Annotated in this window: 54 protein-coding genes and 2 tRNA genes (2 of these 56 only partly in view); 33 read left to right on the forward strand and 23 right to left on the reverse strand. The window is 63.0% G+C overall.

The annotated features are described in order from the left end of the window. Positions 1–629: the 3' portion of an HTH-type transcriptional regulator CysB gene (cysB, locus tag ABE456_RS04935; protein ID WP_010953293.1), read on the forward strand. Its footprint begins 346 nt before the window's first position; only the last 629 of its 975 coding nucleotides appear in the window; its start codon lies off the left edge, out of view; it ends in the stop codon at positions 627–629. Between the two features lie 38 nt (positions 630–667). Here cysB and ABE456_RS04940 read toward each other — a convergent pair whose 3' ends face one another. The 5 genes from ABE456_RS04940 to ABE456_RS04960 form a co-directional block, all read right to left on the reverse strand. Beyond that, complete coding sequence (locus tag ABE456_RS04940; protein ID WP_003250299.1) at positions 668–1,402, reverse strand: phosphoadenylyl-sulfate reductase; 735 nt, start codon at positions 1,400–1,402, stop codon at positions 668–670. Between the two features lie 79 nt (positions 1,403–1,481). Then, the gene (gene pabB / locus ABE456_RS04945; RefSeq protein WP_346642959.1) at positions 1,482–2,825 is read right to left on the reverse strand and encodes an aminodeoxychorismate synthase component I; all 1,344 of its coding nucleotides are present in this window, start codon (positions 2,823–2,825) and stop codon (positions 1,482–1,484) included. Positions 2,826–2,952: 127 nt separating this feature from the next. After that, on the reverse strand, positions 2,953–3,933 hold the full coding sequence (locus tag ABE456_RS04950) for an alpha-L-glutamate ligase-like protein (protein WP_346642960.1): 981 nt from the start codon (positions 3,931–3,933) through the stop codon (positions 2,953–2,955). Next, positions 3,933–5,468, reverse strand: a complete 1,536-nt coding sequence (locus tag ABE456_RS04955; RefSeq protein ID WP_346642961.1) for an inactive transglutaminase family protein — start codon at positions 5,466–5,468, stop codon at positions 3,933–3,935. The genes ABE456_RS04950 and ABE456_RS04955 overlap by 1 nt, the downstream gene beginning before the upstream one ends. A 5-nt stretch (positions 5,469–5,473) precedes the next feature. After that, on the reverse strand, positions 5,474–6,010 hold the full coding sequence (locus tag ABE456_RS04960; RefSeq protein WP_016485910.1) for an ATP-dependent zinc protease: 537 nt from the start codon (positions 6,008–6,010) through the stop codon (positions 5,474–5,476). A gap of 306 nt (positions 6,011–6,316) precedes the next feature. Between ABE456_RS04960 and ABE456_RS04965 the strand changes: the two genes are divergently transcribed. From ABE456_RS04965 to prpD, 6 genes are all read left to right on the forward strand, one after another. Beyond that, a complete protein-coding gene (locus tag ABE456_RS04965) occupies positions 6,317–7,033 on the forward strand; it encodes a GntR family transcriptional regulator (RefSeq protein ID WP_346642962.1) in 717 nt (238 codons plus the stop codon). Then, positions 7,030–7,920 carry a methylisocitrate lyase gene (gene prpB, locus ABE456_RS04970; RefSeq protein WP_346642963.1) on the forward strand — a complete coding sequence of 297 codons (891 nt, stop codon included), beginning with the start codon at positions 7,030–7,032 and terminating at the stop codon, positions 7,918–7,920. Before ABE456_RS04965 ends, prpB begins: the two co-directional genes overlap by 4 nt. 116 nt (positions 7,921–8,036) lie before the next feature. Continuing rightward, positions 8,037–9,164 (forward strand): 2-methylcitrate synthase, encoded by a 1,128-nt coding sequence (prpC, locus tag ABE456_RS04975; RefSeq protein WP_346642964.1) that lies wholly within the window; start codon positions 8,037–8,039, stop codon positions 9,162–9,164. A gap of 165 nt (positions 9,165–9,329) precedes the next feature. Further along, a complete protein-coding gene (gene acnD / locus ABE456_RS04980; protein WP_346642965.1) occupies positions 9,330–11,918 on the forward strand; it encodes a Fe/S-dependent 2-methylisocitrate dehydratase AcnD in 2,589 nt (862 codons plus the stop codon). A gap of 150 nt (positions 11,919–12,068) precedes the next feature. Further along, positions 12,069–13,259 (forward strand): 2-methylaconitate cis-trans isomerase PrpF, encoded by a 1,191-nt coding sequence (prpF, locus tag ABE456_RS04985; protein WP_346642966.1) that lies wholly within the window; start codon positions 12,069–12,071, stop codon positions 13,257–13,259. 72 nt (positions 13,260–13,331) lie between these two features. Further along, positions 13,332–14,816 carry a 2-methylcitrate dehydratase gene (prpD, locus tag ABE456_RS04990; RefSeq protein ID WP_346642967.1) on the forward strand — a complete coding sequence of 495 codons (1,485 nt, stop codon included), beginning with the start codon at positions 13,332–13,334 and terminating at the stop codon, positions 14,814–14,816. Between the two features lie 89 nt (positions 14,817–14,905). Here the strand turns inward: prpD and acnB are convergent, their stop codons facing one another. Then, positions 14,906–17,515 (reverse strand): bifunctional aconitate hydratase 2/2-methylisocitrate dehydratase, encoded by a 2,610-nt coding sequence (gene acnB, locus ABE456_RS04995; protein ID WP_346643025.1) that lies wholly within the window; start codon positions 17,513–17,515, stop codon positions 14,906–14,908. Positions 17,516–17,921: 406 nt separating this feature from the next. Here acnB and ABE456_RS05000 point away from each other — a divergent pair, with 406 nt between their 5' ends. Continuing rightward, a complete protein-coding gene (locus ABE456_RS05000) occupies positions 17,922–18,389 on the forward strand; it encodes a DUF1289 domain-containing protein (RefSeq protein WP_346642968.1) in 468 nt (155 codons plus the stop codon). Between the two features lie 73 nt (positions 18,390–18,462). Continuing rightward, the gene (locus tag ABE456_RS05005; protein ID WP_346642969.1) at positions 18,463–19,725 is read left to right on the forward strand and encodes a hypothetical protein; all 1,263 of its coding nucleotides are present in this window, start codon (positions 18,463–18,465) and stop codon (positions 19,723–19,725) included. A 40-nt stretch (positions 19,726–19,765) separates the two neighbouring features. Here ABE456_RS05005 and queD read toward each other — a convergent pair whose 3' ends face one another. Both queD and ABE456_RS05015 read right to left on the reverse strand, forming a co-directional pair. Continuing rightward, on the reverse strand, positions 19,766–20,122 hold the full coding sequence (gene queD, locus ABE456_RS05010; RefSeq protein WP_012271598.1) for a 6-carboxytetrahydropterin synthase QueD: 357 nt from the start codon (positions 20,120–20,122) through the stop codon (positions 19,766–19,768). A gap of 53 nt (positions 20,123–20,175) precedes the next feature. Continuing rightward, positions 20,176–21,255, reverse strand: a complete 1,080-nt coding sequence (locus ABE456_RS05015; RefSeq protein WP_346642970.1) for a patatin-like phospholipase family protein — start codon at positions 21,253–21,255, stop codon at positions 20,176–20,178. Positions 21,256–21,506: 251 nt separating this feature from the next. Here ABE456_RS05015 and ABE456_RS05020 point away from each other — a divergent pair, with 251 nt between their 5' ends. From ABE456_RS05020 to ABE456_RS05040, 5 genes are all read left to right on the forward strand, one after another. Beyond that, complete coding sequence (locus tag ABE456_RS05020; RefSeq protein WP_346642971.1) at positions 21,507–21,815, forward strand: PepSY domain-containing protein; 309 nt, start codon at positions 21,507–21,509, stop codon at positions 21,813–21,815. Further along, positions 21,815–22,129, forward strand: coding sequence for a PepSY domain-containing protein (locus tag ABE456_RS05025; RefSeq protein WP_346642972.1), 315 nt, complete (start codon positions 21,815–21,817; stop codon positions 22,127–22,129). The genes ABE456_RS05020 and ABE456_RS05025 overlap by 1 nt, the downstream gene beginning before the upstream one ends. Further along, positions 22,130–22,798 carry a response regulator transcription factor gene (locus ABE456_RS05030; RefSeq protein WP_346642973.1) on the forward strand — a complete coding sequence of 223 codons (669 nt, stop codon included), beginning with the start codon at positions 22,130–22,132 and terminating at the stop codon, positions 22,796–22,798. Further along, on the forward strand, positions 22,795–24,129 hold the full coding sequence (locus ABE456_RS05035) for a sensor histidine kinase (RefSeq protein ID WP_346642974.1): 1,335 nt from the start codon (positions 22,795–22,797) through the stop codon (positions 24,127–24,129). Before ABE456_RS05030 ends, ABE456_RS05035 begins: the two co-directional genes overlap by 4 nt. 261 nt (positions 24,130–24,390) lie before the next feature. Further along, positions 24,391–25,545 carry an HPP family protein gene (locus ABE456_RS05040; protein ID WP_346642975.1) on the forward strand — a complete coding sequence of 385 codons (1,155 nt, stop codon included), beginning with the start codon at positions 24,391–24,393 and terminating at the stop codon, positions 25,543–25,545. On the opposite strand, the gene ABE456_RS05045 is transcribed toward ABE456_RS05040, so the two are convergent. Further along, positions 25,519–26,385 carry a LysR family transcriptional regulator gene (locus ABE456_RS05045; protein WP_346642976.1) on the reverse strand — a complete coding sequence of 289 codons (867 nt, stop codon included), beginning with the start codon at positions 26,383–26,385 and terminating at the stop codon, positions 25,519–25,521. The two genes, ABE456_RS05040 and ABE456_RS05045, sit on opposite strands and share 27 nt — an antisense overlap. Before the next feature lie 180 nt (positions 26,386–26,565). Here ABE456_RS05045 and ABE456_RS05050 point away from each other — a divergent pair, with 180 nt between their 5' ends. Continuing rightward, positions 26,566–28,455 (forward strand): propionyl-CoA synthetase, encoded by a 1,890-nt coding sequence (locus ABE456_RS05050; RefSeq protein ID WP_346642977.1) that lies wholly within the window; start codon positions 26,566–26,568, stop codon positions 28,453–28,455. A 121-nt stretch (positions 28,456–28,576) separates the two neighbouring features. On the opposite strand, the gene zapE is transcribed toward ABE456_RS05050, so the two are convergent. Then, complete coding sequence (zapE, locus tag ABE456_RS05055; protein ID WP_346642978.1) at positions 28,577–29,650, reverse strand: cell division protein ZapE; 1,074 nt, start codon at positions 29,648–29,650, stop codon at positions 28,577–28,579. A gap of 158 nt (positions 29,651–29,808) precedes the next feature. On the opposite strand from zapE, the gene ABE456_RS05060 reads away from it, so the two are divergent. The 9 genes from ABE456_RS05060 to ABE456_RS05100 all read left to right on the forward strand — a co-directional run bounded on the left by ABE456_RS05060 (position 29,809) and on the right by ABE456_RS05100 (position 37,171). Continuing rightward, a complete protein-coding gene (locus ABE456_RS05060) occupies positions 29,809–30,234 on the forward strand; it encodes a DUF1810 domain-containing protein (RefSeq protein ID WP_346642979.1) in 426 nt (141 codons plus the stop codon). A 195-nt stretch (positions 30,235–30,429) separates the two neighbouring features. Then, positions 30,430–30,504: transfer RNA gene (locus ABE456_RS05065), tRNA-Gln, on the forward strand. Positions 30,505–30,825: 321 nt separating this feature from the next. Beyond that, entirely contained in the window at positions 30,826–31,353 is a 528-nt protein-coding gene (locus ABE456_RS05070) for a spore coat U domain-containing protein (protein ID WP_346642980.1), read from the forward strand. A 34-nt stretch (positions 31,354–31,387) separates the two neighbouring features. Continuing rightward, positions 31,388–31,924, forward strand: a complete 537-nt coding sequence (locus tag ABE456_RS05075; RefSeq protein ID WP_346642981.1) for a spore coat U domain-containing protein — start codon at positions 31,388–31,390, stop codon at positions 31,922–31,924. A gap of 18 nt (positions 31,925–31,942) precedes the next feature. Beyond that, the gene (locus tag ABE456_RS05080) at positions 31,943–32,476 is read left to right on the forward strand and encodes a spore coat U domain-containing protein (RefSeq protein WP_346642982.1); all 534 of its coding nucleotides are present in this window, start codon (positions 31,943–31,945) and stop codon (positions 32,474–32,476) included. A gap of 3 nt (positions 32,477–32,479) precedes the next feature. After that, entirely contained in the window at positions 32,480–32,983 is a 504-nt protein-coding gene (locus tag ABE456_RS05085) for a spore coat U domain-containing protein (RefSeq protein ID WP_346642983.1), read from the forward strand. A gap of 40 nt (positions 32,984–33,023) precedes the next feature. After that, positions 33,024–33,800: a molecular chaperone gene (locus ABE456_RS05090; protein ID WP_346642984.1), complete on the forward strand. Its 777-nt coding sequence runs from the start codon at positions 33,024–33,026 to the stop codon at positions 33,798–33,800. 108 nt (positions 33,801–33,908) lie between these two features. Further along, positions 33,909–36,206: a fimbria/pilus outer membrane usher protein gene (locus tag ABE456_RS05095; protein WP_346643026.1), complete on the forward strand. Its 2,298-nt coding sequence runs from the start codon at positions 33,909–33,911 to the stop codon at positions 36,204–36,206. Further along, entirely contained in the window at positions 36,203–37,171 is a 969-nt protein-coding gene (locus tag ABE456_RS05100) for a spore coat U domain-containing protein (RefSeq protein ID WP_346642985.1), read from the forward strand. The genes ABE456_RS05095 and ABE456_RS05100 overlap by 4 nt, the downstream gene beginning before the upstream one ends. A 138-nt stretch (positions 37,172–37,309) precedes the next feature. Here ABE456_RS05100 and ABE456_RS05105 read toward each other — a convergent pair whose 3' ends face one another. The 3 genes from ABE456_RS05105 to ABE456_RS05115 all read right to left on the reverse strand — a co-directional run bounded on the left by ABE456_RS05105 (position 37,310) and on the right by ABE456_RS05115 (position 40,286). After that, positions 37,310–38,458 (reverse strand): M14-type cytosolic carboxypeptidase, encoded by a 1,149-nt coding sequence (locus ABE456_RS05105; RefSeq protein ID WP_346642986.1) that lies wholly within the window; start codon positions 38,456–38,458, stop codon positions 37,310–37,312. A 304-nt stretch (positions 38,459–38,762) separates the two neighbouring features. Beyond that, positions 38,763–38,948: a hypothetical protein gene (locus tag ABE456_RS05110; protein ID WP_346642987.1), complete on the reverse strand. Its 186-nt coding sequence runs from the start codon at positions 38,946–38,948 to the stop codon at positions 38,763–38,765. A 294-nt stretch (positions 38,949–39,242) separates the two neighbouring features. Further along, a complete protein-coding gene (locus tag ABE456_RS05115) occupies positions 39,243–40,286 on the reverse strand; it encodes an alpha/beta hydrolase (RefSeq protein WP_346642988.1) in 1,044 nt (347 codons plus the stop codon). 227 nt (positions 40,287–40,513) lie between these two features. On the opposite strand from ABE456_RS05115, the gene ABE456_RS05120 reads away from it, so the two are divergent. Both ABE456_RS05120 and ABE456_RS05125 read left to right on the forward strand, forming a co-directional pair. After that, positions 40,514–40,711, forward strand: a complete 198-nt coding sequence (locus ABE456_RS05120) for a hypothetical protein (protein WP_346642989.1) — start codon at positions 40,514–40,516, stop codon at positions 40,709–40,711. A gap of 194 nt (positions 40,712–40,905) precedes the next feature. Beyond that, positions 40,906–41,100 carry a hypothetical protein gene (locus ABE456_RS05125; protein ID WP_346642990.1) on the forward strand — a complete coding sequence of 65 codons (195 nt, stop codon included), beginning with the start codon at positions 40,906–40,908 and terminating at the stop codon, positions 41,098–41,100. A 131-nt stretch (positions 41,101–41,231) separates the two neighbouring features. Here the strand turns inward: ABE456_RS05125 and ABE456_RS05130 are convergent, their stop codons facing one another. Next, positions 41,232–42,137, reverse strand: a complete 906-nt coding sequence (locus ABE456_RS05130) for a LysR substrate-binding domain-containing protein (protein ID WP_346642991.1) — start codon at positions 42,135–42,137, stop codon at positions 41,232–41,234. A gap of 97 nt (positions 42,138–42,234) precedes the next feature. On the opposite strand from ABE456_RS05130, the gene ABE456_RS05135 reads away from it, so the two are divergent. Next, positions 42,235–42,996, forward strand: coding sequence for a TSUP family transporter (locus ABE456_RS05135; RefSeq protein ID WP_346642992.1), 762 nt, complete (start codon positions 42,235–42,237; stop codon positions 42,994–42,996). Between the two features lies 1 nt (position 42,997). Here the strand turns inward: ABE456_RS05135 and ABE456_RS05140 are convergent, their stop codons facing one another. The 4 genes from ABE456_RS05140 to ABE456_RS05155 all read right to left on the reverse strand — a co-directional run bounded on the left by ABE456_RS05140 (position 42,998) and on the right by ABE456_RS05155 (position 47,176). Continuing rightward, positions 42,998–44,422 (reverse strand): diguanylate cyclase, encoded by a 1,425-nt coding sequence (locus tag ABE456_RS05140; RefSeq protein WP_346642993.1) that lies wholly within the window; start codon positions 44,420–44,422, stop codon positions 42,998–43,000. Positions 44,423–44,561: 139 nt separating this feature from the next. Continuing rightward, positions 44,562–46,391 (reverse strand): SLC13 family permease, encoded by a 1,830-nt coding sequence (locus tag ABE456_RS05145; RefSeq protein ID WP_346642994.1) that lies wholly within the window; start codon positions 46,389–46,391, stop codon positions 44,562–44,564. Between the two features lie 126 nt (positions 46,392–46,517). After that, a complete protein-coding gene (locus tag ABE456_RS05150) occupies positions 46,518–46,910 on the reverse strand; it encodes a glycine zipper domain-containing protein (RefSeq protein ID WP_346642995.1) in 393 nt (130 codons plus the stop codon). A gap of 74 nt (positions 46,911–46,984) precedes the next feature. Beyond that, positions 46,985–47,176: a hypothetical protein gene (locus ABE456_RS05155; protein WP_346642996.1), complete on the reverse strand. Its 192-nt coding sequence runs from the start codon at positions 47,174–47,176 to the stop codon at positions 46,985–46,987. A 224-nt stretch (positions 47,177–47,400) separates the two neighbouring features. Here ABE456_RS05155 and ABE456_RS05160 point away from each other — a divergent pair, with 224 nt between their 5' ends. The 3 genes from ABE456_RS05160 to ABE456_RS05170 all read left to right on the forward strand — a co-directional run bounded on the left by ABE456_RS05160 (position 47,401) and on the right by ABE456_RS05170 (position 50,017). After that, positions 47,401–48,561, forward strand: a complete 1,161-nt coding sequence (locus ABE456_RS05160) for a GGDEF domain-containing protein (protein WP_346643027.1) — start codon at positions 47,401–47,403, stop codon at positions 48,559–48,561. 72 nt (positions 48,562–48,633) lie between these two features. Next, a complete protein-coding gene (locus ABE456_RS05165) occupies positions 48,634–48,984 on the forward strand; it encodes a hypothetical protein (protein ID WP_346642997.1) in 351 nt (116 codons plus the stop codon). Between the two features lie 211 nt (positions 48,985–49,195). Beyond that, the gene (locus ABE456_RS05170; RefSeq protein ID WP_346642998.1) at positions 49,196–50,017 is read left to right on the forward strand and encodes a class I SAM-dependent methyltransferase; all 822 of its coding nucleotides are present in this window, start codon (positions 49,196–49,198) and stop codon (positions 50,015–50,017) included. Here ABE456_RS05170 and ABE456_RS05175 read toward each other — a convergent pair whose 3' ends face one another. The 4 genes from ABE456_RS05175 to ABE456_RS05190 form a co-directional block, all read right to left on the reverse strand. Beyond that, the gene (locus tag ABE456_RS05175; RefSeq protein WP_346642999.1) at positions 50,018–50,785 is read right to left on the reverse strand and encodes an SDR family oxidoreductase; all 768 of its coding nucleotides are present in this window, start codon (positions 50,783–50,785) and stop codon (positions 50,018–50,020) included. Positions 50,786–50,821: 36 nt separating this feature from the next. Then, positions 50,822–51,889 (reverse strand): phosphotransferase family protein, encoded by a 1,068-nt coding sequence (locus ABE456_RS05180; RefSeq protein ID WP_346643000.1) that lies wholly within the window; start codon positions 51,887–51,889, stop codon positions 50,822–50,824. Positions 51,890–52,238: 349 nt separating this feature from the next. Then, a complete protein-coding gene (locus ABE456_RS05185) occupies positions 52,239–52,556 on the reverse strand; it encodes an SCP2 sterol-binding domain-containing protein (RefSeq protein ID WP_207878297.1) in 318 nt (105 codons plus the stop codon). A 56-nt stretch (positions 52,557–52,612) separates the two neighbouring features. Further along, entirely contained in the window at positions 52,613–53,323 is a 711-nt protein-coding gene (locus tag ABE456_RS05190; protein ID WP_346643001.1) for a histidine phosphatase family protein, read from the reverse strand. Between the two features lie 197 nt (positions 53,324–53,520). Between ABE456_RS05190 and sohB the strand changes: the two genes are divergently transcribed. Both sohB and ABE456_RS05200 read left to right on the forward strand, forming a co-directional pair. Continuing rightward, the gene (gene sohB / locus ABE456_RS05195; protein WP_346643002.1) at positions 53,521–54,546 is read left to right on the forward strand and encodes a protease SohB; all 1,026 of its coding nucleotides are present in this window, start codon (positions 53,521–53,523) and stop codon (positions 54,544–54,546) included. A 154-nt stretch (positions 54,547–54,700) separates the two neighbouring features. Beyond that, positions 54,701–54,774 (forward strand) — tRNA-Cys (locus ABE456_RS05200). A 760-nt stretch (positions 54,775–55,534) separates the two neighbouring features. Here the strand turns inward: ABE456_RS05200 and ABE456_RS05205 are convergent. Next, on the reverse strand, positions 55,535–55,960 hold the full coding sequence (locus ABE456_RS05205; protein ID WP_346643003.1) for an anti-virulence regulator CigR family protein: 426 nt from the start codon (positions 55,958–55,960) through the stop codon (positions 55,535–55,537). A gap of 165 nt (positions 55,961–56,125) precedes the next feature. Here ABE456_RS05205 and ABE456_RS05210 point away from each other — a divergent pair, with 165 nt between their 5' ends. Then, positions 56,126–56,219, forward strand: the start of a protein-coding gene (locus tag ABE456_RS05210) for a hypothetical protein (protein WP_346643004.1). It continues 362 nt past the right edge of the window; the window shows 94 of its 456 coding nt (coding positions 1–94); it begins with the start codon at positions 56,126–56,128; the stop codon falls past the right edge of the window.

The following is a 56,219-nucleotide window of genomic DNA, read 5'->3' on the forward strand; positions in this document are numbered from 1 at the left end:
TCAAGCAGTACCCGGAAGTGTCACTGCACATGCACCAGGGCTCGCCCATGCAGATTGCCGAAATGGCTGCGGACGGTACCGTTGATTTCGCCATCGCCACCGAGGCGCTGGAGCTGTTCGGCGACCTGATCATGATGCCGTGCTACAAGTGGAACCGCTGTGTGGTGGTGCCGCAAGGTCACCCGCTGGCCAAGCTGCCGAAGCTGACCCTGGAAGCGGTCGCCGAATACCCGATCGTCACCTACGTGTTCGGTTTCACCGGGCGCTCGAAACTGGACGAGGCTTTCAACCACCGTGGCCTTACGCCGAAAGTGGTGTTCACTGCAGCTGACGCCGACGTGATCAAGACCTATGTGCGCCTGGGGCTGGGCGTGGGCATCGTCGCCGGCATGGCTGTGGACGCCAAGCTCGACAGTGACCTGGTGGCCCTGGATGCCAGCGAGCTGTTCGAAGCCAGCATCACCAAGATCGGCTTCCGCCGTGGCACCTTCCTGCGTGGCTTCATGTGCGACTTCATCGAGAAGTTCGCCCCGCACCTGACCCGTGAAGTGATGGCCAAGGCTATTCAGTGCCATAACAAGCAGGAGCTCGAAGAGCTGTTCGAAGGTGTCGAACTGCCGGTGCACTGATTCAAGATTGTTGGGGCCGCTTTGCGGCCCCGATAATTTCAAGCCTTGCTGATCAGGTTGCCCGCGTGCAACCCGCATTCCTTCTGCGTCGACTCTTCCCACCACCAACGCCCTTCGCGCTCATGCTGGTTCGGCAGCACCGGCCGGGTGCATGGCTCGCAGCCAATGCTGATGAAGCCACGCTCATGCAGGCTGTTGTACGGCAGTTCGAGCATGCGGATATAACCCCACACTTCTTCACTGCTCATCTGTGCCAGCGGGTTGAACTTGTACAGGGTGCGCTCTGGGGTGGAGAAGGCGCTGTCGATTTCCAGTGCCGCCACCTGGCTGCGGGTGCCCGGGCTCTGGTCGCGGCGCTGGCCGGTGGCCCAGGCGCTGACGGTGGCCAGTTTGCGCCGCAGCGGCTCGATCTTGCGGATGCCGCAGCACTCGCCGTGGCCATCCTTGTAGAAGCTGAACAGGCCCTTTTCCTTGACGAACGGGTCGAGCTTGGCGCGATCAGGGCTGAGGATTTCGATCGGCAGGTTGTACTGCTCACGCACCTGGTCGATAAACCGGTAGGTCTCCGGGTGCAGGCGCCCGGTGTCGAGGCTGAACACCTTGACCTGCTTGTTCAGCTTCCAGGCCATGTCGACCAGCACCACGTCCTCGGCGCCGCTGAAGGAGATCCACAGGTCATCACCGAAGTGCTCGAAGGCGAGCTTGAGGATGTCCTGCGGGGACTTGTTGGCATAGGTCGCGGCCAGGGCGGCGACGTCGAAGGGTTGGCTCATCAGGCGGTTTCCATCTTGGCTGTGGCGCTGTGCGCTCGTAGTAAGGTGATGGTAACAAAAAAACGCGGGCTAGACGGACTCACAAGCCTTGCAAGGTCTGCATCAAGACCCGCACTTTGGCGATCGACTCTTCATATTCGGCCTGCCACTCGGAGTCGGCTACCACCGCGCCGCCGCCCCAGCAGCTTACCTGGCCGTCCTTGACCAGCAGGCTGCGGATGGCAATCGAACTGTCCATCTCGCCGCGCACGTCCACATATAGCAGTGAGCCGCAGTACAGTGCCCGACGCGCCGGTTCCAGCTCGTCGATGATCTGCATGGCGCGGATCTTCGGTGCGCCGGTAATCGAACCACCGGGGAAGCTGTCGCCGATCAAGTCCAGGGCGTCCTTGTCGCTGGCCAGCTGGCCGGTGATGCTGCTGACCAGATGGTGCACGTTGGGGTAGCTCTCCAGGCTGAACAGCTCTGGCACCTTCACCGAACCGATTTGGCAGGTGCGCCCCAGGTCGTTGCGCAGCAGGTCGACGATCATCAGGTTTTCCGAGCGGTCCTTGGGGCTGTGCAGCAGCTCTTCGGCATTGCGCGCGTCTTCGCCCGGGTCGCTGGCACGAGGGCGGGTGCCCTTGATCGGGCGGGTTTCCACCAGGCCCTGGCTGACGCGGATAAAACGCTCGGGCGAAAAGCTCAGCAAGGCGCTGCCGTCGGCCAGTTGCTGGTAGCCGGAGAACGGCGTGGGGCAGGCCTGGCGCAGTGCCTGGTAAGCCCGCCATGGATCGCCCTGGCAGGGCGCTCGGAAGCGTTGGGTGAGGTTGATCTGGTAGCAGTCACCGGCCTGGATGTAGCGCTGCACCTGGTCGAAGGCGGCCTGGTACTGTTCGGGCTGCAGGTCGCCGGCCATTGGTGCGAGCAGCTGGAAGGCGCCGCCCTCTGCGTTGTCGGCACCTTCGAACAAGCTGATCAGGCGTTCGCGATCTTCCCCTGCAAGGCTTGGGTGAAACACCAGTTGGCTGGTGCCGTACAGGTGGTCACTGACCAGTGCCCAGGCATACAGGCCCAGTTGCGCGTCTGGCAGGCCGAGGTCGTCCATGGCCAGGCTTGGCAGGTGCTCCAGGCGGCGGCCGAAATCGTAGCTCAGGTAGCCGATCAGGCCACCGGCGAAGGGCAGCTCGCTACCTTCGGGCAATTGCGCGTGGCCCAGTTGCGCCAGGCCGGCGCGCAGGCGCTGGAGGAAGGCGCGGCCTGCTTCACCGGGCTGCGCTTGCAAGTGTTGCAGTGGCCAGGCGCTGAGCAGGTCGAAGCGGCCGCGTTCGGCGCCGGGGCGGGCGCTGTCGAGCAAGATCGCGCCGGGGGCCTGGCGCAGGCGGGCGAAGTAGGCGGCAGGGTCGGGCTGGTAGGGCAGGCGGTGGAGCGTACAGGTCGGCATCAGTGTGGACGGCGATGTAAAAGCGAGGAGGGCGATTGTAGACCTGTGTAGGAAAAGCGCCTAGCACTGGGCGCGACATTCAACATTGTGTTTGACCCAAGGGGGCCGCAAAGCGGCCCCGGCGATGTCAGCCTGGATGAACATGTCCGAACAGCCCTTGGGCTACCCGCACCCGCTGCTCGGCATCCTCGGTAATACCCTCCTTGGCCAGCGCTTCAATGTGCGCCTCGATGGCATGGGTACGCTGGGTCAGGCCGCAGTCGTTGGCAATCTGGATGTTCAGCCCCGGTCGGGCATTCAGCTCCAGAATCAGCGGGCCCTTGTCCTGGTCCAGCACCATGTCCACGCCGATGTAGCCCAGGCCACACAGTTCGTAGCAGCCGGCGGCCAGCTTCATGAAGCCGTCCCAGTTCGGCAGTTGCACGCCGTCCACCGCGTTGGTGGTGTCCGGGTGCTTGCTGATGATGTTGTTCAGCCAGGTGCCGCGCAGGGTTACGCCAGTGGCCAGGTCGACACCCACGCCGATGGCGCCCTGGTGCAGGTTTGCCTTGCCTCCGGACTGACGGGTCGGCAGGCGCAGCATGGCCATCACCGGGTAGCCCATCAGCACAATGATGCGGATGTCCGGCACGCCTTCGTAGCTGATGCTCTTGAAGATCTGGTCGGGCGTGACCCGGTATTCGATCAGCGCACGGTCACGGTGGCCGCCCAGTGAGTACAGGCCGGTGAGGATGCTGGAAATCTGGTGCTCGATTTCCTCATGGCTGATGATCTTGCCCGACACCGTGCGGTAGCGGTCTTCGAAGCGGTCGGCAATCACCAGGATGCCGTCACCGCCGGCGCCCTGCGCCGGCTTGATGACGAAATCGTTACGCCCGCCGATGATTTCGTGAAGCTTTTCGATCTGCTTCTCGGTCTCGATGATGCCGTACATTTCCGGCACATGGATGCCGGCCGCCAGGGCGCGCTCCTTGGTGATGATCTTGTCGTCGACAATCGGGTACAGGTGGCGCTTGTTGTACTTCAACACGTAGTCCGCGTTGCGCCGGTTGATACCCATGATGCCCCGGGCCTCCAGGGCTTTCCACGTCTTGATCAGGCCAAACATCAGGCGTCAGCCTTCTTCAGGAATGCCTTGAAGCGCACGAGCTCGGTCAGGCGGTAGCCGCGGTAACGGCCCATTGCCAGCATGAAGCCCACCAGGATCAACAGCACGGCAGGGAAGGTGAAGACGAAGTACACCAGCTCCGGCACCATCATCAGCAGGTGCGCCAGGGAGGCGGCGAACAGGGTGCCGATGGCCACTTTCATGGCATGGCCGCCGCCACGCTCTTCCCAGGTGATCGACAGGCGTTCGATGGTCATGGTCAGGATCACCATCGGGAACAGCGCCACCGACAGCCCGCGCTCAAGGCCCAGCTTGTGGCTGAACAGGCTGATGGCGGCAATCAGCACCACGACGAAGGTCAGCACCACCGACAGGCGCGGCAGCATCTGCAACTTCAGGTGTTCCAGGTACGAGCGCAGCGACAGGCCCAGGGCGGTGATCACCGTGAACAGCACGATACCGAAGCCCAACTGGGTTTCGCGGAAGGCCAGGGCGATCAGTACCGGGGTGAAGGTACCCAGGGTCTGGATGCCGATCAGGTTGCGCAGCACCAGGATTACCAGTACGCCGATCGGGATCATCACCATGATCATGAAGGTTTGCTGGGTTTGCAGCGGCAGGCCGTACAGCGAGTACTCAAGGAAGTCGGCGTCGGTGTTCTCGTCGGTCAGCTTGGCCAGGCGGATGGCGTTCATCTCGCTGTTGTTCATGCTGAAGGTGACGTTGGCCTTTTTGCCGCCATCGACGGTGATCAGGTTGTCGTCACCGGTCCACCACAGCAGGCGGTCGCTGGGCAGGCCCTGCTCGCCGGTGTCCGGGTTGAAGTACAGCCAGTCGGTACCATTGAAGCTGCGCAGCCACAGTTCCGGGGTTTGCGGGGTGTCGGCCACCAGGCGGATGGTGTGCACCTTCTCCATCGGCACGTGGGCGATCGACAGCAGCAGGTCGATGATCTGGGCCTTCTTCATCGGTGAAGTATCACCGGCCAGCAGCAGCTTGACGTTGTCGTCGTTGAGGTTGTTGACCCGCTTGATGGTCTCGCTGACGAAGGTCTCGACATCGGCCGAGTGCTGGCGGATCGGCGCCATCAGCGCCTCGGCAGCGATCTTCTCGGGGCCCTCGATGGCCAGGCTGTCACGGAAGGTCGGGCCTTTGACCGTGGTCTTCTCGTTGCTGTAGCGCTTGGTCAGCACCAGGCGGTAGTAGAGGGTCTGGTTGCCGCTGGCGCGGCGGGCCGACCAGGTGACCTTGCGGTTGCCGTCGGCACGGTTGACGCTCACCCCGTAGTTGTTGGAGATGAAGCTCTCGTTGAGGCTGACGTAGTCGCGGTTCAGCGGGGGCACGAACATCTGCACCTTGACCGGGTCCTTGGTGCTGGCCACGAACTCGACCTTGGCGTCGATGTTCCACAGGTCGTCGGTTTCATCCTCGGTCACTGGGATGCCGAGGAAGAAGATCTGATAAGCCGTGACCGCCACGCCCAGTAGCACCAGCACGGTGATCAGGACTTTCAGATGGAGGGTAAGAGAGCGCATCGGAGTTACTCTGCTTTGGGAGCGTCGGTGGCACAGGCAGGTTTGCCGGCCGCATATTTAAGGCTTGGGTCGACCAGCGCGTCGAAGTGCTTGAGCGCCTCGGAGCCGATCAGCAGCGGGAACTGGAAGGCGCTGCGGTCGGTGAGGTTGACTTCGATAGTGCGCATGGCCTGGCCCATGCAGATTTCCAGTTCGATGACCGGGCGTGCCGTATAGGCCTTGCCCGATTCGGCATCATAGTCGCCAGCCCGGCGCTTGATTTTGCTCACGCGTGCCAGCGGGCGTTCGATCGGGTGCGAATGGGCGGCATCGATCGCCAGGTAGAAGCGTACCCAGCTTTCACCGTTGCGCTTGAAGCGCTTGATGTCGCGGGCACTGAGCGACGCGGTCTTGGCGCCGGTGTCGAGCTTGGCGGCTACTTCCAGGTCCAGGTCGCCCAGGCGTGCGTATTCGTTGAGACCATACACGGTCTTGCCCGCAGCCTGGCCAAGGGCCGGCAGCAGGGTGAGGCATAGCAGCAATAAAACGGGTGTAAGTCTCATAATCCTGGCGCGGTGCAGTGCAAGGTTCGTGGCTATGTTCAGGGCAAGGCGACTGGCAACTACTGCGCAAGCTTCCTCGTTCATCTGTCAACAAGCATGAATGGATGACAGACAGGCTATCCATACCCCATCGGAGGCGCGGCATTCTATCACGCCGACGTCTTGACGCCAGCGGTGCGCGATCTGACAGCGGGGAGGCGGTGATAGTTCGTTCTTAGACGATTGTCGACAATACTGATTTTGTCTTTGACTTGGAGGGCTCTATTCGCTAATTTCTGGCGAAGTGTTTTTCAAGGTGTCAACAATATGCAGGACCTCTCCCTTGCCACTGCGGCGCTGACAGACGAAACGGAAACCTTGTCCGAAAACGTCTTCCGGCGCATCCAGGCGGCTATCGTCAAAGGCGAGATCGCCCCTGGCAGCAAAATTTCCGAGCCGGAGCTGGCGCGCACCTATGGCATCAGTCGTGGGCCGCTGCGTGAGGCCATCCACCGCCTCGAAGGCCAGCGCCTGCTGGTGCGCGTGCCACATGTGGGTGCGCGGGTGGTATCGCTCAACCACGCCGAGCTGATCGAACTGTACGAAATTCGCGAATCGCTGGAAGGCATGGCCTGCCGCCTGGCCGCCGAGCGCATGAGCCAGGCCGACATCGACGAATTGCGCCGGGTGCTCGACACCCATGAGCGTGACGCCGCGTTCCAGGCCGGCCTGGGCTATTACCAGCAGGAAGGCGACTACGACTTCCATTACCGCATCATCCAGGGCAGCGGCAACCAGACCCTGGTCAAGATGCTATGCGGCGAGTTGTACCAGCTGGTGCGCATGTACCGCATCCAGTTCTCCGCCACGCCCAACCGGCCGCGCCAGGCCTTTGCCGAACACCACCGTATTCTCGATGCCATCGCCGACCGTGACGGCGAGCTGGCCGAACTCCTGATGCGCCGCCACATCGGCGCGTCCAAGCGCAATATCGAGCGTCACTATCAGGACGCCCACAACAACAGCCCACGAGGTGAGAAATGACTGTGAAGAGCACCCCCGGTCAGCGTTTCCGCGACGCCGTTGCCGCTGAACATCCGCTGCAGGTGGTTGGCACCATCAACGCCAACCATGCCTTGCTGGCCAAGCGCGCCGGCTTCAAGGCCATCTACCTGTCTGGTGGCGGCGTGGCCGCCGGTTCCCTGGGCCTGCCAGACCTGGGCATCAGTGGCCTGGACGACGTGCTCACCGACGTGCGCCGCATCACCGACGTGTGCGATGTGCCGTTGCTGGTAGATGTCGACACCGGCTTTGGTTCTTCGGCCTTCAACGTCGCCCGTACCGTGCGCTCGATGAGCAAGTTCGGCGCTGCTGCCATCCATATCGAGGACCAGGTTGGCGCCAAGCGCTGTGGCCACCGCCCGAACAAGGAAATCGTCAGCCAGCAGGAAATGGTCGACCGCATCAAGGCCGCCGTGGATGCCCGTACTGACGACAGCTTCGTGATCATGGCACGTACCGATGCCCTGGCCGTCGAGGGCTTGAACGCCGCCCTGGATCGCGCCGAGGCCTGCATCGAGGCCGGTGCCGACATGATCTTCCCGGAAGCCATCACTGAATTGCAGATGTACAAGACGTTCGCTGATCGGGTGAAGGCACCGATCCTGGCCAACATCACCGAATTCGGCGCCACGCCGCTGTACACCACCGAAGAGCTGGCCTCGGTCGACGTATCGCTGGTGCTTTACCCGCTGTCGGCGTTCCGCGCCATGAACAAGGCGGCCGAGAACGTGTACACCGCGCTGCGCCGCGACGGCACGCAGAAGAACGTGATCGACACCATGCAAACCCGCATGGAGCTCTACGATGCCATTGGCTACCACGCCTTCGAGCAAAGCCTCGATGCGCTGTTTGCCCAGAAGAAGGGCTGAAGACTTTTATTGGAGCGGCCGGCCTCTTCGCGTCGAACCGCCGCGAAGAGGCCGGCACAGGCAAAACTGATTAGCCAGCAAGCTTTCCATAACAAATTCAAGAAAGGAGAAACACCATGGCCGAAGCAAAAGTACTCAGTGGCGCAGGCCTGCGCGGCCAGGTGGCCGGCCAGACCGCACTGTCGACCGTGGGCCAGGCCGGTGCCGGGCTGACCTACCGTGGTTACGACGTGCGTGACTTGGCCGCTGGTGCCGAGTTCGAAGAAGTCGCCTACCTGCTGCTGTACGGCGAGCTGCCAACCCAGGCCGAGCTGGCCGATTACAAGCGCAAGCTCAAGGGCCTGCGTGACCTGCCACAGGCACTGAAGGAAGTGCTTGAGCGCATCCCGCGCGACGCCCACCCGATGGACGTGATGCGCACCGGTTGCTCGGTACTGGGTACCCTGGAGCCAGAACTGACCTTCGAAGCCCAGCGCGACAAGACCGACCGCCTGCTGGCGCTGTTCCCGGCAGTGATGTGCTACTGGTACCGCTTCACGCACGATGGCCTGCGCATCGACTGCACCAGTGATGAAGACACGCTCGGTGGCCACTTCCTGCACCTGCTGCACGGCAAGAAGCCGAGCGAGCTGCACGTCAAGGTCATGAACGTGTCGCTGATCCTTTACGCCGAGCACGAGTTCAACGCCTCGACCTTCACTGCCCGTGTATGTGCCTCGACCCTGTCCGACCTGTACTCCTGCGTTACCGCCGCCATCGGCTCGCTGCGCGGCCCACTGCACGGTGGTGCCAATGAAGCGGCGATGGAACTGATCGAGCGCTTCCAGAGCCCGCAGGAAGCCACTGCCGAGCTGCTGCGCATGCTGGAGCGCAAGGACAAGATCATGGGCTTTGGCCATGCCATCTACAAAGAGTCCGACCCACGCAACGAGGTGATCAAGGGCTGGTCGAAGCAGTTGGCCGACGAAGTCGGTGACAAGGTGCTGTACCCGGTTTCCGAAGCCATCGACAAAACCATGTGGGAGCAGAAGCGCCTGTTCCCCAACGCCGACTTCTACCATGCCTCGGCGTACCACTTCATGGGCATCCCGACCAAGCTGTTCACCCCGATCTTCGTCTGCTCGCGCCTGACCGGCTGGGCCGCGCACGTGTTCGAACAGCGCGCCAACAACCGCATCATCCGCCCGAGCGCCGAGTATGTCGGCGTCGAGCAGCGCCAGTTCGTGCCGATCGAGCAGCGCTGAGGCATAGATCGCCGGGGCTGCTGCGCAGCCCTATCGCGACACCAGGCCGCTCCCACAGGGATTGCGCCGTACTTGTGGGAGCGGCCTTGTGTCGCGAAAGGGGGGCGCAGCGCCCCCAATGGCCAGACCTGCATACCGATTACCGTGACCGAGCCTGATAACGATATGAACACTGCATACCGCAAGCACCTGCCAGGCACCGACCTGGACTACTTCGATGCCCGCGCGGCGGTCGAGGCGATCAAGCCCGGCGCCTACGATGGCCTGCCTTACACCTCCCGCGTGCTCGCCGAAAACCTCGTGCGCCGCTGCGACCCGGCCACCCTCGACGCCTCGCTGGGCCAGTTGATCGAGCGCCAGCGCGACCTCGACTTCCCATGGTTCCCGGCCCGCGTGGTGTGCCACGACATCCTCGGCCAGACCGCCCTGGTCGACCTCGCCGGCCTGCGTGACGCCATCGCCGACAAAGGCGGTGACCCGGCCCAGGTCAACCCGGTGGTGCCGGTGCAGCTGATCGTCGACCACTCGCTGGCCGTCGAGTGCGGTGGTTTCGACCCGCAAGCGTTCGAAAAGAACCGCGCCATCGAAGACCGTCGCAACGAAGACCGTTTCCACTTCATCAACTGGACCAAGAAGGCGTTCAAGAACGTCGACGTGATCCAGCCGGGCAACGGCATCATGCACCAGATCAACCTGGAGAAGATGTCGCCGGTGATTCACAACGACCGCGGCGTGGCCTACCCAGACACCTGCGTCGGCACCGACAGCCACACCCCGCATGTCGACGCCCTGGGCGTGATCGCCATCGGCGTCGGCGGCCTGGAAGCGGAAAACGTGATGCTCGGCCGTGCCTCGTGGATGCGCCTGCCGGAAATCGTCGGCGTCGAGCTGACCGGCAAACTGGCACCGAACATCACTGCCACTGACCTGGTGCTGGCCCTGACCGAGTTCCTGCGCAAGCAGAAAGTCGTTGGCGCCTACCTGGAGTTCCATGGCGAGGGTGCCCGCGCCCTGACCTTGGGCGACCGCGCCACCATCTCCAACATGGCCCCGGAATACGGTGCCACTGCGGCGATGTTCGCCATCGACCAGCAGACCATCGACTACCTGCGCCTGACCGGCCGCGAAGAGCAGCAGGTCAAGCTGGTGGAAACCTATGCCAAGGCCACCGGCCTGTGGGCCGACAGCCTGGGCGCAGCCGTCTATGAGCGCACCCTGAGCTTCGACCTGTCGAGCGTGGTGCGCAACATGGCCGGCCCGTCCAACCCGCACGCCCGCGTCGCCACCAGCGACCTGGCGGCCAAAGGCATTGCCGGCAGCTGGGACGACGTGCCGGGGCAGATGCCTGACGGTGCGGTGATCATCGCCGCCATCACCAGCTGCACCAACACCAGCAACCCGCGCAACGTAATTGCCGCAGGCCTGATAGCGCGCAATGCCAACAAGCTGGGCCTGGTGCGCAAACCGTGGGTCAAGTCGTCGCTGGCGCCGGGCTCCAAGGCTGTACAGCTGTACCTGGAAGAGGCCGGCCTGGAGAAGGAACTGGAGCAGCTCGGCTTTGGCATCGTCGCCTTCGCCTGCACCACCTGCAATGGTATGTCTGGCGCGCTGGACCCGGTGATCCAGCAAGAAATCATTGACCGCGACCTGTACGCCACTGCCGTGCTCTCGGGCAACCGCAACTTTGACGGGCGCATCCACCCGTATGCCAAGCAGGCTTTCCTCGCCTCGCCGCCGCTGGTGGTGGCCTACGCCATCGCCGGTACCATTCGCTTCGACATCGAAAAAGATGTGCTGGGCGTGGTCGATGGCAAGGAAATCCGCCTCAAGGATATCTGGCCCAGCGATGAAGAGATCGATGCCGTGGTGCGCGCCGCGGTCAAGCCGGAGCAGTTCCGCAAGGTCTACATCCCGATGTTCGCCATCGAGGAAGACCGCGGGCCGAAGGTGGCGCCGCTGTACGACTGGCGCCCGATGAGCACCTACATCCGTCGCCCGCCGTACTGGGAAGGCGCCCTGGCTGGCGAGCGCACCCTGCGCGGCATGCGCCCGCTGGCGGTGCTGCCGGACAACATCACTACCGACCACCTGTCGCCGTCCAACGCCATCATGCTCGACAGCGCCGCTGGTGAGTACCTGGCGAAAATGGGCCTGCCGGAAGAGGACTTCAACTCCTACGCCACCCACCGTGGCGACCACCTGACTGCCCAGCGCGCCACCTTCGCCAACCCCAAGCTGTTCAACGAAATGGTGCGCAAGGAAGACGGCAGCGTGAAGCAGGGTTCGCTGGCGCGTATCGAGCCGGAAGGCAAGGTCACCCGCATGTGGGAGGCGATCGAGACCTACATGCAGCGCAAGCAGCCGCTGATCATCGTTGCCGGTGCCGACTATGGCCAGGGCTCGTCGCGTGACTGGGCGGCCAAAGGTGTACGCCTGGCGGGTGTCGAGGCGATCGTGGCCGAAGGCTTCGAGCGCATTCACCGCACCAACCTGGTGGGCATGGGCGTACTGCCACTGGAGTTCAAGCCGGGTACCGACCGCAAGACCCTGGGCCTGGATGGCAGCGAGACCTATGACGTGCTGGGCGCACGTACGCCACGGGCAACCCTGACCCTGGTGGTGACCCGCGCCAACGGCGAGCGCCTGGAAGTGCCGGTGACCTGCCGCCTGGACACCGCCGAGGAAGTGTCGATCTACGAGGCGGGCGGGGTGCTGCAGCGCTTTGCCCAGGACTTCCTCGAAGCGACCGCCTAACCATAAGAGCGGGGCCGCTTTGCGGCCCATCGCGACACAAGGCCGCTCCCACAAAGGGCGGCGCAGTACCTGTGGGAGCGGCCTTGCGTCGCGAAAGGGCTGCAAAGTAGCCCCAGGGTATTTCACCGGACTATCAGGATGCCCAAGACAATGGCACATGTACCCCAGATCAAAATCCCCGCCACCTACATCCGTGGCGGCACCAGCAAAGGCGTGTTCTTCCGCCTGCAAGACCTGCCCGAACAGGCGCAAATCCCAGGCCCCGCTCGCGATGCACTGCTGCTGCGGGTGATCGGCAGCCCCGACCCTTACGGCAAGCAGATCGACGGCATGGGCGGTGCCACTTCAAGCACCAGCAAGACCGTGATCCTGTCGCAAAGCATCAAGCCCGAACACGACGTCGACTACCTGTTCGGCCAGGTCAGCATCGACAACGCCTTCGTCGACTGGAGCGGCAACTGCGGCAACCTCTCCGCCGCCGTCGGCTCGTTCGCCATCAGCAGCGGCCTGGTCGACCCGGCGCGTATCCCGCGTAACGGCATCGCCACGGTGCGCATCTGGCAGGCCAACATCGGCAAGACCATCATCGCCCATGTGCCAATCACTGAAGGTGAAGTGCAGGAGACCGGCGACTTCGAGCTGGACGGGGTAACCTTCCCGGCTGCCGAGGTGCAACTGGAGTTTCTCGACCCGGCGGCCGACGAAGACGGCGACGGTGGTGCCATGTTCCCTACCGGTAACCTGGTCGATGACCTGGAGGTGCCGGGTGTCGGCACCTTCAAGGCGACCCTGATCAATGCCGGTATCCCGACCATCTTCGTCAATGCGGCGGATATCGGTTACACCGGCGCCGAACTGCAGGATGCCATCAACGGCGACCCGCAGGCGCTGCTGCGCTTCGAGACCATTCGCGCCTATGGCGCCGTGCGCATGGGGCTGATCGACAACGTCGACCAGGCTGCCGGGCGTCAGCACACGCCGAAAGTGGCTTTCGTCGCGCCGCCGAGCACCTACACTGCGTCCAGTGGCAAGGCGGTGCAGGCGGGTGATGTTGACCTGCTGGTACGGGCCTTGTCGATGGGCAAGCTGCACCATGCAATGATGGGGACGGCAGCGGTGGCCATTGGCACCGCAGCGGCCATTCCGGGCACGCTGGTCAACCTCGCCGCTGGCGGGGGCGAGCGCAGCGCCGTGCGTTTCGGCCACCCCTCGGGCACCCTGCGGGTGGGGGCTGAGGCGCGCCAGGTGAATGGCCAGTGGACAGTGACCAAGGCAATCATGAGCCGCAGTGCTCGCGTGCTGATGGAGGGCTGGGTTCGCGTGCCTGGCGATAGCTTCTAACGCACCATTGGCGCTCGGCTTTAGTTCGTTGGGGCTGCACAGCAGCCCCGGCAATTCTGAAGGGAGCTGGATATGAGCGCCAACGTGGACCTCAACGACCGCCCGGACTATGACCGGGTACTGCAAACCCTGGCTGACTACGCCCTCGGCTACCGGGTCGAATCCCCCGAGGCGCTGGACACCGCGCGCAATTGCCTGATGGACACCCTCGGCTGCGGCCTGCTGGCCCTGCGCTTCCCCGAATGCACCAAACTGCTTGGCCCCCTGGTGGAAGGCACCGTGGTGCCCAATGGCGCCCGCGTCCCCGGTACCGCCTACCGCCTCGACCCGGTCAAGGCCGCCTGGGATATCGGTTGCACGGTGCGCTGGCTGGACTACAACGACACTTGGCTGGCCGCCGAATGGGCTCACCCCTCGGACAATCTCGGCGGCATTCTGGCCGTTGCCGATCACCTGTCGCAGAAGCGCGTGGCTGATGGTGAAGCGCCGCTGCTGATGCGTGATGTGCTCGAAGCCATGGTCATGGCTCACGAAATCCAGGGCGTGCTGGCACTGGAAAACTCTTTCAACCGCGTTGGCCTTGATCACGTGATTCTGGTCAAGGTGGCCTCCACTGCAGTGTGCGCAAGGCTGATGGGGGCCAACCGCGAGCAGATGTTGTCAGCGTTGTCGCACGCCTTCGTCGATGGCCAGGCACTGCGCACCTATCGCCACGCGCCCAATGCCGGCTCGCGCAAGTCCTGGGCTGCCGGTGATGCGTCCAGCCGTGGCGTGCGCCTGGCTGATATCGCCCTGCGCGGCGAGATGGGCGTGCCAGGTGTGCTCACTGCGCCACAGTGGGGCTTCTACGATGTGTCGTTCAGCCACACCAACAAGGACCTGGCACTCAAGCCGGCCGGGCAGTATGAACTGCGCCTGCCGCAGCCCTTGGCCAGCTATGTGATGGAGAATGTGCTGTTCAAGGTCAGCTTCGCCGCCGAGTTCCATGCCCAGACCGCCTGTGAGGCGGCGGTTACCCTGCATCCGCTGGTGCGTAACCGCCTGCATGAAGTCGACCGCATTGTCATCACCACCCAGGAGTCGGCGATTCGCATCATTTCCAAGCGCGGCCCGCTGGCCAATGCCGCCGACCGCGACCACTGTCTGCAGTACATGGTGGCGGTGCCGCTGATTTTCGGGCACTTGGTGGCCGAGCATTATGAAGACGCTTTTCATGCCAACCACCCGAGCATCGACCGCTTGCGCGAGAAGATGGAGGTGGTGGAAGACCCGCGCTTCAGCCGTGAGTACCTGGAAGCGGACAAGCGCTCGATCGCCAACGCGCTGCAGGTGTTCTTCAAGGATGGCAGCAGTACCGAGCAGGTGGTGGTGGAGTACCCGATCGGGCATCGGCGGCGGCGTGGGGAGGGCATACCGTTGCTGGAGGCCAAGTTCAGGGCCAACCTGGCGACGCGCTTTGCGCGGCAGCGGTGTGCCGCAATTGTGGATGTGTGCAAGGACCAGCAGAAGCTGGAGGGGATGGCGGTGCACAGGTTTGTCGATTTGTTTGTGACTTGAGGTTGCCTGTGCCGGCGGTAGGGCCGGTGCAGGAATAAAAAAGCCCCGGCATTTCTGCCGGGGCTTTCTTTTACATTTTACAACTCAGCTTACGCCTGAACCACCGGGATCTTGGCGTTGGCTGCCGCTTCGCGGAACTCGGCGATCTGGTCGAAGCTCAGGTAGCGGTAAACGTCGGCAGCCATGCTGTCGATGTCTTTCGCGTACTGCATGTACTCTTCGACAGTCGGCAGCTTGCCGATGATCGAAGCGACAGCGGCCAGCTCGGCCGATGCCAGGTACACGTTGGTAGCGTCGCCCAGACGGTTCGGGAAGTTACGGGTCGAGGTGGAGACCACGGTCGAACCGGTCTGCACGCGTGCCTGGTTACCCATGCACAGCGAGCAGCCTGGCATTTCCATGCGCGCGCCGGCCTTGCCGTAGATGCCGTAGTAGCCTTCTTCGGTCAGCTGGTGAGCGTCCATCTTGGTTGGCGGGGCCAGCCACAGACGGGTCGGGATGCCGCCCTTGACCTTGTCCAGCAGCTTGCCGGCAGCGCGGAAGTGACCGATGTTGGTCATGCACGAACCGATGAACACTTCATCGATCTTCTCGCCCTGTACCGAAGACAGCAGGCGGGCATCGTCTGGGTCGTTCGGTGCGCAGAGCACCGGCTCTTTGACGTCGGCCAGGTCGATTTCGATGATTTCGGCGTATTCGGCATCGGCGTCGGCCGACAGCAGTTCAGGCTTGGCCAGCCAGGCTTCCATGGCCTGGGCGCGGCGCTCCAGGGTGCGGGCATCGCCGTAGCCTTCGCCGATCATCCAGCGCAGCAGGGTGATGTTGGACTGCAGGTACTCGGCGATGGCCTTCTCTGGCAGCTTGATGGTGCAACCGGCAGCGGAGCGCTCGGCCGAGGCGTCGGACAGCTCGAAGGCTTGTTCGACGGTCAGGTCGTCCAGGCCTTCGATTTCCAGGATGCGGCCGGAGAAGGCGTTTTTCTTGCCTTTCTTCTCGACGGTCAGCAGGCCCTTCTGGATGGCGTAGTAAGGGATGGCATGAACCAGGTCACGCAGGGTGATGCCTGGCTGCAGTTTGCCCTTGAAGCGCACCAGGATCGATTCTGGCATGTCCAGCGGCATGACGCCGGTGGCGGCGGCGAAGGCCACCAGGCCGGAACCGGCCGGGAACGAGATGCCGATCGGGAAGCGGGTGTGCGAGTCGCCACCGGTACCCACGGTGTCAGGCATCAGCATGCGGTTCAGCCAGCTGTGGATGATGCCGTCGCCTGGGCGCAGCGACACGCCGCCACGGGTGCGGATGAAGTCTGGCAGGGTGTGGTGGGTGTTGACGTCGATCGGCTTCGGATAGGCCGCGGTGTGGCAGAACGACTGCATTACCAGGTCAGCGGAGAAGCCCAGGCACGCCAGGTCTTTCAGCTCGTCGCGGGTCATCGGGCCAGTGGTGTCCTGGGAACCGACGGTGGTCATCTTCGGCTCGCAGTAGGCACCTGGACGTACGCCCTGGCCTTCTGCCAGGCCGCAAGCACGGCCGACCATCTTCTGCGCCAGGGTGAAGCCCTTGCCGGTGTCGGCAGGCTGCTCTGGCTTCTTGAACAGGTCGGAAGCACCCAGGCCCAGTTCGGCACGGGCTTTTTCGGTCAGGCCACGGCCGACGATCAGCGGGATACGGCCGCCAGCGCGGACTTCGTCCAGCAGAACTTCGGTTTTCAGTTCGAAGTTGGTGACCAGCTCGTCGCTGCCGTGACGGCGTACTTCACCTTTGAACGGGTAAACGTCGATGACGTCGCCCATGCCCAGGTTGGTGCAGTCGAATTCGATCGGCAGGGCGCCGGCGTCTTCCATGGTGTTGTAGAAGATCGGGGCGATCTTGGTGCCGAAGCAGAAACCACCGGCGCGCTTGTTCGGCACGTACGGGATGTCGTCGCCGAAGAACCACAGCACCGAGTTGGTGGCGGATTTACGCGACGAACCGGTACCGACCACGTCACCCACGTAGGCAACCGGGAAGCCTTTGGCCTTGACGGCTTCGATCTGGGCCAGCGGGCCGACCGAACCTGGCTGCGACGGCTCGATGCCGTCACGGGCCATTTTCAGCATGGCCAGGGCGTGCAGCGGGATGTCAGGGCGCGACCAGGCGTCCGGGGCAGGGGACAGGTCGTCGGTGTTGGTTTCGCCAGGCACCTTGAACACGGTCAGGGTGTACTTGTCGGCGATGGCCGGACGCGAGGTGAACCACTCGCCGGCAGCCCAGGATTCCAGCACGGCCTTGGCGTGAACGTTGCCGGCCTTGGCTTTTTCGGCCACGTCGTGGAAGGCATCGAACATCAGCAGGGTGTGCTTGAGCTGTTCGGCCGCGACGGCGCCCAGTTCGGCGTCATCCAGCAGCGTAACCAGCGTTTCGATGTTGTAGCCGCCCTGCATGGTGCCCAGCAGCTCGGCAGCGTGCTTGCGGTCGATCAGTGGCGACTTGGCTTCGCCCTTGGCGATGGCGGAGAGGAAAGCAGCCTTGACGTAGGCAGCTTCGTCGACCCCTGGCGGTACGCGGTTGGTGATCAGGTCTACGAGGAAGGCTTCTTCGCCGGCCGGCGGGTTTTTCAGCAGCTCGACCAGGCCTGCAGTTTGTTCGGCGTTCAGCGGCTGGGGCACGATACCCAGGGCGGCACGCTCTTCGATGTGTTTGCGGTAGGCTTCAAGCACAGTTATTTCCCTCATCAGTGGTCCCTAAAGGGGGTCCGGGACGCTCATCCAGCATTCAATGCACCCATGCGCTGCCACGGCTTTGTGGGCCGCCCAGCCAGAGTCGCAAAGAATCCTTACAGAAGCTGCTTTCAAAGTTTTACGCCTGCAGAACGGGGAGCTGATGAGGGCTGGCGCGGGCATGCGAGGGATGCATGGCCCGGGCCAACGCCGTTCTACCGGATTAACTGTGCTCGTGACGCTTTGAAAACAGCTTCCAACGGACATTGTTGCCTTTGAAAAGGCCGGATGATTCTACGGCAAAAAAAGCCCGAAGGTAAGGCGCAGAAGATGACTTTAACGAGTGACCCTGGTTAGACAAAGGGCTAACATGGGCCGGTGTTCCACCGCCAAGCCGTTGTTTTTCATGTCCAACAAGTCCATCAAGACCCCTTGCGTCGGCCTGTGCTCCACGGTGTACGGAGACACAGTGTGCCGAGGCTGCAAGCGTTTTCACCACGAAGTGATCAACTGGAACGGCTACGACGACGCGCAGAAGCGCGCCGTGTGGTTGCGCCTTGAGCAATTGCTGGTGCAGGTGATGATGGCCAAACTGGAAGTGTTCGACAAAGGCCTGCTGCGCCAGCAGCTGGAGCAACGCTCGATTCGCTTTGTCGAGCAGCAGTCGGAATATTGCTGGGCCTACCAGCTGATTGCCCGCGGGGCGCGGATGATCCGTGACCTGGAGGCCTACGGTATGGTGCTGCTGCCGGAGTTCCGCGATTGGGAACTGCCGCAATTGCGCGATGCCATCGACCGCGAATTCTTCCTGCTGTCCGAGGCACACTACCAGCGCTACATCGCCCCGGCATTTATCAGCCAGGCACTGCTGTAACGGCTTCCTTCTGCCTTGGATCGGCTGCGAACCGATAGCGTTCGGCTCACTTCTTCCGCACAAGTGAGCCGTCATGAGCGACTACATTCATTACCCAGAATTTTCCTTCCTGGCACGTTGCTGGTGGCAGCTGTCCGACCATCTGCTCAACCCGGCACAATGGGATGAGTCGCGCGACAAGCTGGCCCCTCTGTGGCTGCACACCGGCGGCGCCTCGATTCATAACGAGCACTGGTACAACTATCTACGTGCCGAGCCCGCGGGCTTGGGGCCTTTACAGTTGACCGCCGAGGACCAAACAGCACCGGGGCATGTATATGGCGAGCTGTTCTGGTTTGGTGCCTATGTAAGCGGTTCTGACCGGCACGCCTCGACGCTGGGTTACGAAATCAGGCCATATGACCGCGCCTGGAAGCCGCTCAACCGCATTGTGCGTAGCAACCCTAGCCCGTTGTCGGGCTATGCAGGCATAAAGGACCAGACTGAAGCCGCAGCGGGCAGCGCCCGGTTAAGCTCGCCGACGCACCTGTGGACACTCGCCGGTATAGGCAACAAGGCTCTGCAGCGCGGCGCGCGTATTTGCAATGTGCTGCTGCTCAATGCCGAGGGCCAGCGGGCCAGGCGCATGCAGAACCGCGATGCCTGGCTGATCAATACCCTAAGCGGCCAGCCTGGTCTGATGGCACTGGAAATCCTTGATTTCGCCCATGAGGCTCGGGAGGTCGCCTGGGGTGGAGGCTTGCGGCGAATCGCAAGCAGGTATGAGTTCAAGCCTGAATACAGTTTTATCGCACGCGCCTGGTGGCGCCCTGACGCATCGGCTGCCGCTGCGGATGCATCCAGAGACGAGCAGGCCGGCCTGGTAGTGGCGCGGTTCAGTCAAGGCGAGGAGTGGAACCCCAGGGCGGCGCTGGAGGTCGAGCGTGGTGAAACACTGCAGGAGCACTGGCGCAGCGATGAGTGCCGCCCGGCCTGCGAGCGCTTCTGGTTTGCCGTGTATGAGGAAAACGGTGCTTATGCTTATGAAATCTGGCCGCTCGATGCGCGCGGTCGACGGCTGAATTTTACCTTGAAGCACGAGCGGGGCTGGAGCCTGAGCCTGGCTCAGCGATGGGCAAAGGACCGTGCTGAACCTGCATTCCTCTGGCGCCTGGACGGGGTAAACCCGTCATCGCTGCAGCAGGGGGCGCACCTTGATGGGGTGAAGTTGAAGCACATCACTGGCCCTGACCTGAAGATGGTCTACCCACAGGGCCAGCGCAATCTCGACACGGTGTGGCTGGGCGGGGAAGGCAGCCTTGAACTGGAAGTACTGGAGGTGTCAGCCAGGTGCTAGCACATGAAAAGGGCGCCTGCGCGGCGCCCTTGGCCCACAATCAGTCGCCAGTGTACTCACAGCCACTGGTGCAGGTTTCGTGGATACGTACCTTGGACAGTTCCGGCATCAGTGGCTTGACTTGGTCCCAGATCCACTTGGCGATCACTTCGCTGGTGGGGTTCTCCAGGCCGGGGATGTCGTTCAGGTAGTTGTGGTCCAGTTGCTCGTAGATCGGCTTGAAGATCGCCTTGACCTCGGCGAAGTCGCGGATCCAGCCAGTGTGGGGATCGAGCGGGCCGGTCAGGTGCAGGCCGACCTTGAACGAGTGGCCGTGCAGGCGGCCGCATTTGTGCCCTTCAGGAACGTGGGGCAGGCGGTGGGCCGATTCGAATGTGAACTCTTTGAAAATTTCCACGCTGTCAGAACTCTGTGTGAATCAACAATGCGCGCAGTCTACCAGCATGGCCGCTACAAGGCTTGCAGGCGTTCATGCAGCCGCCCGGTGGCGATCAGCTCCAGCAGCTCGTCGCCTAGCCGCTGGCTTTCGGCAATGGCCTTGTACCAATAGCGCTTGCGCCCTGGCGCGTCGCCCATGAAGCGCTTGAAGTCGTTGCGGTCGGGCAGCTTGCCGTAGGGCAGGGCGGCCAGGTACTGCGGCGAGGGTGTCATCAGCAATACGTTCTGCAGGCGGGTGGCATCGCCCTTGCGCCAGGGCAGGGCCTTGTCGAACCAACCGGGTACCACCTTGTCGGTGAAGTGTGGGTACAGCACCAGGTCGTCGCCGCGGTAGGGCAGGTCGAGGTGATAGTCGAGCAGGCCGCCGTCGCGGTAGGTACCGGTACCGGCGCCAGGAATGTCTTTGACGCCCTCCATGACCATGGGGATCGAGCCTGACGCGAGCAGGGCGTGGCGCAGGTTGGCCAGCTCCAGGGGCAGGCAGCGCGAAGGGAAATCGGTAAGGGCGTCGAGCGGCGGCGCACTGCGCTCGTCGTGCAGGATGATGCGCTCGAAATGACGGGCCAGGCGCGAGCGGCCGAGCAGGTTGCTGGCCACTACGGAGCCCAGGCCAAGGCCCAGGCGGCCTCGATGGTCGTGGGCGAGCTGGCCGTGGCTTTTTACCACCAGAATGTTCAGGCGATAGTGCGGGTTGGCCAGCAGTTCACCATCGCGGCCTTGTAGCAGGTCATTGAGCATTTTTTGGCAACTCCGGCTGATTTCGGCCGGCGTGACGCCCTTGGCAAAGTCCTGCTCGGTATACAACTCGCCGAGGCGGCGAATGCCGGCGACCGGGTTGTCGAGGCAGGCACTGGCGAAGCGCCAGGCGCCGATCGAGGCACCGATCAATGCACGTTGGCGCGGCGCCGTCGGCAGCCATTCACCAAACAAGGCCAGGTCCAGGCCCTGGATGCCCAGCGGCTTCGGCCCGCCCGCCGCGCCCGGCAACACGCCCACATCGGCCGCCTGCAGGCCACGCTCGCGGATGTGCCGCAGGGCGCTCTGGCCGGCCTTGAAGGTGAGGGCGGGGTATTTGATGTGGATGGCGCTCATGACGGATCTCTTGGGCAACAATCGGGTCATTGTAAAGGGTTTGAGGGGCTCATCGCCGGCCAGCCACAAGTACTGCACAGCTACCGAGGCCTGTGGTGAACCTGTGGGAGCGGGCATGCCCGCGAAGCAGGCGACGCGGTGCCACATAGACCTGCGCTATCATGCGGCCAGCTGTTTTCAGGTTGAATTAAGGACCGCTGGTTAATCTTAACCCCGTAGACAACTTGCACAGTTCTCAGGAGAGAAGAACGATGAAAACCTTGACTGCCCTGTTCACCGCCGCCGCCCTTGCCCTCGGCGCCAATGCCGCCTTCGCCAAGGACGTGCAGCCCGATGAAGTGGTCAAACTGGTCAATGCCAAGACCATCAAGTCGCTGGACGAACTCAAGGCGGCCGCCGTGGCCAAGCACCCGGGCGCCACCGTCACCGACTCTGAGCTTGAAGACGAGTATGGCCGCTACATCTACAAGGTCGAGCTGCGCGATACGCAGAACGTCGAATGGGATGTGGCGCTGGACGCCAAGACCGGTGAAGTCGTGAAGGACGAGCGGGACAACTGATGATCCACTTACCGCGGCCAGCGCGTTACCTCGCGCTGGCGCTGCTGGCCGTGTGCTCCCTGGCCGCTGCCCGCGACCTCGATCAGGACGAGGCCCTGAAGCTTCGGCAGAAGGGCGTTATCCTGCCACTCGAACAATTGCTGGAAACCGCCCTGGGGCGTTACCCCGGGGCGCGTTTGCTGGAAGCCGAGCTGGAAGAGGACGACGATCGCTACCAGTATGAAGTCGAGCTGTTGACAGCTGAAGGTGTGGTGCGCGAGATCAAGCTCGACGCCAGCACCGGCGCACTGCTCAAAGACGAGGAAGACGACTGAATGCGCCTGTTGCTTGTCGAGGACAACGTACCGCTGGCCGATGAACTGGTCGCCGGCCTGCAACGCCAGGGCTATGCCGTGGACTGGCTGGCCGACGGCCGTGACGCGGTGTACCAGGGCCAGAGCGAACCTTACGACCTGATCATTCTCGACCTCGGCCTGCCGGGCTTGCCGGGCCTGGAGGTGTTGGCCCAGTGGCGTGCCGCCGGCCTGGTCACGCCGGTGCTGATCCTGACCGCCCGCGGCTCGTGGGCCGAGCGTATTGAAGGGCTGAAAGCCGGGGCCGATGACTACCTGAGCAAACCCTTTCACCCCGAAGAGCTGCAACTGCGCATCCAGGCCCTGTTGCGCCGTGCCCGTGGCCTTGCCAACCAGCCGACGCTGGAAGCCGCCGGCCTGCACCTGGACGAAAGCCGCCAGTGCGTAAGTCGCGACGGCGTGGATATCCAGCTGACCGCCGCCGAGTTCCGCCTGTTGCGCTACTTCATGCTGCACCCGCAGCAGATCCTGTCCAAGAGCCACTTGGCCGAACACCTCTACGATGGCGAAACCGAGCGTGACTCCAACGTGCTGGAAGTGCACGTCAACCACTTGCGGCGCAAGCTGGGCCGCAGTGTCATCGAGACCCGCCGCGGGCAAGGCTATATCTACGCCGGGAGTGCCGGGTGAAGTCGATCCAGGCGCGCCTGAGCCTGGGCCTGGTGGCGGTGCTGGTGGTGGTTGGCGTGGTATTGGCGCAGCTGACCTTGTGGCTGTTCGAGGCAGGCCTGCAGCGCTACCTGGAAAACGGCCTGCGCAAGGAAAGCGAAAACCTGCTGATGGCCCTGGTGCGCGGGCCGTCCGGTTTGCAACTGGATGAGCGGCGGATCTCGGCTGCCTATCAGCGGCCGTTTTCCGGTTATTACTTCCGCATCGATTTTGAAAGCGGCGCCCTTCAGCAGAACACCTGGCGCTCACGCTCGCTGTGGGACCTGGACATGCCCAAGCCTGCCGCGCCGGGCCTTTCCGACAGTCATGAACTCGGCCCGGAAGGCCAGCAGTTACTGGCCTTGCGTGCCGACTACCGGCGCCTGGGCCAGGATATCTCGATCAGCGTGGCGCAAGACTATTCGCCGGTGCGTGAAGGCTTCCGGCGCATGCAGCAGATCGGCCTGGGCATGGGCCTGGTGGCGCTGATCCTGGTGCTGGTGTTGCAACGCATCACCGTGACCCGTTCACTGCGGCCCTTGGAGCGGGCACGCCAGCAGATCGCCCAGTTGCAGCAGGGCCAGCGCTCGCAGCTGGATGCCGAGGTGCCCAGTGAGTTGGCGCCGCTGGTGGGGCAGATCAACCACCTGCTCAGCCATACCGAAGACAGCCTGCGCCGCTCGCGCAATGCGCTGGGCAATCTGGGGCATGCGTTGAAGACACCGTTGGCCGTGCTGCTTGGCCTGGCTTCCAGCGAACGCCTGAAGGACTTGCCCGAAGTCCGCACGCAAATGCGTGAGCAGTTGGAGCAGATCCAGCAACGCCTGGCGCGTGAGCTGAACCGCGCACGCCTGGCGGGGGATGCGCTGCCGGGGGCGCAGTTCGACTGTGATGCCGAGTTGCCGGGGCTGCTGGGGACCTTGAGCATGATCCATGGCGAAGGCCTGTTGTTGGCCAGTGATGTGCCGCCCGGGTTGTTGTTGCCATGGGACCGCGAGGACGTCCTGGAACTGCTGGGCAACCTGCTGGATAACGCCTGCAAATGGGCCGACAGCGAGGTGCGGCTGGGCATTGCGCCAGATGCCGAGGGTTACCGGCTGTGGGTTGATGACGATGGGCCGGGTATTCCCGAGGGGCAACGGCAACAGGTGCTGGAGCGGGGCTCGCGGCTGGATGAGCAGGTTGACGGGCATGGGCTTGGGCTGGGGATTGTGCGCGATATCGTCGAGGCTTGGGGTGGGCAGTTGGCGCTGTCGGAAAGCCCCCTGGGCGGGTTGCAGGTGAGTATCGACCTGCCGCGCAAGGCGCGGTAGAGCCGGGGCCGCACAGCGGCCCCAATGGCAACTCACAGGTCCCGGGCCATATCACCACTGCAAAAAAATTGCAGTACAGCCGCATTTTTTTGAATTAGCCCAATCCCACCTCACCCGGCAAAATCCCCTTCACGAAACCCTGCGGTTTCCATCTCTCCATGGACGGAGCCCCTTGTGATATTGCGTTCGCAATACGAGGCCCAGGCCTGCTCGGCTGGGCTTTCTTTTTAACCAGAAAAACTACAGATTCCGATAACCTACATGTCTGCCTCGCGTTCCGAAAGTCGTCTGCAGCGGCTGTTGCCGGCGCCCCTGAATATCCCCCCCAAAGAATGGCTGCGTGCCGGTATTGGTGCGTTGCTTGGCCTGTTTCTCGCCGGCTGGCTGACCAGCCTGGCTTATGGCCCGGGCATTGCCCTGCACCTGTTGGGTCCGCTGGCGGCCTCGGCGGTATTGGTATTTGCCGTGCATTCCGGCCCTTTGGCCCAGCCTTGGCCGGTGCTGGGCAGCTACGCCCTGGCTGGCGCGGTCGGCCTGGCCATGCGCCAGGGCTTCGGCCCTGAACTGTGGGTGGCTGCCGCCGCGCTGGGTATCTCGATCCTGGTGATGTGCCTGCTGCGTTGCCTGCACCCGCCGGGTGGCGGGGTGGCGGTGAGCGCGGTGCTGGCCGACTCGGGGCTGACCGCCATGGGCGACCACCTGCTGGAGCCGGTGCTGCTCAATGCGCTGATCCTGGTGACGGTGGCAATCCTCTACAACCGCCTGACCGGCGTGCGCTACCCGAAAGGCGCGCTGCCGCGCAAAGACCTGCACCACACCCATGACCCGCTGCCCAGCGAGCGGGTGGGTATCCGCAGTGAAGACCTGGACCAGGCCCTGGAGGAACTGGGCGAGTTTGTCGACGTCACCCGTGACGAACTGGAGCGCATCATCCTGGCCACCGAGCAGCACGCCTTGCAGCGTAGCCTCGGCGGCATCACCGCGGCTTCGGTGATGTCCCGCGATGTGCAGTTCGCCACGCCCGACACCACCCTGGAACAGGCCTGGAAGATGCTGGTCAGCCACCACCTGAAAACCCTGCCGGTGCTGCAGCAAGGCAAGCTGGTGGGCATTGTCAGCCTCAGCGACCTGGTTGGTCCGGCCATGCAGCGTGGCCGTTTCAGCTGGCGTGGGCTGTTTGGCCGCAAAGCGGTACGCATGGAGCAGGTGATGAGCCGCCGGGTGGTCAGCGTCAGCAGCCAGCACCCGCTGGAGCGCCTGCTGCCGCTGCTGTGCGAGCAGGGCCTGCACTGCCTGCCGGTGCTCGATGCCGACAAGTTGGTGGGGGTGATCACCCAGACCGACCTGATCGCCGGCCTCAAGCGCCAGCTGCTCAGCAATTCCGAGGCTTCAGATAACCGGGTCCCAGCGCTGTGACCAGTCGCTGGCGCCGGCGGCTACCAGCCGGCGCAGGATGGCGAAGGCCTGTTGCAAGGCTTCGCTGTCGCGTTTGCGCGGGTACACCAGGAAGGTTGGGTAGGTAAACTCCGGCGCCTGTGGTACCCGCTCAAACACCCCGCTGTCCAGGTAGGCCTGCACCACTCGCGTGCGGAAGTAGCCACTGCCACCCTGGTCGAGAATGAACTGCAAGGCCAACGGGCCCAGGTTGAAGCTCAATGCAGGGCGTGCGTAGTCGGGCAGGGCGGCATCGTGCTGGCGGCGGAAAGCCTCGCCCCAGTCGATGTAGATGTACGGCTCGGGCCGGTCGGCACGGCGCACGCGGATCAGCTTTTCTTCCATCAACTGTTCCACCTGCAGGCCCGGGCCGTAGGTCGGCTGGTAGACCAGCGCGGCGTCCAGCAGGCCCATCTCGAGCTTGCGCAGCAGCGACTCGCCGTCGCTGACTTCGCTACGGATGGCATGGCTGGGTAACTCGCGGTGCAAGGCACTGACCCAGTCGAGCATCATCGGGTTGCCCAGGCTCACCTCACCGCCCACATGCAGCACCTGCTGGCAGCCTTCGGGTAGCGGCAGGTCGCGGCGCGCCGCTTCCCACGTCTGTACCAACTGGTTGGCATAACTGACAAACGCTTCGCCGTCGCTGGTCAGGCTGGCGCCGCTGCGGCTGCGCACGAACAACTGGCAACCCAGTTGCTGCTCCAGGCGCTGCACCCGGGCGGTGATCGCCGTCTGCGACACGAACAGGCGTTCGGCGGCGGCGACCAGGCTGCCGCAACGCACGATTTCCAGGAAGGTACGGGCCTGATCGATATCCATGAGCTGCTCGGTGGCTGAAGGGGTGGCCCATTCTAGAGGCTTTGCACCGTTATGGGGCGTTTTTGCGTTGTCTGCAAATTTGCAGGTCGGTTGTGACTTTAGTCCCATGGCGGCGTGGGTGCAGCGGTCCATACTCAAGGTTCGCCCTTCAATAACAACAAGTACCGGGTTTCTTTCGATATGAGCTACCAGCACAGCTACGTCCATTCCATTTCCGACCCTGCCGCTTTCTGGGCGGAGCAGGCCGCGCACCTGGCCTGGCACCGCAAGCCTGCCCTCACGCTGCAAGACAATGCCGACGGCACCCACCGCTGGTTCGCCGATGGCCGCCTGAACAGCTGCTACCTGGCCCTCGATCACCAGATCGAGCAGGGCCGCGGCGAGCAGCTGGCGCTGATCTACGATTCGCCGGTAACCGGCGTGCAGCAGGCCTACACCTACCATCAGCTGCGCGACGAGGTAGCGCGCCTGGCCGGTTTGCTGCGCCAGCTGGGGGTGAACAAGGGCGATGGCGTGATCATCTACATGCCCATGGTGCCCCAGGCGGCCATGGCCATGCTGGCCTGCGCGCGGATTGGCGCGGTGCACTCGGTGGTGTTCGGTGGCTTTGCCGCCAACGAGCTGGCCCTGCGCATCGACGATGCCCGGCCGACGCTGCTGCTGACGGCGTCCTGCGGGCTGGAATTTGACCGGGTGATCGAATACAAGCCGCTGGTCGACCGCGCCCTGCAACTAGCCCGGCACCAGCCGCGCAACGTGCTGGTGCTGCAACGGCCGCAGGCGCGCGCCGAACTGCAGCCGGGGCGCGACCTGGACTGGCAGGCGGCTTTGGCCAGCGCCGAGCCGGTGGCCCCGGTCGAGCTGGATGCTGGCGACCCGCTGTACATCATGTACACCTCGGGTACCACCGGCAAACCCAAGGGCATCGTCCGGGAAAACGGCGGCAATGCAGTGGCGCTGTGCTATGCCATGCGCCATATCTACGGCATGCAGGCCGGCGATGTGTGGTGGGGCATTTCCGACGTGGGCTGGGTGGTTGGCCATTCACTGATTGTCTATGGGCCGTTGATGAGCGGCTGCACCACGGTGTTCTATGAAGGCAAGCCGATTCGCACCCCAGACGCCTCGGCCTACTGGCGGGTGGTGGAGCAATACAAGGTCAACGCGCTGTTCTGTGCACCTACTGCCATGCGCGCCATCCGCAAGGAAGACCCGGAGGGCGAGCTGATCCACAAGCACGACCTGAGCTCGCTGCGTCAGCTGTTCCTGGCCGGCGAGAAGCTCGATTCCAGCACCCATGAATGGCTGGAGCGGGTCAGTGGCAAGCCGGTGCATGACCACTGGTGGCAGACCGAGACCGGCTGGCCAGTTACTGCGCCTTGCGTAGGGCTGGAAGGCAGTGCGGCGAAACCGGGGTCGAGCAACCGTGCGGTGCCGGGCTACCACGTGCGTGTGCTGGATGACGAAGGCCATCTGCTGGGCCCCAACCACCAGGGTTCAATCGTGATTGCCCTGCCATTGCCGCCCGGTTGCAGCCAGACGCTGTGGGGTGATCATGAGCGTTACTTGCAGGCTTACCTGCGCACCTACCCAGGGTATTACCACACCGGCGATGGCGGCTACCTGGACGATGACGGTTTCGTCTACATCATGGGGCGCACGGATGACGTGATCAACGTGTCCGGGCACCGGCTGTCTACCGGCGAGATGGAGGACCTGGTGGCGCGGCACCCGGCGGTGGCCGAGTGCGCGGTGATTGGCGTGCACGATGAGATCAAGGGCCAGGTGCCGTTGGCGCTGGTGGTGCTCAAGGACGGTGAAGGCATTGCCGAGGCGCAGTTGCTGGTGGACCTGGTGGGCAGCGTGCGCGAGGAAATTGGCCCGCTGGCGTGCTTCAACCGGGTGCGATTGGTGAAGCGGCTGCCCAAGACCCGCTCGGGGAAGATTCTGCGGGCGGTGCTGCGCAAGATTGCCGATGGGCAGGACTACGTGCCGCCTTCCACCCTGGATGACCCGGCGGTGCTGGGGGAGATAGAGGCGGTGCTGGCGGATTTGCCAAGGGCTGGTTGAGTCGAGATTGCTGGGGCTACTGCGTAGCCCTATCGCGACACAAGGCCGCTCCTACAAGGTAACGCGCCCTCCTGTAGGAGCGGCCTTGTGTCGCGATAGGGCCGCGCAGCGGCCCCGGGATTCATTCAGGGGCTACCTGATGCAGCTGCCCCAATCGGCTGCGCGTACGCATCAGGTCGGCCAGCGGCCCGCCCAGGCTGTCTTCCAGCGGCCGTTTGCCGATCACCATTACCTGCCGGTCCTGGTCATACAGCACATCCACCAGGTTGACGAAGCGCTGCTGCGCCGCCAGCGAGCATTCCGCCAGATCATCCAGTCCATCAATGATCCACTCATCGTATTGCCCGGCCAGCACCAGGTAGTCAATGACCGCCGTGGCCTTCTCGCACAAATCGTCAAAGCCAAGCATCACCCGCCGGCCATCAATGGCCAGCGTGCGCAGCGGGCGCTTGTTTACTTCCAGCATTACCGGCTGTTCATTCGGCACATTCAGCGCCTGCCGCTGTGCGGCATCCCCCGGCCATACATAGTGGCCCTGGGTGAAACGCTGATGCTCACGGTTGGCCGGCAGGCTGCGAAAATCGGTGTCGCCGCCCACTTCCAGCACCTGCATGCGCCCGTTGATCAGGCGAATCACCGGCAGAAAGCGCTCGTGGTACAGCGGGTTGGGCAACAGCCCTTCGGGCGCGTAGTTGGAGGTCACCAGCAGGAACACGCCGCGGGCGAACAGGGCGTTGAACAGGCGGGTGAGCAGCATGGCATCGCCAATGTCGTGCACATGGAATTCGTCGAAGCACAGCACCTGGCAACCACCCACCAGCTCGTCGAGGGTCGCGCCCAACGCGTCGTCCAGCGCCCGGTGGCGGTGCATGCCCTGGTGCAGGCGGGCAAAGAAATCATGGAAGTGCAGCCGCCGCTTGGCCTCTACCGGCACAGCCTGGAAAAAACCATCGAGCAGCCAGCTCTTGCCGCGGCCCACCGAGCCGTACAGGTACAGGCTGCGCGGCTGGCCTTGTTCAAGTTGTGCCAGCTGTTCGGCCATGCAGTGGATCACCCGACGCTGACCGTCGCTTAGTTGATAACCGCGGCTGTGCGCCTTGTCCTCGAACCAGCCGAGCAGTTCGCTCTGGTTGGCGGCGGCACCACGCAGACGCTGGCCAAGCTGGCGTAGTGGGGTAGGGATCCAGGCAGTCAAAAGCTAAGCTCCTTGGGCGATGGCTGGGCAGCGTGCAGCTTGCCCGAGGGCGGCCATTTTGACTAATACATAAAGTGCGGGGCAATGATCGCCTGACGAGATAGGTGCGCTGGACAGGCGTACATTGAAGGCTGGGAGCAATGCGAGGGGAGGTGAACATGCGCGCCGATTTTGATCTGGAGCGTTTCGTTGAAGCGCAGAACCGGGTGTACGACCAGGTGCTGCAAGAGCTGCAGGCCGGGCACAAGCGCAGCCACTGGATGTGGTACGTGTTTCCGCAGCTTGATGGCCTGGGCCACAGCGCCATGGCCGAGCGCTATGGGCTGGCGGGTATCGACGAGGCGCGGGCTTACCTGGGGCATCCGCTGCTTGGCCCACGGCTGGAGGCCTGTGTGACTGCGCTGCTGCAGCACAGCGACAAGAGTGCCCGGGAAATCCTCGGCAGCCCCGACTATCTCAAGCTGCGCTCGTGCCTGACCCTGTTCGCCCGGGCGGCGCCCGGCAACCCGTTGTACCTGCTGGCGCTGCTGCAGTTCTACGGCGGTGAGCCGGACGCCCTGACCCTGGCCATGTTGCCGGGTTAGTTCAGGCCTTGTGCTGCAGGCGGAGGGCCGCCACGTAAACCGCGAAAATGACTAACTCGCTGTTTTCTGGCAATTTTTTTTCATTAGGGGGTTCACAGACCGAAAGTTTGTTGTTAAAGTGCCGCGCATTCCAAGACAACAACCCAGTTGTCACTCAGTTGGAATTGTCAGAGCAGCTAACGCTGCATCCGATACAGGGGCGTCGCCAAGCGGTAAGGCAGCAGGTTTTGATCCTGCCATGCGTTGGTTCGAATCCAGCCGCCCCTGCCATTTTCTTGCTTCAAACGTATCTCGGTCCGGTGCTTATAAATAAGCGCTGGGCTTTGTCGTTTCCGTGTTTTTTATCATTGCGCCCCCACTCGGGGTTCGCGCCGTTCAGGACTACCCTGAAACTCCCAGCATCTCGTTCAGTACCCGCGCCAGGTCATCGGCCTTTTAGGGGCGCAACGAGGCGACGGGGTTCTGCGCCTGGCAGGACTTTTTCGTGTGCTACCGCTTTGTTGCTAATACCAAAAAACGGCTAGGCACCCCCACAGTGCCATCATCTCGCTGCTACGCTCTAAGTCTGCATAGAGCGATAAGGATAATAAGGTGACGGAGCACTTGCTGGTCGGGCTGTTGGGCCTGCTGCTATGTGGCGGTGCAATTGCGGCGGACTTCCTGGTGGAAGTACGGGTGCTGGTGCAGCGCGGCTGCATGTTGGTCAACCTGCCCCGCGATGCGGGTGCGCAGGCTCTTGGGCGCATCGACCTAGGCGCGGCCGCGCGCCTGGATGGCCCAGGTGCACCGCTCAGCGGTGTGCTGCTGAACCAGCGCCCGCCACGCCTGGAATGCAACCCCGATACCCCTTATCAAGTACGCGTCGATGGCGGCCAGCATGGCGGCGTCGGCGAGTTGCGTTTTCTTGCCAGCGATGATGACAAGGCCCGGCCCATTCCTTATCGCTTGTACCGCGACGCGGCCTGGCGCGAACCGTTGGCAGTGAATGTGGCGCAGTCGGCACGCGTGCCGGCCAGTGGTTCGGTCGAACTGCCGTTGTATGCGCGTATCGACAAACTGGCCTGGGTACCGAACGCCGGCGTGTACGCCGACCTGCTCAAAGTCACGGTCACCTGGTAGGAAGGGACGCCGCCATGCACAAGGACGCGATGCCATGAACCGTACTTCGATCCTGCTGCTTACCCTCGGCCCGCTACTGGTTCCTGGCGGTGCGGCGCATGGCACCTCCACCGGGTTCATCCAGGCGCGGCTGGTGATCAGCGCCGCCTGCCAGATCAGCAGCAACGAGACGCAGCCGGCAATACTGGGTAACCCCGGGGTGCTGGACTTTGGCGAGCGCGGCCCGAACTGGGACCAGCCGCTGCGCAGCCGGGTAGATGAAGTGGGCGGCGAGGGCAGCCTGCAGATCAGTTGCACGCCCGAAGTGCGTGCCTTCAACGTGCGCATCAATGGTGGCCTGAATGGCGACGACGGCATTCGCCGGCTGAGCAACGGCAGCCAGCTGATCCCTTACCAACTGGCGGTCGACCCGGGTGGCAACAGCCGCTACGGCATCGGCCAGGCGCGTGCCTTCACCATCAGCAGCGCCCAGCGGGTACCAATTCCCATCTACGGTGTGGTGGTGGCGCAACCGCGCGCGCTACCGGCCGGGCTGTACCGCGACACCCTCAGGGTGACCCTGGACTGGTAACAACGCAAGGAGACTCCGATGCGAACGAACCTTTCATGCTGCATCCTCGCCGGTCTGGGCCTGGCCCTGGCTTCCCAGGCCCACGCGGTCTCGGTCACCGGGAACATCAGCTCGACGCTGACCCTGACCGCAGCCTGCCAGGTCAATGGCTCCTCGGCCACCTCGGGGCTGAACTTCGGCTCCCTCAACTTCGGTACCCAGGATGCTTTGTTCACCACGGCCAACGCCCAGGTACTGGGTGGCGGCAGCGGGGCGATGAGCATTCTCTGCTCGGCCGGTACGGTTCCGGTGATCCGCGTGCGCGGAGGCAGCCACGACGGCCAATCGACCGGCGGCAGCCGTGCGCTGGCTGATGGCTCTGGCAACTTCGTGCCCTACGATTTCTACATCGACGCCGGGCACACGACCCTGTTGGTGATCGACGCCACCATCACCTTGCCGACCAGCACCGGTGCGGAGCAAACCGTCAACCTGTACGGCCAGGCACGTGGCAAGGCCGGGCTGCCGGCCGGGGTGTACACCGACACGGTGGCGGTCGAGTTGTCGTTCTGAGCCATGCGTGGCTGGCTGGCGGGTGGCCTGACCGGTATCGGTGTACTGCTGGCCGCCCCCCTGGATGCGGCAACCACCAGCAGCTTCACGGTAAATGCGCAGATCGTCGCGGGTTGCCTGGTGGTGGGCGGTGTCAACAACTACGGGATACTGAACTATGGCACCCAGTCGGCGTTGTCCACCGGGCTTCTCAGCACTTCGCTGGGCGGCACGACAGTGACCTTCCAGTGCACCCCGGGCGTGGCCCTGAGCATGAGCCTGGACGGCGGCCAGAACAGTGCCAGTGGCACGCGCAACCTCAAGAGCACCAGCGGTACGCAGGTGTTGGCTTACCAGCTGTACCAGGATGCGGCCTACAGCCAGCTCCTGGGGATAGGGCAGAGCGTGACCGTGAGCTATAGCGACGCCACGGCCATCAAGCTGCCGGTGTTCGGGCGGGTTCAGCTGACCGGCAAACTGCCGGCAGGGACTTACACCGATGTCGTGCAAGTGACGGTGACCTGGTGAGCACCAGCACCACCAATGACAAGTTTCCAAGGAGAGCTTCATGGGGGCAGGCGCGAAGTGGGCGCGTGGACTGATCGGATTGTTGTTGCTGGCAAGCCTGCCGGCCGGGGCGGCCACCTCGGTACTGATCTGGCCGATCGACCCGGTGCTGGAGGCCGACCAGAAGGCCGGTGCACTGTGGCTGGAGAACCGCGGCACCGACCCCGCCAACCTGCAGGTGCGGGTGTTTGCCTGGCGCCAGGGTGATTACCAGGAGCAGTTCCAGGCCCAGCGCGAGATCATTGGCAGCCCGCCAGTGGCCAACATCGCCCCTGGGCAGAAGCAACTGATCCGCCTGACCCGCACCGGCCCTTCGCCCGCCGGCCAGGAGCAGGCCTACCGCATCATCATCGACGAAATCCCGCCCGCCATCCCTGCCGACAAGGCTGCTTCCGGCCCCACGGCAGCCATCCGCCTGCAGATGCGCTATTCGGTGCCGCTGTTCGTCTACGGCGAAGGCTTGTGGGGCAAGGTTGACCCCGAGGGCAAGCGCAATGCCGAAGGTGTAGGCAAACCACAGCTCAGCTGGCGCCCGGTAACGGTACAGGGCAAGCCCTACGTGGAGCTGCGCAACACTGGCCCGGTACACGCACGCCTTACCGATGTGGTGGTGCAGCAGGGCAGCCAGAGCAAGCCGCTGGTCGAGGGTTTGCTGGGTTATGTGCTGCCAGGTGCCAGCATGCGCTGGCCCGCGCCGGTGGCGACCACTACCGGCAGCGTGCTGAAAGGCCGGGTGAACGGGCAGAGCAACGCGGACGCGATCCGCCAGGGCCAATGAGCCAGCGGCTGAATGCTGCGCAGGGATCATGGAGGCCCCGGCAATGGTTGGAAACCGTGCGTGAAATGGCTGACGGCGACGACGCGCCGCTGGTGCCTGGGGCTGGCCATGGTCAGCCCCGGCCTGGTGCTGGCCGACGACCTACCGCCGCCGCCCACCGAGCTATCCGCAATTACCGACGCCACGCTGTATCTCGACCTGTTGGTGAACCAGATGCCCAAGGCTGAGTTGGTACCGGTGCAGCAGCGGACCGGGCGGCTGTACCTGGAAAGCGAGGTACTACGTGCTGCCGGGGTGTCACTGCCGGGCAACCCTCAGGGCGAAGTGGCCCTGGACGCGATCAGCGGCCTGCATACCGACTATGACAGCCAGAACCAGCGCCTGCTGCTGCAAGTGCCACCGGCCTGGCTGCCCGCCCAGCAGGTGGGCGACCGTAGCCTGTATCCGCCCAGCGATGCGCGCAGCAGCTTTGGCGCGTTGTTCAACTACGACCTGTACCTCAACGACACCGATGATGCCGGCACGTACCTGGCGGCCTGGAACGAACTGCGCCTTTTCGACAGCTGGGGTACTTTCTCCAGCACCGGGCAGTGGCGCCAGTCGTTCAATGATGCGCAGACCGACGACACGCGTCAGGGTTTCCTGCGTTACGACACCACCTGGCGCTTCACTGACGAACAGCGCCTGCAGACCTATGAAGCCGGTGACTTCGTCACCGGTGCGTTGCCCTGGACCAGTTCGGTTCGGGTGGGCGGCCTGCAACTGTCGCGCGACTTCGCCGCGCGGCCGGACCTGGTCACTTACCCATTGCCAGCGTTTGCCGGCGAGGCAGCGGTACCGACCTCGCTCGACCTGTTCATCAACGGCTACAAGTCCAGCACCACCGAGTTGCAGCCAGGCCCCTACACGCTGACCAACGTGCCGTTCATCAATGGCGCCGGGGAGGCGGTGGTAGTCACCACCGATGCCCTTGGCCGGCAGGTGTCGACCACCTTGCCGTTCTACGTCACCAGCAGCCTGTTGCAGAAAGGCCTGTCGGATTACTCGGTAGCGGCCGGTAGCCTGCGCCGCGATTACGGCGTGCGCGACTTTAGCTACGGGCCCGGGGTTGCTTCGGCCAGCCTGCGTTATGGGGTGAGTGACACCTTCACCCTGGAGACCCATGCCGAAACCGCAGACTCGCTGATGCTGGGTGGCCTGGGTGGCAACATGCGCCTGGGCAACTTCGGTGTGCTTAACGCCGCCCTGGCGCAAAGCCAGTTCGACGGCGACAAGGGCCACCAGGTCGCCCTTGGCTACCAGTACAACAGCCAGCGCATCGGTTTCAGCTACCAGCGCCTGCAACGCCACGGCGACTACACCGACCTGACCCGGGTCGACGCCCCGGACATGCAATTGAGCACACGCAGCGAGCAGGTCACTCTCAGCCTCAACCTGAACGAGTACGGCAACATCGGCGCCGGCTACTTCGATGTACGTGCCGGCGATGGCACCCGCACCCGGCTGATCAACCTCAGCTACAGCAGGCCGTTGTGGGGCAACAGCAGCGTGTACTTGTCGGCCAACCGCGAAGTTGGCGACAGCCAGTGGGCCGTGCAGGCGCAACTGGTGATCCCGTTCGATTTGCACGGCACCCTGGCCCTGGGGGTGGAACGCAACCAGGATGGCGAGAGCCTGCAGCGGGCCAACTACAGCCGCGCGGTGCCGGTAGGTGGCGGTGTGGGTTACAACCTGGGCTATGCCGCTGGTAGTGACCGCGATGCCTATAGCCAGGCCGACGTCACCTGGCGCCTGCAGTCGGTGCAGTTGCAGGCCGGGGTGTATGGCAGCAGCGGCGAGATGACCCGCTGGGCTGACGCCAGTGGCTCGCTGGTATGGATGGATGCCGGCCTGTTTGCCGCCAACCGCATCGACGATGCCTTTGTGGTGGTGAGCACCGATGGCTACGCCGACGTACCGGTGCGTTACGAGAACCAGGAGGTTGGCCGCACCGATGCCGGTGGCCACTTGTTGGTGCCCTACGGCAGTGGCTATTACCGCGGCAAGTACGAGATCGACCCGATGGACCTGCCGCCTGATGTGCTGGCGCCCAATGTGGAGCAGCGCGTGGCCGTGCGTCGGGGCAGCGGCTACTTGCTGGAATTCCCGCTCAAGCGGGTAATGGCGGCCAGTGTCGAACTGGTCGACGGCAACCAGCAGGCGCTCAAACTGGGTAGCCGCGTTACCCATGCAGAAAGCGGCAGCCAGGCGGTGGTCGGTTGGGATGGCCTGGTGTACCTGGAAAACCTGGCGCCGCACAATCGCCTGCAGGTGGAGATTGAAGGGGGCGGGCAGTGCCAGGTCGAGTTCGACTTGCCGCAGACACAAGGCTCGATCCCTCTGGTTGGCCCGTTGGTGTGCAAATGAAGGCGCTATACAGAGGGATATGGGCCTGTGCCCTGCTGTTGTGGGCAGGCTCGGCCTGGGCCAAATGCACTTCGGTGGTGCCTGCACCAGCGGCGTTCGGCTCGCTCAACTCGGCCCAGGTACTGAGTACCGTACAAACTGCCTCCAGTAGCAACTCGGGTTTGCAGTGCAACGGTTCGGTGCTGAGCGTGCTCAGCAGCACCGACTCCTTCAAGGTGAAAGTCACCTCGGCTACCAGCGGACTGGTGGGGCCAACTGGGGACATCATCCCCTACACGTTGTATGCCGACGCCACGACCACCTACCCGATCACCCGCGGTAATTTCTTCGAGTTCAGGACCACTGGCATCCTCGACCTGCTGGGGTTGCTCAATGGTACGCCCAAGGCCGTACCGCTCTACATGCGCACCCTGGTTGGCAGCAATGTTGCGGCAGGGCTCTATCAGGAAACCCTCAACGTCCAATGGGAATGGAGCTACTGCGAGGGGATTGGCCTTGGCGGGTTTTGCATAGGGCAAGACACGGGCTCCTATACCAAGACCCTGTTGGTGAGCATGACGGTGACCAACGACTGCCAGATCACTACGCCCAACATCAGTTTTGGCAGTGCGCCAGTTGTGGCGGGTTTTGGCACGGTGAGCCAAAGCCTGAGCGTGTCGTGCACCAAGGGCAGCAACTACACCGTGGGGCTGGATGACGGCCTGAATGTGGCCAGCGGGCGGCGGCGGATGAAGTCGACGGCCAACAATTATCTGGCCTACGACATTTTCAAGAGTGCCAGCACGGTGCGCTGGGGTTCGTCGGGCACCGCGCGGCGCGCGAGCACCGACGCCGACGTCAACCCTGGGGCAGGTACCGGTACGGGGAGCCAGGTGTTCAACTACAACGCCAAGGTCTATACCGACCAGGCTACGCCGCCGGCGGCGAGCTATACCGACAGTGTGATTCTGGATGTGCAGTTCTGAAGTTGCCTTCATCCTCGCAGCCAGCGCAATCTCTGCGGTAGCGGGCGAGCCCGCGAACACCGGCAAAGCCGGTGCCATCCATTGCGTTGCCTGTTTCGCGGGCACGCCCGCTCCCACAGGTACTGCGTAAGGCATGGTTCAACGCAAATTTCCAACCATCTTCGCCAGGGTCTCCAGTACCGCGCCGGCCAGCGCCTTGGAGCGCGCCCCCGACCAGCCGGTTACCGCATCGGGTGCGTCGTCGTGGTCCTTGAACGGCATTTCCAGGGTCAGTGACAGGCAGTCATGCGCCATGCCCACCGCATTGCAGGCCAGTGTCGTGTTCGCCTGTCCAGGTTCGTCACGGGTGTAACCATGCACGGTCTGGAAATCCTGGGTCAAGCTGCACAGGGTGCTGCGGAACTGCTCTTCCAGCTGCGCCAGGCGCGGCGTATAGCCCGGGTTGCCTTCACAGGCCGCGGTGAACACATGGGGAATCTCTTCGTCGCCATGTACGTCGATGAATGCATCCACCCCGTACTGCTTCATCTGCGCCTGGGCGAAGAACACTTCCGGGCTGAGTTCGACGCTGGCGTCCTGCCAGGCTCGGTTGAGGTCCTTGCCCTTGAAGTTGGTGCGCAGGTGGCCGAGGAAGGCGCCATCGGGGTTCATGTTGGGGATCAGGTACAGGTCGGCCTTGGCCAGCAATTGCTGGATGACCGCGTCGTTGGCCTGCAGGCGGTCGATCACGCCTTCCATGAACCATTCGGCCATGTGCTCGCCCGGGTGTTGCTGGGCAATCAGCCACAGCTTGCGCTTGCCCGCAGCACCGTCGCCAGCACGCAGCAGCGGGATGTCGCGGCCCTGCACGCTGCGGCCGCAGGCCAGCAGGTCGATCCCCGGCAACTGCCGTGCCCGTTCGATCAACTGGTTGTGGCGGGCACGTGGGTAGGGCTCGAAGTAGGCGAACCAGACCTGTTCCTGCTCAGCCTTCACCTCGAACGTCAGCGCCGTGCCATCGAACTGGCTGGGCACGCGGAACCAGCTTTGCTGGTCGTAGGAGGCCACGGCGTTGTAGCCGCTCCAGGCGTTCTTGTAGGAGGAGCCGGAGGCATTGTCGAGGCTGAAACGATGGACCTGGCCCGGCGTGAGCCCGCTGACCTTGAAGTGGAACCACTGGTAGTGGCCACTGTGGGTGTCGGGGCGGATGGCCAGGTGTACCTGGGCCGGGTTGCTGGCATCCAGCACCTGGATATTGCCAGAGTCGAAATCGCAGTCGATCTGCAGGGGGGGCAGCGTCACGGTCATGGGCCGGGTTCCTTTGCGGGCATTGTTGTGAGGGCTACTGTACACGGCTTGGCAGGGTTGCTGCGCGAGATCTGGCAATACGGCCCGATCAGGCGGTTGATGTTTCTGATGACCCGTAATTGCTGGGGAGGGTACTAAGCGAGTGTTTCGACTGGCTGTGGAGCCGTGACTTGCAGGATGACCTGAAGCTAGCTCGGCAATTGCTGGGGTTGCAGCTGCAGGCAGCCTGATTACCTGAGGGAGCCGTGGCGCCTGGCACCGGCTGCGACGGTGTTCGCGGGCCCGCTCCCACAGCGTCGCAGTCTTATTGTAAGGTCACCGGCTTCATTTCCTCCGGCATCTTTTGAACAGCTGCCTCCATCCGCGCGATCGGTCCCGCAAGTTCGTCCGCTTCCTTATCCTTGCCTTCCAATCTCAGGCGATCACGCATCAGGCGTAGTGTGAGCAAGTTTTTCTGTAGCTTCAGGGCCGAGGCATTGAACGGGTCCATGGTTTTCTCATGCTGTAGGCTTCCATGCCGTTGTAGGAAAATTGGACCCTAGCAATTCGAATTTGCTGGTGAAACTGATGTTTCATACAGGGAAATCTCGCTGCATCGCTTCTTCCTACGTCAGACGGTAAAAGATCCTACAACCTGCGTTTCAAGTCATTTATTTCAAACCCAGCTCAAGACCGCGTGATAACTCGGCCCAATCGGTTTGCGACAATGCAGGCCCTCGGCGCACCTCAACACAGGGCCTGCCGTGCTCTTCGAAACGTTATGTAGCAATTGCCGCACCGCAGGCTACAAGTGGTCTGCATCGACTACCGCTTGGGCAAACGCCTGCGGTGCTTCCTGCGGCAGGTTGTGGCCAATGCCACCGCCGACCAGCCGATACTCGTACTTGCCGGTAAAGCGCTGCGCATACGCTTCGGCCGGTGGGTGCGGTGCTGCGTTGGCGTCGCCTTCCAGGGCGATGGTTGGTACGCCGATGCTGGGGAAGCTGGCCAGCTTGGCTTCCAGCGGGTCGTAGCGCGTTTCGCCTTGGGCCAGCCCCAGTCGCCAGCGGTAGTTATGCACGGTAATGGCCACTTGGTCGGGGTTGTCCAGGGCCTTGGCGCTGCGCTCGAAGGTGGCGTCGTCGAAGGCCCACTTGGGTGAGGCGGTTTGCCAGATAAGTTTGGCGAAGGCATGGCGGTTCTGTTCATAGCCGGCCTGGCCGCGCGCGGTGGTGAAGTAGTACTGGTACCACCACTGCAACTCGGCGCTGGGTGGCAGGGGGGCCTTGGCGGCCTCCTGGCTGCTGATCAGGTAGCCGCTGACCGATACCAGGGCCTTTACCCGCTCTGGCCACAGCGCCGAGACGATGTCGGCGGTGCGCGCGCCCCAGTCAAAGCCAGCCAGCACGGCATGCTGGATGTGCAGCGCGTCCATGAAAGCGATGACGTCGCTAGCCAGTGCCGCAGGCTGGGCGTTGCGTGGGGTTGCTGCAGACAGGAAGCGGGTCTGGCCGTAGCCGCGCACGTAGGGCACCAGCACCCGGTAACCTTTTGCAGCCAGGGCAGGAGTAACCGCTTCGAAGCTGTGAATGTCATACGGCCAGCCATGCAGCAGGATCACCACCGGGCCATCGGCCGGGCCCTGTTCTACGTAGGCCACATCGAGCACGCCAGCGTTGACGTGTTTCAACGGGCCGAAGTCATCCGCCACTGCAGCAGCTGCCGGGGGCTTTTGTGCTGTCGCCGTGGCGAAGTTCGCAGCCATCAAGCCAAGCGGCAGCAAGGCACAGGCAAGCAGCGTACGGCTGAAACGGCGTGGCAGGGCGGCGGTCGGGTAGCTGGCAGGCATTGGGCATCTCCTTGGCGAAGCTATCGGTGCGGGTTGGTGGGTGCCAGTAAAGATGACGGCTGTATCGCGGATGTGTCCGATCGGCCCGCAGCAAGCGTTCTTGTGTATCAGGTCTCAATTTGTACACATGAAGATACAAGCGCCGGGCGGCCCCAGGGTTTTGATGTAACCATCAAGAGTGCTGGGGCCGCTTTGCGGCCCTATCGCGACGCAAGGCCGCTCCCACAATGAACTTCTGCCTGCCATCTGATCCGCTTTTTTTCCACAAACCTGAATCTGTAACCGTATCAGCCCAGGCCGGACAATGTGCCCATTCCCGCATCACAACTGTAGAGGTTCCGATGGGCAAGCTGGCGCTGTTCCTGGGTGGTTTTCTGCTGCTGACCATTCTGATTGGTATTCTTGGCACGATTCCGCCAGGCTGACTTCAACTGCGTTTTCCTGCGCGGCCCGTCTACTTCAACTGACGGGCCCAATCCCTGACCCATTGGCCAGTCTTTTTCCTTCTTGCGCGGCTGGACAAGCGGTAGGTGCAAGTCATTCTCAAGTGCAAAAGCCTCGTGTAGTCTGCCGCCGCCGTTCATTCGGACGGCGTTTTTGCCTTGGAGTCGATACATTAATGGAATGCAAGAAAGGCACCTCAGCCATGCTGGAGTGGCGTAGCCGTTTTCTCGCCGATGGCACGCTTGATGAGCAAGGCTATGACCGGGCACTACGTAATGCCGAAACGCTGGAGCAAGCGGGCGTGATCAGTACGCTGGAGTGGATCGAGTTGGTCAGGCTGGCCAATTCGGCATTGCTGGAAGTGCGATAAGTCATTCTTTACGTTAGGAAAACTGTCCACAAAAAACGTGGGTAGGTCTGTGGATAAAGTGCTGCAGGCCAAGCCAGCGGCGGGCTCTGTTAAATTGAGCATATTTTGAACAGCCGTTTCGCGGGCCTGTTTCAGTGGGCCAGGCCGGCGCGGCGCAGGGCAGCCAGCAAGTCGCGCACCCGCGCCGGCAGCTCGCCGGCAGGGTACACGGCATGCATTTGCGGGTCTTGGCCACTGCTGGAAGTCAGGCGGTACTGCGGGCACACCCGCACCAGCCGCCCAGCCTTCACCTGCGCTTCGCCGACCCAGGCGGCCAGGCGGGCGATGCCGGCGCCGGCCAAGCTGCTGTGGTACACCGCATCGCCTGAGCCCAGGCGCAGCCTGGGCCTGGGGCGCAGGCTGGTGATCTGGCCGTCGCGGCAGAAGTGCCAGGCTTTAAGGATGCGCGGCGCCGTGTGCAGGATCAATGTGTGCACCGCGAGCTCTTCGGGGTGCTGTGGCATGCCGGCCACGGCCAGGTAAGCCGGGCTGGCGTACAGGTGGCGCTGGTAAGCCCATAGCGGGTAGCCGATCAGCTCGCTCGATTGCGGAAAGGCACCGCGCACCACGAAATCGAACTTGCCTTGCAGCGGGTCGAGGGCTTCGTCGCTGTACTGTACGTCCAGGGTCACCTGCGGGTGGCAGCGAGAAAATTCGGCGAGCACCTGGGGCAGCACATGTTCACCGAGCAGCTGCGGCACGGCGAAGCGGATCCAGCCTTGTGCACTGCCACTGAGCGCGGCCAGTTCGTCGGCGGCATCACGTTGCACATCCAGCAAGCGCTCGGCGTGCGGCAGCAGGCGCTCGCCAGCTTCGGTCAGGGTCACGGCGTTGGCGTTGCGGTTCAGCAGCTTGCTCCCGGCGTTATCCTCCAGGGTTTGTACCGCACGGGTAACCGCGCTGGGTGAGCGGCCCAGCGCGCGAGCGGCAGCGACGAAGCTGCGCTTGTGCGCCACACTGACGAACGCCTGGATTTCCCGCAGCATGTCCAATGCCATTGCCTGCTCCTCGTTGCAGCTTTTGCAATATGGCATTTCAACACAAGCGCAGCACTTTGATTAGCCTTGCAGGGTATTTACTGCCTGGAACCGCGTCATGATGGATATTGCTGTGCTTTCTGTTTTCGCCTTCGCTGCTGGCTTGATCGACGCCGCAGTGGGTGGCGGTGGGCTGATCCAGATCCCGGCCTTGTTCAACGTGCTGCCTAGCGCGCAACCGGCGGCATTGCTCGGCAGCAACAAGCTGGCGTCGGTGTGTGGCACGGCCTTCGCGGCACGTTCGTTCATCCGCAAGGTGACGCTGGACTGGGGGCTGATTGTGCCTGCGGCACTCAGTGCGTTTGTCATGTCGTTCGCCGGCGCTGCCACGGTGTCGCTGGTGCCGCCCAGCGTGATGCGCCCGGCGGTGCTGGTGCTGATCGTGCTGATGGCCATCTACACCTTTTGCAAGAAGGACTTCGGCACGCTGCACAAGCCTGCGCAGATCGGCCGTAAGGAGCAGTGCCTGGCGGTACTGATCGGCGGCGCGATCGGCTTCTACGATGGCCTGTTCGGCCCAGGCACCGGCAGCTTCTTGATCTTCCTGTTCATTCGCTTCTTTGCCCTGGATTTCCTGCACGCCTCGGCCTCGGCCAAGGTGGTGAACATTGCCACCAACCTGGCAGCGCTGGTGTTCTTCGTGCCGACGGGCAATGTGCTGTATGCCATCGCCTTGCCCATGGCGCTGTGCAACATTCTCGGTGCACTGACCGGTACCTGGCTGGCGGTGCGCAAGGGTGCGGGCTTTGTACGCGGGCTGTTCCTGGTGCTGTTGTGTGTGCTGATTGCCAAGCTTTCCTGGGACTTGCTTGCAGGCTAGCTCAGATCACCTGGCGCTGCAGCTCGGCCTGCTCGACGCGGTTGCGGCCGTGTGCCTTGGCCCGGTACAGCGCCTGGTCGGCCTGTGCCAGCAATTCGTCCAGGCTAGGGGCAGGGGTGTCGGCGTCGCAGCCGGCCAGGCCGATACTCACGGTAATTTGCAGGCGCTGGTCAGCCTGCACCACGTGCAAGTCCTGCACGGCGCGGCGCAGGCGTTCTGCGGTGAACTTGGCCCGCTCTGGCGCAAGGCCCGGGAGGATAACCACGAACTCCTCGCCGCCCAGGCGTGCAAGTAGCTCATCGTTGTGCAACTGGTCTTGCAGGGTGCTGGCGAACTGGCGCAGCACCTGGTCACCGACCGCGTGGCCGTAGGCATCGTTGATCGACTTGAAGTGGTCGATGTCCAGCATCATCAGGGTCACCGGCAGCGCCTGGGCGTGTTGCTGGCGGCTGTCCAGCAGGGCATTGGCGCGGCGGGTGAAGGCGCTGCGGGTAAGCACGCCGGTGAGGTGGTCGATGGTCGCCTGGTGCGCCAGCCGGGCCATCAGGCTGCGGTTGGCCTGGCTGACGCAGGCCACCACCAGCGGGCCGAGCACCAGCATGGCAATGCCCAGGCGCGCCGACATCAGCGTGGTTACTCCAGGCTCGCTTTGCGGCACACTGAAGTGCATGAGGTTTTGCGCCACTGCCACGATCAGTGTACTGCCGGCGGTAAGCGTCAGCAGTGAAACCATGAAGGGTGAGTAGGTCCAGGCGCACCACAGCAGCGCGGCGATCGGGAAGGCAATCGCGCCGGGGCCACCAAAGATGATGCTGAACGCCAGCGAGGCCAGCAGCACCAGCAGCGGCGCCAGGCGGATGGCCTGGGCACCACCGCGTACTAACGCCCGCACCGAGGGCGCGGTGAGCAGCACCGGCAGCACCAGCACGCTGGTCGAAAACTGTTCGCTGAACCAGGCCAGCCAAGTGGCGCGCAACGACTGTTCGAACCACGGCGCGGCCATTACCGCCGCCATGCTGGCCGCCACCATGGCGCCGGCGGCACAGGCGGCGAACACGCTGAGCACGCCGTGCGGGGTGCGCATGCGCCGGTGCAGGCGCGGCAGGCGCGACAACAACTGCCAGAGAGTTACCACCACGCCCAGGTTGCACAGGTTGAACCACAACGCTGGCACCCAGGCGCTGCCACACAGCAGGTCGGCGCCGACCATCGCCAGCCAGACCAGGGCAAAGCCCGCGAGCGTGGCCTGGCGGGGGTAGCGCAGCAGCACGCCGGCCAGTACCGCGTTGACCGGCCAGAACAGTGACAGCGACTCGATCGGGCGTGCCAGGATGCCGCCTAGGGTGAGGGCAAAGGTCAGGCAAAGCAGAACGACGTGGGGCAAAAAGCGCGATTGGGCTGGAAAAACCATGGGCTCGACCGGCAAGCGGAAACGAAATCCAGGACAACGGCTTAAAGCACCTGGGGCAATTTAGGCATCAGTGTGTTTCGTCAGGCTACTTGATGTCAATCTGCTGCGATCGGTCGAGATAATGCCAGGTTGCCTCTATCCGTCGCCAATGGCCTCACAGCCCGAAGAACCACGGCACCATCACCACGGTTACCAGCATCACCAGCAAGGTGAAGGGCACGCCAATCTTGACGAAGTCAGCAAAGCGGTATTGCCCTGGGCCCAGCACCAGCGTGTTGACCGGTGAAGACACCGGCGTCATGAACGCCGCCGACGCCGCCAGCGCCACGGTCATGGCGAACGGGTAGGGCGACATGCCCAGCTGTGCTGCGGTGCTGACGGCTACCGGTGCCATCAGTACTGCAGTAGCCGTGTTGGAGATGAACAGGCCGATCACCGCCGTGACTGCAAACAGGCAGGCGAGGATAGCGCTGGGGCCGGCACCACCCAGCACGCTGACCAGCCCGCCCACCGCCAGGTCGATACCGCCGGTTTTCTGCAGCGCCTGGGCAAATGGCAGCATGCCTACAATCAGCACCAGGCTTTGCCAGTGGATGGCCCGGTAGGCGCTGTTCATATCGATGCAGCGGCCAGCGCCCATCAGCAGGCAGCCGATAAGCGCGGCCATGACGTTGGGCACTGCGCCACTGACCATCAGCCCGACCATCACCGCCAGGCTGAACAATGCCTGGGGGGCGCGGGTGCGCGCAGGCGCGACCAGGTCGATTTCGGCAGGCAGGCTCAGCACGAGGAAGTCTCTGGGCTTGCTCTGCAGCTGGCGTACGGCCTTCCACGGGCCGACCACCAGCAGGGTGTCGCCCAGCCGCAGTTTTTCTTCCACCAGTTGCTCTTCAATCGCCGTCTGCTCGCGGCGCAGGCCGACCACATTGAGGTCAAAGCGGGTGCGGAAGGCCAGTTCGAGGATGCTCTTGCCGATCAGTTGCGAGCCCGGTGGCAGCGAGACCTCGGCCATGCCCAGCTCCTGGGACTGGTCGATGAAATAGGCAGCCTTGAAGTGCAGGGGTTCCAGTTGCATGGTCTGGCATAGGCTGCGCAGGTCGTCGCGGTTTGCAAACAGGTCAAGCAGCAGCACGTCGCCCTGCTGCAGCACGGTGTTGGAGTCGGCGGTGATCACCCGTGTGGTGAACTTGTGCTGGCGCTCGATGCCGATCACGTTGGCGCCGTGACGGGTGCGCAGTTCCAGCTCGCCCAGGGTGTGGCCAATCAGCGGCGAGTGGGGGCGGATGCGCAGGCGCCGTTCACGGCCGCTGAGCTTGTAGTCCAGCACCAGGTCCAGCAAGGTGCGGCGGCTTTCCACGCGCCCGTCCTTGCGCACTTCGCCATTGAGCCAGTGGCGGGTCAGGAGCATGTAGCCGATGCCCAGTACCAGCACCACCAGGCCGAACGGGGTGAAGCTGAAGAAGCTGAAGCCCTGTTCGCCATGGCGCACCAGTTCACTGTGCACCACCACGTTGGGTGGCGTGGCCACCAGGCTGAGCATGCCGCTGATCAGGCCGGCGAAGGCCAGTGGCATCATCAGTCGGCTGGGTGAGAGTTGCAGGCGTGCGGCGATACTCAGCACCACCGGAATAAAGATGGCCACCACGCCGGTGGAGCTCATCATCGAGCCCAGCCCGGCCACGGCTGCCATCAGCAGTACCAGCAGGCGGGCCTCACTGTTGCCGGCCCGCTCGCTCATCCATTCGCCGATGCGGTAGGCAATGCCGGTACGCACCAGGCCTTCGCCGATCACGAACAGGGCGGCGATCAACACCACGTTGGGGTCGCTGAAGCCGGCCAGGGCCTGCTCCACGGTGAGAATGCCGAGTAGCGGCAGGGCGAGGATCACCAGCAGGGCGACCACGTCCATGCGTGGGCGGTTGATGACGAACAGGACAATGACGATGGCCAGCAGGCCGAGGACCCAGAGCAGCTCTTGGTTCATGGGGAGGGGGTGTTCCTTCACGCGGGGGCACGATAGACAGTAGCAGCCAATGTGCCAGCTTGTGGTGAAGGGGGTGTTGATGTGCTGCAACAAAAAGGGCCGCAAAGCGGCCCCTGGTTCACCGGATCAGTGATGTTTATGGTGGTGTTTCTTGCTGCTGCGGTTGTTGTCGCCCAGGTGGTTGCCCAAGGCACCACCGGCCGCGCCGCCCAGGCCAGCACCAACGGTCGAACCGGTCTTGCCGCCTACTGCGCCGCCCAGCAACGAACCGCCGGCCGAGCCCAGGCCACCGCCGATGGCTGCTTCGGTACGGTTGCCCTTGCGAGCACCGACGGCACTGCCGGCTGCGCCGCCAACGCCGGCGCCGATGGCTGCGCCGGTCTTGCCGCCGAGCTGTTGACCGACAACGTTGCCCAGAACACCACCCAGGCCACCGCCAATGGCGGCAGTACCGTCACCGGCGAAAGCGCCCTGGCACAGCAGCAGGCCGAGGGCAAGGGAAGGCAGAGTCAGACGCATGATACAAACCTCAAAAGAAATCATCGGGTTAATGTGCCGCGCAGCGGGCGGCGGGTCAGGGTTGCAAAGACGCTTCAGCGGTAGTAGCGGTCACCGCGGTATTGACGATTGTCATCGTCGTCATCGTCGCGGTCATGCCGATGGTGGTGGCGTTCGCCACGGTCGCGATCACGCCAGCCATCGTCGTCGTCATGGTAGCGATGGCTATGGCACCCTGCAGTCAGCAGGACAACGGCAATCAGCGAAAGGCTTGCAAGACGGGTCATCACGATATAGGTCCTTGATCCGCAAAGGTTTACCGCACACCTTCTGAGACTGGGATCGATCCATTTGGTTTCCTGGGCAGGTAAAAATTTGTCGTGCCAGCGATGAGCGGCGTGCTTGCGGGCTGCTGTTCTGTCCCGTTCGGTCATGGCCGGGCCACTGGCAGGCCCCTAAACTGCACGGCAAGCCGCAGCCAAGACGGCAATCTGCCACACGGTGAATCATGATGATCGCCCACACCCCTACGTTGTTCGCCGCCGTTGCCCTGGTCGCCACCATCCTGGCTTTCTGCCTGTTGCTGGTCGGGCGCAGCAACCGTCGTGACAACCTGATGCTCACCGGCTGCGGGCTGCTGGTACATGCCCTGGCCTACGTCTGCTACACCGTCTATGCCCAGGCCCCACTGTGGCTCAGTTATGGCCTGGGCAACAGCCTGCTGTCGCTGGCACTGGCGTTCTATACGGCCAGCCTGTTCCGGGTGCGTGAACAGGTGGTGCCCTGGCGCGTCATTTTTGTCATTCCCGCACTCATGCTGGTGGGGCTGATGCTGCTGCTCGATACCTTGGAGCCGCGCATGCTGCTGGCGACGCTGGTGCTGATGTTGCAGTGCTCGATGATCCTGTATTGGGCGTGGCGCCATGCCGAGCGGCCAGGCAAGGCCCACCTGCTGTTGCAAATCGGTGCGCTGATCAGCCTGGTCGGCCTGGGCATGCGCGTGGTGGCGGTGGCCAATGGCACGGCGGTGGAAATGCGCTATGACACCAGCAACCTCAAGCAGAGCATTTCCGTGGCAATCGGCACCGCCACGGTAATGATGTACTCGATCGGGCTGGTGCTGATGGCCAAGGAACGCAGCGAATCACGTCTGCAGCACCTGGCCCTGCATGACGTGCTGACGGGTACCTACAATCGCCGGGCAATTCTCGAGCGCTTCGCCGTGGAGCTGGACCGTGCGCGTGAACAACAGAGCAGCCTGGCCGTGGCAATGATCGACATCGACCATTTCAAGCGCATCAATGACCTGTACGGGCATCTGGCCGGCGACGAGGTGTTGTGCCATTGCGTGCGCCAGTTGCAGCAGCGCCTGCGCCAGGGCGACAGCCTTGGCCGTTATGGCGGCGAGGAGTTCCTGCTGCTGTTGCCAGGCACCGACCGCAGCGGGGCGATGGCTGCCCTGCAAGGTTTGCGCGAGGCCATTGCACGCAGCCCCGCGCGTTTTGCCGGTGACCAGATCGAGCTGCGCTTCAGTGTCGGCCTGTGGTGTGGCGTACCGGGCCCCAGGGACAGCACCGCCAGCCTGCTGGGCCAGGCTGATGCCGCGCTGTACCAGGCCAAGGCCGCCGGGCGCAATACAGTGCACATGGCGGCATTGGTCGAGGCCGGTTGACTACGCGCAAGCATTCACGCGCGCTACCCGCCAGTGCTAGAGTCGCGTTCTTTTTTACCCTGAGGATGGAACATGCGTGCGATTCTGCCGATGGCCGCGGCGCTGATGCTGGTCGGTTGTGCTTCTGCGACCATGGAGACGGCCCGAGGCGGCAAGCCGACTGCGCAGCTTGACTCGCACAAGGCGCCAGAGCTGGTTGCCCAGTGCATCCAGTTCAGCTGGCAGGAAGAGAAGGTGTTCGGCGACGACGCCAGTGGCTACCTGGAGCCGCGCAAGCAGGGTGGGCTCACGGTTTACACCCGTGAGGCCGAGTCGTTTGTGGACGTTTACCCGCAGGCGGGTGGCACGCGAGTGGATTACTACGCGCAGAAGAACGACGGCGTGGCGCTGCAGCGCCGGGCTGCGGCGGCGACCTGCTTGTAACGAGCATTTTGCCGGGGCAGCACCTAACCCTGTGGGAGCGGGTTTACCCGCGAACACGGGCGAAGCCCGTGCCATCCACCGCGGTGTCAACTTCGCGGGTGAACCCGCTCCCACAGTGATCGTGCAAGCTTTACAATTTGTAGCAAGGCAGTTGTGTCGCAGGGCAGCAGGTGGGGGCTAGCATGAGCCCCCGCTAATCAAGGACGACACCATGGACCGCTCCCTGCAACTCAACCGTGCCAGCTGGGATGAACGCGCCCCGCTACACGCCGCTTCCAGCGACTACGAAGTCGAGCAACTGGTCCAGCATCCCGAATACCTTTCCGAAACCGTGCGCTTCGATCTGCCATTGCTCGGCGATATCGACGGGCTCAAGGCCGTTCACCTGCAGTGCCACATCGGCACCGACACCCTCTCGCTGGCGCGCCTTGGCGCTAAGGTCTGCGGCCTGGACTATTCCGCGGCATCGCTGGCCGAGGCGCGGGCACTGGCCGCGCGCTGCGCAGTTGCTATCGAGTATGTCGAGTCCGACGTCTACGCCGCCGACCAGGTGCTGCCGGCAAGTACTTTCGACTTGGTCTACACCGGCATCGGCGCGCTCTGCTGGTTGCCCCGTATCGAACCGTGGGCGCGTACCGTCGCGGCCCTGCTAAAACCGGGTGGGCGGCTGTTCCTGCGCGATGGGCACCCGATGCTGATGGCAGTCAACGAAGACCACCAGGACCGCCTGCAGCTCGAATACCCGTATTTCGAGCATGAAGAGCCGACGGTGTGGCACAACGACCAGACCTACGTCGAAACCGACCAGCGCCTTGCCCATACTGAAACCCACGAGTGGAACCACGGCCTGGGCGAAGTGATCACCGCCTTGCTGGCGCATGGTCTGCAACTGACGGCGTTGGTCGAGCACCAGAGCATCCCTTGGCAGGCGCTGCCGGGGCAGATGGTCAAGGGCGACGATGGTGAATATCGCCTGCGCGAACAGCCCGCACGCCTGCCCCTGAGCTACACCCTGGTGGCGGTCAAAGCCTGATCAGGACAAGTAGCCGCCGTCGACATTGAGCGCGGTGCCGGTGGTGTAGCTGGAGGCATCGCTGGCCAGGTACAGCACCGCGCCGGCCATTTCCTTGGGGTCGGCCACGCGCTTGAGCGGGATCTGTTGCAGCGCGGCATTGAGGATGGCGTTGTTCTTCACCAGGGCCGAGGCGAACTTGGTGTCGGTCAGGCCCGGCAGCAAGGCGTTGCAGCGGATGCCGAACGGCGCGCATTCCTTGGCGAACACCTTGGTCATGTTGATCACCGCCGCCTTGGTCACTGAGTAAATGCCCTGGAACAGGCCGGGCGACACCCCATTGATCGACGCCACGTTGATGATGCTGCCGCCGCCATGCTCGCGCATCAGCTTGCCGGCTTCCACCGACATGAAGAAGTAGCCGCGGATGTTCACGTCCACGGTCTTCTGGAACGCGCCTGGGTCGGTGTCCAGCACATTGCAGAACTGCGGGTTGGTAGCGGCGTTGTTGACCAGGATGTCCAGCTTGCCGAACTGTTCGCGGATGCCGGCAAACACCTGCTGGATCTGCTCCAGCTCACCAATATGGCAGGCCACCGCAGTTGCCTTGCCACCGGCGGCGATGATGGCGTCGGCCACCTGCTGGCAACCGTCGAGCTTGCGGCTGGAAACGATCACATGGGCCCCTTGTTGGGCCAGCAAGTGGGCAATGGCCTCGCCGATGCCACGGCTGGCGCCAGAGACGAAAGCGATCTTGCCGTCGAGGTCGAACAGGTGGGTCTTGGACATGCTGTTTTCCTTGTTATCCGTCATCGAGTTCGGGGCTTAGAAACTGCTCTTGGCGATGACCTGCAAGGTCATCTGCTCCAGCAAGCGGTTCATGTGAATGAACTGGGCGAAGCGTTTGTCCTGGGTCTGGCCGTGATAATAGCGGTAGTAAATTTGCTGAACGATGCCGGCCAGGCGGAACAGGCCATAGCAATAGTAGTAATCGAAGTTGTCCAGGCAGATGCCGGCGCGCTCGGCGTAGTAATTCACAAACTGGCGGCGGCTGAGCATGCCCGGTGCATTGCTCGGCTGGCGGCGCATCAGTTGCACCGGCGCCGGGTCGTCGGCCTCGATCCAGTAAGCCAGGCTGTTGCCCAGGTCCATCAGCGGGTCGCCCAGGGTGGCCATTTCCCAGTCCAGCACGCCGATGATGCGCATGGGGTTGTCGGCGTCGAGGATGACGTTGTCGAAACGGTAGTCGTTGTGCACGATGGCGGGGCGTGGGTGGTCTGCCGGCATCTTCTCGTGCAGCCAGGCGGTTACCTTCTCCCAGCGTGGGGCATCTGGGGTCAGGGCCTTTTCGTAGCGGCTGGTCCAGCCCTCGATCTGGCGTTGCACATAGCCTTCCGGCTTGCCCAGGTCGGCCAAGCCGCAGGCGCTGTAGTCCACCTGGTGCAGCTCGACCAAGCGGTCGATGAAGCTCTTGCACAGGGCCTCGGTGCGGTTGGCGTCGAGGTCCAGTTCGGGCGGAATGTCCGAACGCAGGATGATGCCCTTGACCCGCTCCATTACGTAGAACTCGCCGCCGATCAGGCTGCTGTCGGTGCAGTGCGCGTAGGCTTTGGGGCAGTAGGGGAAGCCGCTGTTCAACTGGTTGAGGATGCGAAATTCACGGCCCATGTCATGGGCTGACTTGGCCTTTTGCCCGAACGGCGGGCGGCGCAGCACGAAATCGCGGCCTGGGTAGCTGACCAGGTAGGTGAGGTTGGAGGCGCCGCCAGGGAACTGGCTGATGCTCGGCATGCCCTCCAGGCCAGGGATGTTGGCCTTGAGGTAAGGGTCGATGACGGCCGCGTCGAGTTCTTCGCCGGGGCGTACCTGGGTGGACTGGTCGGTGAGCGTCATGCGTTTTCCTTATTCTCGATCGCAAGGACTATTGGCTAATCTAATGGCCTGCCGAGGGTGGAACAAGCGTGCCAGGTGCCATATAGGTGAGGGTGTTGCTGCACGATCAACTGCCTTGATGTAACCACTTGGCAGCCGTTCTACATTCCTTTGTAGGAGCGGCCTTGTGTCGCGATTGGGCCGCAAAGCGGCCCCGGCAATCTTGCATGATGCACAAAGCTGGGGCCGCTTCGCGCCCCTGTCGCGACACAAAGCCGCTCCTGCACAGAGCCGGCGCAGATCTGGAGCAGGCAAAAAAAACCGAAGCCGGTCAGGCTTCGGTTTTTCGATCATCCGTTATCCCCAGCCCTCAGGACGGGAACAGCTCGCTCAGTTTCATCGACAGCATCATGTCGCCTTCAACGCGCAGCTTGCCGCCCATGAAGGCCTGCATGCCGTCGGTTTCGCCGCTGACGATGCCCTTCAGGGTTTCGCTGTCCATCACCAGGGTGCAGTTGGCATCCGGGTTCTCGCCTTCCTGCAGGTTGCAGGTGCCGTCCTTGACGATCAGCGCGTAGTGCTTGTCTTCGTCGGTGATGTTGAAGCCGAACACCAGGTCCAGGCCGGCGGCCGCGGATGGGTTGAACTTCTCTTGCATCTTTTTAACGGCATCAGCTACGGAGGTCATGGCGCATTCCTTATAGAGTGATTTACACGTCCCCGCAGGGACACAACTAACCGGGCTTATCGGTAAGTGACAAGCTCCGGCGCCCTCAACAGCTGCACATGGGCCTGGCTGTTGAAGGATGCCAGTGCCACGTCGCGGCCGCGGAACTTCAGCTGACTGAGCGACGTGTTGATGATTTGCCAGTTCAGCGCGAACGCCTGGCTGGGGGTGATACGGGTAACCAGGTGGAGCAGGGCGGCAATGGTACCGCCCGAAGTGAAGACAGCAATATTGTCGCCGCTGCCGGCGGCATCGAGCACGCGTTGTAGGCCAGCTTGCACGCGGGCAGTGAACGCCTGCCAGGTCTCCAGGCCATCGTCGGCATGCTCGCCATCGTGCCAGCGTTGCACCATCAGCGCGAACAGCCGCTGAAACTCGCTGCGATGCTGCACGGGATTGCGCAGTACATGCAGGGCATCGGGCTCTTCCGGCAGCAGCCCGGGCATCAGTGCACGGATCACGCCGTCGGCATCGAACTCATTGAATGCTGCGTCGGTCTCAACAGCCGGCACCGGGCAGCCATTGGCGTGCAATGCTCCCATGGCCAGGCGCGCGGTATCCTGCTGGCGGCGCAAGTCGCCTGCCACGCAGCGGTCCAGGTGCACGCCAAGCTGGGCCAAGTGCTCACCCAGAGCCTGGCTCTGGCGCACACCCACGGGCGAGAGGACGTCATAGTCATCGGCACCGAAGGAGGCTTGGCCATGTCGGATCAAGTAGAGGTTGCCCACGAAAGGTTCCGGCCTGTTGGAGGTTGCTGCGAGGTTAGGATGCGGCACACGGGCTGTCAACGAAAAAACATACAAGCGTTTGAAAAGGTTGTTTGAAAGATGTTGCCAGCGTTTACACCGGCTGGCAGCACCTCAGGCGCAACGGTATGCTTGCAACAGCTACGCGCCGTAGTGGCGCAAGTATTTAAGGAGTCAATGTGGAGTTTCTTGCCGAATACGCAAGCTTTCTCGCCAAAACCGCCACCCTGGTCATCGCCATCCTGATGGTGCTGTCGGCTATCGCCGGGCTGCGTGGCAAAGGGCGGCGCAAACAGGGTGGGCAATTGCAGGTCACCCGCCTGAACGAGTTCTACAAGGACCTGCGTGAGCGCCTGGAATCCGGCCTGCTCGACAAGGCCCAGCTCAAGGCCCTGCGCAAGCAGCAGGCCAAGGCGGAAAAGCAGCAGAAGAAGGGCAAAGGCAAGGCCGATGAGAAAGGCCGGGTCTTCGTGCTGGACTTCGATGGCGACATCAAGGCTTCGGCCACCGAAAGCCTGCGCAATGAAATCACCGCGCTGCTGACCCTCGCCACCCCGCGTGACGAGGTGGTGCTGCGCCTGGAAAGCGGCGGCGGCCTGGTGCACAGCTACGGCTTGGCTGCCTCACAGCTGGCACGCATTCGCCAGGCCGGCATCCCGCTGACCGTGTGCATCGACAAGGTGGCCGCCAGCGGTGGTTACATGATGGCCTGCATTGGCGAGAAGATCGTCAGCGCGCCGTTTGCCGTGCTTGGCTCGATCGGTGTGGTGGCGCAGCTGCCCAACGTCAACCGCCTGCTGAAGAAGCACGACATCGATTTCGAAGTGCTGACCGCTGGCGAGTACAAGCGCACCCTGACCGTGTTTGGCGAGAACACCGAGAAGGGCCGGGAGAAGTTTCAGGAAGACCTGGACATCACCCACCAGCTGTTCAAGGACTTCGTCGCCCGCTATCGCCCACAGCTGCACATCGACGAAGTGGCCACAGGTGAAGTCTGGCTGGGCGTGGCTGCACTCAACCGCAAACTGGTGGACGAACTGCAGACCAGCGACGAGTACCTGAGCGAACGCGCGCGTAATGCCAACCTGTTCCACCTGCACTATGCCGAACGCAAGAGCCTGCAGGAGCGCATCGGCGTGGCTGCCAGCGGCGCGGTGGAGAACACCGTGGTGGGGTTATGGAGTAAACTCGGCCGCCTGCGCTAACACCTTGAACCCGTTGAAATTTTTTTTCGTTCAGGGGGTTGCAAGGTTAAAGGAATGAGGACATAATGGCGCCCATCGAAACGCAGCAAACTTTGAAAAAGGTTCAGCGTTTCAAGGAGATAGCGAAGCGCAAGCAGCTAGATCCGACCTTTGAGGCCGAGTAGCAAAGTGGTTATGCTCCGGATTGCAAATCCGTCTACGCCGGTTCGATTCCGACCTCGGCCTCCACCATTCGAAAGCCCCGCAGATTAACGTCTGCGGGGTTTTTCTTTGTGCGCAGGAAACTCGTATCGTTTCCGCATCATTGGGCATCGTTTCCGCATCAGCCCTCTACTTGGTTGGGCTGACCTCCTCGCCGACGCGGCGATAAACGCGCTCAGTGATTCCCTCTTTCGAGTGCTCCAGCAGCACGCTTGATCGTAGCGTCGGGCATCAAGTTTTACACGACTAAGCCAAGCGGAACGGTGGGCATGAACGTCGGCCAGATCGTGAGCCCTTGCCCAGGCAACTGACGCCCCCAGTTCTCGCTGAGCTGAGAGTTGCGGTGCAGGGTATCGTTTGCGCCGCTTGCTCCGACCCAGAACAGAAACCGCCCAGGCTCCGCTGTCAGTGCCGGTTCCCACAGGATCATCACCAGCCGCCAGGCCGGCGTTGTACCTGTGGGAGCCGGGCTTTCCGGCGATGGGTCGCAAAGCGGGCTGTGTGAAAACGCAAAGGCCAAGTCAGACACGCAGGAGCGCGATTTTTAGGTTGTTTCTTAATCAGCCGGAGTCCGCTTGAAGTTTTCACACAGCCTGAGTCGGTAGTGGACAGTCACGATGGTCTGCTTTCGATCCATTCGGACGTTCATTCAACCAAAAGAAACCGTGGCCAGTCCGCTTCAAGGAGAGATGTCTTTTACCGCAGCGCAACCGCTTCAACTTTCCGAGAGGAATAGTGGCAGGCTGAGAGTCATCCGCTACTTTCAGCTTTGTCCAAGCTGACGACTTCAATCCAGCACGTTGTGCAGCACCTCATAGATCACACCCGAGGCAATAGCCACAAGCAGTAGGTCAGTTCCGGCTTGTTGCCACTCATAGCCATCGTAATGAGGAAGTCGTCCGATCAGCCTGCTATCCAGTTTCTTGGCAATTCCGGGCGGGAGAGGTTTGCCGCGTGCCAGATTCTTCTGAATCCCTGGAGGTAGAGAGGAGCCTGGATTCCAGTAATCGCGATTGTTGTCGAGGATGACCCGCACCCCGCCCAAGTCGACGGAAGGCCCACTGTGCCAGTCGTTACCGTTGCCTTGATGCCCTTGGTTGTCGTGTTGACCTCCCTTGTCGTGGCCTTTCCCTTTTCCGGGATCTGCCAACAACATTGGGTTCAAACCCATTACCAGCGAGAGCGCTACGGCGATATTCAACTTCTTTCCCATGTGAACAGTCCTTGATCATTTATCCAACCAGAGCGTAGTCAACCTACTACCGAAGGCAATGCTCTTGAAGGGGAGTAGCATTCTGTCGGAATGCGAGAACTTAAGAGCGCTCTCTCGGTCAGAACTGCACTTTAGCTTTCCCCGCGCCTTTGGAGGCAAATAAAAATGAGAAAACCCCTGGTTGTTGTCTTCGCTTGTGCGCTGGCACTTGGGATGACGGCATTCGTGCCTGCTGATCTCTCCCCGATTGGTTCTGCCT

It is taken from the genome of Pseudomonas sp. TWI929 (assembly GCF_039673335.1).
Lineage (GTDB): Bacteria > Pseudomonadota > Gammaproteobacteria > Pseudomonadales > Pseudomonadaceae > Aquipseudomonas.

Coding starts and splice junctions, on each gene's coding strand:
- ABE456_RS04965 (WP_346642962.1), top strand. CDS start 6,317: ATGCAGGACCTCTCCCTTGCCACTGCGGCGCTGACAGACGAAACGGAA.
- ABE456_RS05170 (WP_346642998.1), top strand. CDS start 49,196: ATGGACCGCTCCCTGCAACTCAACCGTGCCAGCTGGGATGAACGCGCC.
- ABE456_RS05015 (WP_346642970.1), bottom strand. CDS start 21,255: ATGAGCGCCATCCACATCAAATACCCCGCCCTCACCTTCAAGGCCGGC.
- ABE456_RS05080 (WP_346642982.1), top strand. CDS start 31,943: ATGCGAACGAACCTTTCATGCTGCATCCTCGCCGGTCTGGGCCTGGCC.
- ABE456_RS05115 (WP_346642988.1), bottom strand. CDS start 40,286: ATGCCTGCCAGCTACCCGACCGCCGCCCTGCCACGCCGTTTCAGCCGT.
- ABE456_RS05030 (WP_346642973.1), top strand. CDS start 22,130: ATGCGCCTGTTGCTTGTCGAGGACAACGTACCGCTGGCCGATGAACTG.
- ABE456_RS04955 (WP_346642961.1), bottom strand. CDS start 5,468: ATGCGCTCTCTTACCCTCCATCTGAAAGTCCTGATCACCGTGCTGGTG.
- ABE456_RS05040 (WP_346642975.1), top strand. CDS start 24,391: ATGTCTGCCTCGCGTTCCGAAAGTCGTCTGCAGCGGCTGTTGCCGGCG.
- pabB (WP_346642959.1), bottom strand. CDS start 2,825: ATGCCGACCTGTACGCTCCACCGCCTGCCCTACCAGCCCGACCCTGCC.
- prpF (WP_346642966.1), top strand. CDS start 12,069: ATGGCACATGTACCCCAGATCAAAATCCCCGCCACCTACATCCGTGGC.
- ABE456_RS05095 (WP_346643026.1), top strand. CDS start 33,909: ATGGTCAGCCCCGGCCTGGTGCTGGCCGACGACCTACCGCCGCCGCCC.
- ABE456_RS04940 (WP_003250299.1), bottom strand. CDS start 1,402: ATGAGCCAACCCTTCGACGTCGCCGCCCTGGCCGCGACCTATGCCAAC.
- ABE456_RS05050 (WP_346642977.1), top strand. CDS start 26,566: ATGAGCTACCAGCACAGCTACGTCCATTCCATTTCCGACCCTGCCGCT.
- ABE456_RS05105 (WP_346642986.1), bottom strand. CDS start 38,458: ATGACCGTGACGCTGCCCCCCCTGCAGATCGACTGCGATTTCGACTCT.
- ABE456_RS05160 (WP_346643027.1), top strand. CDS start 47,401: ATGATCGCCCACACCCCTACGTTGTTCGCCGCCGTTGCCCTGGTCGCC.
- ABE456_RS04950 (WP_346642960.1), bottom strand. CDS start 3,933: ATGTTTGGCCTGATCAAGACGTGGAAAGCCCTGGAGGCCCGGGGCATC.
- ABE456_RS05205 (WP_346643003.1), bottom strand. CDS start 55,960: ATGGGAAAGAAGTTGAATATCGCCGTAGCGCTCTCGCTGGTAATGGGT.
- ABE456_RS05135 (WP_346642992.1), top strand. CDS start 42,235: ATGATGGATATTGCTGTGCTTTCTGTTTTCGCCTTCGCTGCTGGCTTG.
- ABE456_RS05145 (WP_346642994.1), bottom strand. CDS start 46,391: ATGAACCAAGAGCTGCTCTGGGTCCTCGGCCTGCTGGCCATCGTCATT.
- ABE456_RS05060 (WP_346642979.1), top strand. CDS start 29,809: ATGCGCGCCGATTTTGATCTGGAGCGTTTCGTTGAAGCGCAGAACCGG.
- ABE456_RS05020 (WP_346642971.1), top strand. CDS start 21,507: ATGAAAACCTTGACTGCCCTGTTCACCGCCGCCGCCCTTGCCCTCGGC.
- ABE456_RS05100 (WP_346642985.1), top strand. CDS start 36,203: ATGAAGGCGCTATACAGAGGGATATGGGCCTGTGCCCTGCTGTTGTGG.
- ABE456_RS05130 (WP_346642991.1), bottom strand. CDS start 42,137: ATGGCATTGGACATGCTGCGGGAAATCCAGGCGTTCGTCAGTGTGGCG.
- ABE456_RS05125 (WP_346642990.1), top strand. CDS start 40,906: ATGGAATGCAAGAAAGGCACCTCAGCCATGCTGGAGTGGCGTAGCCGT.
- ABE456_RS05120 (WP_346642989.1), top strand. CDS start 40,514: ATGAACTTCTGCCTGCCATCTGATCCGCTTTTTTTCCACAAACCTGAA.
- ABE456_RS05000 (WP_346642968.1), top strand. CDS start 17,922: ATGTCCAACAAGTCCATCAAGACCCCTTGCGTCGGCCTGTGCTCCACG.
- ABE456_RS05025 (WP_346642972.1), top strand. CDS start 21,815: ATGATCCACTTACCGCGGCCAGCGCGTTACCTCGCGCTGGCGCTGCTG.
- ABE456_RS05155 (WP_346642996.1), bottom strand. CDS start 47,176: ATGACCCGTCTTGCAAGCCTTTCGCTGATTGCCGTTGTCCTGCTGACT.
- acnD (WP_346642965.1), top strand. CDS start 9,330: ATGAACACTGCATACCGCAAGCACCTGCCAGGCACCGACCTGGACTAC.
- ABE456_RS05180 (WP_346643000.1), bottom strand. CDS start 51,889: ATGACGCTCACCGACCAGTCCACCCAGGTACGCCCCGGCGAAGAACTC.
- ABE456_RS05005 (WP_346642969.1), top strand. CDS start 18,463: ATGAGCGACTACATTCATTACCCAGAATTTTCCTTCCTGGCACGTTGC.
- ABE456_RS05165 (WP_346642997.1), top strand. CDS start 48,634: ATGCGTGCGATTCTGCCGATGGCCGCGGCGCTGATGCTGGTCGGTTGT.
- ABE456_RS05090 (WP_346642984.1), top strand. CDS start 33,024: ATGGGGGCAGGCGCGAAGTGGGCGCGTGGACTGATCGGATTGTTGTTG.
- prpD (WP_346642967.1), top strand. CDS start 13,332: ATGAGCGCCAACGTGGACCTCAACGACCGCCCGGACTATGACCGGGTA.
- ABE456_RS05045 (WP_346642976.1), bottom strand. CDS start 26,385: ATGGATATCGATCAGGCCCGTACCTTCCTGGAAATCGTGCGTTGCGGC.
- prpC (WP_346642964.1), top strand. CDS start 8,037: ATGGCCGAAGCAAAAGTACTCAGTGGCGCAGGCCTGCGCGGCCAGGTG.
- ABE456_RS05185 (WP_207878297.1), bottom strand. CDS start 52,556: ATGACCTCCGTAGCTGATGCCGTTAAAAAGATGCAAGAGAAGTTCAAC.
- ABE456_RS05075 (WP_346642981.1), top strand. CDS start 31,388: ATGAACCGTACTTCGATCCTGCTGCTTACCCTCGGCCCGCTACTGGTT.
- ABE456_RS05150 (WP_346642995.1), bottom strand. CDS start 46,910: ATGCGTCTGACTCTGCCTTCCCTTGCCCTCGGCCTGCTGCTGTGCCAG.
- ABE456_RS05175 (WP_346642999.1), bottom strand. CDS start 50,785: ATGTCCAAGACCCACCTGTTCGACCTCGACGGCAAGATCGCTTTCGTC.
- ABE456_RS04960 (WP_016485910.1), bottom strand. CDS start 6,010: ATGAGACTTACACCCGTTTTATTGCTGCTATGCCTCACCCTGCTGCCG.
- prpB (WP_346642963.1), top strand. CDS start 7,030: ATGACTGTGAAGAGCACCCCCGGTCAGCGTTTCCGCGACGCCGTTGCC.
- ABE456_RS05110 (WP_346642987.1), bottom strand. CDS start 38,948: ATGGACCCGTTCAATGCCTCGGCCCTGAAGCTACAGAAAAACTTGCTC.
- ABE456_RS05085 (WP_346642983.1), top strand. CDS start 32,480: ATGCGTGGCTGGCTGGCGGGTGGCCTGACCGGTATCGGTGTACTGCTG.